The organism is Chloracidobacterium sp., assembly GCA_015075585.1.
GTDB lineage: Bacteria > Acidobacteriota > Blastocatellia > Pyrinomonadales > Pyrinomonadaceae > OLB17.
Genome location: JABTUB010000001.1, coordinates 1,506,201 through 1,563,871, shown reverse-complemented (window position 1 = coordinate 1,563,871; position 57,671 = coordinate 1,506,201). Strand labels below are relative to the sequence as shown.

57 protein-coding genes and 3 tRNA genes (2 of these 60 cut by a window edge) are annotated in these 57,671 nt (G+C 52.6%); 35 read left to right on the top strand and 25 right to left on the bottom strand.

Features of this window, described 5'->3' with window-relative positions; all coding sequences use genetic code 11:
- From hutU to HS105_07185, 7 genes are all read left to right on the top strand, one after another.
- On the top strand, nucleotides 1–392 hold the final stretch of the coding sequence (gene hutU / locus HS105_07215; GenBank protein MBE7516380.1) for a urocanate hydratase. 1,267 nt of this gene lie to the left of the window's left edge; the window shows 392 of its 1,659 coding nt (coding positions 1,268–1,659); its start codon lies beyond the left edge, outside the window; the stop codon is at nucleotides 390–392.
- 326 nt (nucleotides 393–718) lie between these two features.
- Nucleotides 719–1,099, top strand: coding sequence for a hypothetical protein (locus tag HS105_07210; GenBank protein MBE7516379.1), 381 nt, complete (start codon nucleotides 719–721; stop codon nucleotides 1,097–1,099).
- A 23-nt stretch (nucleotides 1,100–1,122) separates the two neighbouring features.
- Nucleotides 1,123–1,857 carry a hypothetical protein gene (locus HS105_07205; GenBank protein MBE7516378.1) on the top strand — a complete coding sequence of 245 codons (735 nt, stop codon included), beginning with the start codon at nucleotides 1,123–1,125 and terminating at the stop codon, nucleotides 1,855–1,857.
- 191 nt (nucleotides 1,858–2,048) lie between these two features.
- On the top strand, nucleotides 2,049–2,516 hold the full coding sequence (locus HS105_07200) for a virulence RhuM family protein (protein ID MBE7516377.1): 468 nt from the start codon (nucleotides 2,049–2,051) through the stop codon (nucleotides 2,514–2,516).
- A gap of 187 nt (nucleotides 2,517–2,703) precedes the next feature.
- Complete coding sequence (locus HS105_07195) at nucleotides 2,704–2,916, top strand: DUF2281 domain-containing protein (GenBank protein ID MBE7516376.1); 213 nt, start codon at nucleotides 2,704–2,706, stop codon at nucleotides 2,914–2,916.
- Nucleotides 2,891–3,298 carry a PIN domain-containing protein gene (locus tag HS105_07190; protein ID MBE7516375.1) on the top strand — a complete coding sequence of 136 codons (408 nt, stop codon included), beginning with the start codon at nucleotides 2,891–2,893 and terminating at the stop codon, nucleotides 3,296–3,298. The genes HS105_07195 and HS105_07190 overlap by 26 nt, the downstream gene beginning before the upstream one ends.
- A 222-nt stretch (nucleotides 3,299–3,520) precedes the next feature.
- On the top strand, nucleotides 3,521–3,709 hold the full coding sequence (locus tag HS105_07185) for a hypothetical protein (protein ID MBE7516374.1): 189 nt from the start codon (nucleotides 3,521–3,523) through the stop codon (nucleotides 3,707–3,709).
- Between the two features lie 97 nt (nucleotides 3,710–3,806).
- Here HS105_07185 and HS105_07180 read toward each other — a convergent pair whose 3' ends face one another.
- On the bottom strand, nucleotides 3,807–5,303 hold the full coding sequence (locus HS105_07180; protein ID MBE7516373.1) for a B12-binding domain-containing radical SAM protein: 1,497 nt from the start codon (nucleotides 5,301–5,303) through the stop codon (nucleotides 3,807–3,809).
- A 191-nt stretch (nucleotides 5,304–5,494) separates the two neighbouring features.
- Between HS105_07180 and HS105_07175 the strand changes: the two genes are divergently transcribed.
- The 10 genes from HS105_07175 (at nucleotide 5,495) to HS105_07130 (ending at nucleotide 14,213) form a co-directional block, all read left to right on the top strand.
- Nucleotides 5,495–6,448 carry a formimidoylglutamase gene (locus HS105_07175; GenBank protein ID MBE7516372.1) on the top strand — a complete coding sequence of 318 codons (954 nt, stop codon included), beginning with the start codon at nucleotides 5,495–5,497 and terminating at the stop codon, nucleotides 6,446–6,448.
- A gap of 107 nt (nucleotides 6,449–6,555) precedes the next feature.
- Nucleotides 6,556–6,630: transfer RNA gene (locus HS105_07170), tRNA-Val, on the top strand.
- Between the two features lie 260 nt (nucleotides 6,631–6,890).
- Nucleotides 6,891–8,846, top strand: coding sequence for a threonine--tRNA ligase (gene thrS / locus HS105_07165; protein ID MBE7516371.1), 1,956 nt, complete (start codon nucleotides 6,891–6,893; stop codon nucleotides 8,844–8,846).
- 27 nt (nucleotides 8,847–8,873) lie between these two features.
- Nucleotides 8,874–9,563: a translation initiation factor IF-3 gene (locus tag HS105_07160; protein ID MBE7516370.1), complete on the top strand. Its 690-nt coding sequence runs from the start codon at nucleotides 8,874–8,876 to the stop codon at nucleotides 9,561–9,563.
- A 46-nt stretch (nucleotides 9,564–9,609) separates the two neighbouring features.
- Complete coding sequence (gene rpmI, locus HS105_07155) at nucleotides 9,610–9,813, top strand: 50S ribosomal protein L35 (GenBank protein ID MBE7516369.1); 204 nt, start codon at nucleotides 9,610–9,612, stop codon at nucleotides 9,811–9,813.
- A gap of 87 nt (nucleotides 9,814–9,900) precedes the next feature.
- Nucleotides 9,901–10,278 (top strand): 50S ribosomal protein L20, encoded by a 378-nt coding sequence (gene rplT / locus HS105_07150; GenBank protein MBE7516368.1) that lies wholly within the window; start codon nucleotides 9,901–9,903, stop codon nucleotides 10,276–10,278.
- 78 nt (nucleotides 10,279–10,356) lie between these two features.
- Nucleotides 10,357–11,448 carry a phenylalanine--tRNA ligase subunit alpha gene (gene pheS, locus HS105_07145; GenBank protein MBE7516367.1) on the top strand — a complete coding sequence of 364 codons (1,092 nt, stop codon included), beginning with the start codon at nucleotides 10,357–10,359 and terminating at the stop codon, nucleotides 11,446–11,448.
- A 17-nt stretch (nucleotides 11,449–11,465) separates the two neighbouring features.
- A complete protein-coding gene (locus tag HS105_07140; protein ID MBE7516366.1) occupies nucleotides 11,466–13,520 on the top strand; it encodes a phenylalanine--tRNA ligase subunit beta in 2,055 nt (684 codons plus the stop codon).
- A 75-nt stretch (nucleotides 13,521–13,595) separates the two neighbouring features.
- A complete protein-coding gene (locus HS105_07135; GenBank protein ID MBE7516365.1) occupies nucleotides 13,596–13,883 on the top strand; it encodes a hypothetical protein in 288 nt (95 codons plus the stop codon).
- A 6-nt stretch (nucleotides 13,884–13,889) separates the two neighbouring features.
- Complete coding sequence (locus tag HS105_07130) at nucleotides 13,890–14,213, top strand: cell division protein ZapA (protein ID MBE7516364.1); 324 nt, start codon at nucleotides 13,890–13,892, stop codon at nucleotides 14,211–14,213.
- Between the two features lie 235 nt (nucleotides 14,214–14,448).
- Here HS105_07130 and HS105_07125 read toward each other — a convergent pair whose 3' ends face one another.
- On the bottom strand, nucleotides 14,449–15,252 hold the full coding sequence (locus HS105_07125; protein MBE7516363.1) for a hypothetical protein: 804 nt from the start codon (nucleotides 15,250–15,252) through the stop codon (nucleotides 14,449–14,451).
- 76 nt (nucleotides 15,253–15,328) lie between these two features.
- On the opposite strand from HS105_07125, the gene HS105_07120 reads away from it, so the two are divergent.
- Entirely contained in the window at nucleotides 15,329–16,285 is a 957-nt protein-coding gene (locus HS105_07120) for a hypothetical protein (protein ID MBE7516362.1), read from the top strand.
- Here HS105_07120 and HS105_07115 read toward each other — a convergent pair whose 3' ends face one another.
- Genes HS105_07115 through HS105_07105 form a run of 3 tightly spaced genes read right to left on the bottom strand, consistent with a single transcriptional unit; the run spans nucleotide 16,286 to nucleotide 18,526 of the window.
- Nucleotides 16,286–16,735 (bottom strand): zinc ribbon domain-containing protein, encoded by a 450-nt coding sequence (locus HS105_07115; protein MBE7516361.1) that lies wholly within the window; start codon nucleotides 16,733–16,735, stop codon nucleotides 16,286–16,288.
- A 4-nt stretch (nucleotides 16,736–16,739) separates the two neighbouring features.
- Nucleotides 16,740–17,708 carry a Gfo/Idh/MocA family oxidoreductase gene (locus tag HS105_07110; protein ID MBE7516360.1) on the bottom strand — a complete coding sequence of 323 codons (969 nt, stop codon included), beginning with the start codon at nucleotides 17,706–17,708 and terminating at the stop codon, nucleotides 16,740–16,742.
- Complete coding sequence (locus HS105_07105) at nucleotides 17,708–18,526, bottom strand: sugar phosphate isomerase/epimerase (protein ID MBE7516359.1); 819 nt, start codon at nucleotides 18,524–18,526, stop codon at nucleotides 17,708–17,710. Before HS105_07105 ends, HS105_07110 begins: the two co-directional genes overlap by 1 nt.
- A gap of 143 nt (nucleotides 18,527–18,669) precedes the next feature.
- Between HS105_07105 and HS105_07100 the strand changes: the two genes are divergently transcribed.
- Nucleotides 18,670–20,043 carry a transglycosylase SLT domain-containing protein gene (locus tag HS105_07100; protein MBE7516358.1) on the top strand — a complete coding sequence of 458 codons (1,374 nt, stop codon included), beginning with the start codon at nucleotides 18,670–18,672 and terminating at the stop codon, nucleotides 20,041–20,043.
- A 26-nt stretch (nucleotides 20,044–20,069) separates the two neighbouring features.
- Nucleotides 20,070–20,543 (top strand): hypothetical protein, encoded by a 474-nt coding sequence (locus tag HS105_07095; protein MBE7516357.1) that lies wholly within the window; start codon nucleotides 20,070–20,072, stop codon nucleotides 20,541–20,543.
- Nucleotides 20,544–20,549: 6 nt separating this feature from the next.
- Here the strand turns inward: HS105_07095 and HS105_07090 are convergent, their stop codons facing one another.
- Nucleotides 20,550–21,776: a threonine ammonia-lyase gene (locus HS105_07090; protein ID MBE7516356.1), complete on the bottom strand. Its 1,227-nt coding sequence runs from the start codon at nucleotides 21,774–21,776 to the stop codon at nucleotides 20,550–20,552.
- 82 nt (nucleotides 21,777–21,858) lie between these two features.
- Between HS105_07090 and HS105_07085 the strand changes: the two genes are divergently transcribed.
- From HS105_07085 to HS105_07050, 8 genes are all read left to right on the top strand, one after another.
- The gene (locus HS105_07085; protein MBE7516355.1) at nucleotides 21,859–22,866 is read left to right on the top strand and encodes an SPFH/Band 7/PHB domain protein; all 1,008 of its coding nucleotides are present in this window, start codon (nucleotides 21,859–21,861) and stop codon (nucleotides 22,864–22,866) included.
- A 7-nt stretch (nucleotides 22,867–22,873) separates the two neighbouring features.
- Nucleotides 22,874–23,464 (top strand): glutathione peroxidase, encoded by a 591-nt coding sequence (locus tag HS105_07080; GenBank protein ID MBE7516354.1) that lies wholly within the window; start codon nucleotides 22,874–22,876, stop codon nucleotides 23,462–23,464.
- An 80-nt stretch (nucleotides 23,465–23,544) separates the two neighbouring features.
- Entirely contained in the window at nucleotides 23,545–24,624 is a 1,080-nt protein-coding gene (mltG, locus tag HS105_07075; GenBank protein MBE7516353.1) for an endolytic transglycosylase MltG, read from the top strand.
- Nucleotides 24,621–25,496 carry an HAD family phosphatase gene (locus HS105_07070; protein MBE7516352.1) on the top strand — a complete coding sequence of 292 codons (876 nt, stop codon included), beginning with the start codon at nucleotides 24,621–24,623 and terminating at the stop codon, nucleotides 25,494–25,496. The genes mltG and HS105_07070 overlap by 4 nt, the downstream gene beginning before the upstream one ends.
- Entirely contained in the window at nucleotides 25,497–25,988 is a 492-nt protein-coding gene (locus HS105_07065; GenBank protein MBE7516351.1) for a peptidylprolyl isomerase, read from the top strand. It begins immediately after the preceding gene.
- Entirely contained in the window at nucleotides 25,985–26,434 is a 450-nt protein-coding gene (locus tag HS105_07060) for a D-tyrosyl-tRNA(Tyr) deacylase (protein ID MBE7516350.1), read from the top strand. Before HS105_07065 ends, HS105_07060 begins: the two co-directional genes overlap by 4 nt.
- Nucleotides 26,435–26,438: 4 nt before the next feature.
- Nucleotides 26,439–27,065, top strand: coding sequence for a peptidylprolyl isomerase (locus HS105_07055; protein MBE7516349.1), 627 nt, complete (start codon nucleotides 26,439–26,441; stop codon nucleotides 27,063–27,065).
- Between the two features lie 64 nt (nucleotides 27,066–27,129).
- Nucleotides 27,130–27,202 (top strand) — tRNA-Arg (locus HS105_07050).
- A gap of 53 nt (nucleotides 27,203–27,255) precedes the next feature.
- Here HS105_07050 and HS105_07045 read toward each other — a convergent pair.
- Nucleotides 27,256–29,829 carry a hypothetical protein gene (locus HS105_07045; protein MBE7516348.1) on the bottom strand — a complete coding sequence of 858 codons (2,574 nt, stop codon included), beginning with the start codon at nucleotides 29,827–29,829 and terminating at the stop codon, nucleotides 27,256–27,258.
- A 146-nt stretch (nucleotides 29,830–29,975) separates the two neighbouring features.
- A complete protein-coding gene (locus HS105_07040) occupies nucleotides 29,976–32,855 on the bottom strand; it encodes an aconitate hydratase (protein MBE7516347.1) in 2,880 nt (959 codons plus the stop codon).
- A 123-nt stretch (nucleotides 32,856–32,978) separates the two neighbouring features.
- On the opposite strand from HS105_07040, the gene HS105_07035 reads away from it, so the two are divergent.
- Together HS105_07035 and HS105_07030 are read left to right on the top strand one after the other, a co-directional pair.
- Nucleotides 32,979–33,053, top strand: a tRNA-Glu gene (locus tag HS105_07035).
- A gap of 49 nt (nucleotides 33,054–33,102) precedes the next feature.
- Nucleotides 33,103–33,417, top strand: a complete 315-nt coding sequence (locus HS105_07030) for a YbjQ family protein (protein MBE7516346.1) — start codon at nucleotides 33,103–33,105, stop codon at nucleotides 33,415–33,417.
- Here HS105_07030 and HS105_07025 read toward each other — a convergent pair.
- On the bottom strand, nucleotides 33,404–34,333 hold the full coding sequence (locus HS105_07025) for a hypothetical protein (GenBank protein ID MBE7516345.1): 930 nt from the start codon (nucleotides 34,331–34,333) through the stop codon (nucleotides 33,404–33,406). The two genes, HS105_07030 and HS105_07025, sit on opposite strands and share 14 nt — an antisense overlap.
- A gap of 98 nt (nucleotides 34,334–34,431) precedes the next feature.
- On the opposite strand from HS105_07025, the gene HS105_07020 reads away from it, so the two are divergent.
- Both HS105_07020 and HS105_07015 read left to right on the top strand, forming a co-directional pair.
- Nucleotides 34,432–34,908, top strand: coding sequence for a hypothetical protein (locus HS105_07020; GenBank protein ID MBE7516344.1), 477 nt, complete (start codon nucleotides 34,432–34,434; stop codon nucleotides 34,906–34,908).
- 151 nt (nucleotides 34,909–35,059) lie between these two features.
- Nucleotides 35,060–35,536, top strand: coding sequence for a hypothetical protein (locus tag HS105_07015; GenBank protein MBE7516343.1), 477 nt, complete (start codon nucleotides 35,060–35,062; stop codon nucleotides 35,534–35,536).
- Here HS105_07015 and ggt read toward each other — a convergent pair.
- Nucleotides 35,530–37,233 (bottom strand): gamma-glutamyltransferase, encoded by a 1,704-nt coding sequence (gene ggt / locus HS105_07010; protein MBE7516342.1) that lies wholly within the window; start codon nucleotides 37,231–37,233, stop codon nucleotides 35,530–35,532. The two genes, HS105_07015 and ggt, sit on opposite strands and share 7 nt — an antisense overlap.
- Before the next feature lie 183 nt (nucleotides 37,234–37,416).
- Between ggt and HS105_07005 the strand changes: the two genes are divergently transcribed.
- Both HS105_07005 and HS105_07000 read left to right on the top strand, forming a co-directional pair.
- Nucleotides 37,417–38,721, top strand: coding sequence for a divalent metal cation transporter (locus HS105_07005; protein MBE7516341.1), 1,305 nt, complete (start codon nucleotides 37,417–37,419; stop codon nucleotides 38,719–38,721).
- A gap of 6 nt (nucleotides 38,722–38,727) precedes the next feature.
- On the top strand, nucleotides 38,728–40,176 hold the full coding sequence (locus HS105_07000) for a mechanosensitive ion channel (protein ID MBE7516340.1): 1,449 nt from the start codon (nucleotides 38,728–38,730) through the stop codon (nucleotides 40,174–40,176).
- 60 nt (nucleotides 40,177–40,236) lie between these two features.
- Here the strand turns inward: HS105_07000 and HS105_06995 are convergent, their stop codons facing one another.
- The 4 genes from HS105_06995 to HS105_06980 form a co-directional block, all read right to left on the bottom strand.
- Nucleotides 40,237–40,539 (bottom strand): hypothetical protein, encoded by a 303-nt coding sequence (locus HS105_06995; GenBank protein MBE7516339.1) that lies wholly within the window; start codon nucleotides 40,537–40,539, stop codon nucleotides 40,237–40,239.
- 69 nt (nucleotides 40,540–40,608) lie between these two features.
- On the bottom strand, nucleotides 40,609–41,136 hold the full coding sequence (locus HS105_06990; GenBank protein ID MBE7516338.1) for a transcriptional repressor: 528 nt from the start codon (nucleotides 41,134–41,136) through the stop codon (nucleotides 40,609–40,611).
- 11 nt (nucleotides 41,137–41,147) lie between these two features.
- Entirely contained in the window at nucleotides 41,148–41,996 is an 849-nt protein-coding gene (locus HS105_06985) for a DUF2520 domain-containing protein (GenBank protein ID MBE7516337.1), read from the bottom strand.
- 91 nt (nucleotides 41,997–42,087) lie between these two features.
- On the bottom strand, nucleotides 42,088–45,531 hold the full coding sequence (locus HS105_06980; protein ID MBE7516336.1) for a hypothetical protein: 3,444 nt from the start codon (nucleotides 45,529–45,531) through the stop codon (nucleotides 42,088–42,090).
- Nucleotides 45,532–45,775: 244 nt separating this feature from the next.
- Here HS105_06980 and HS105_06975 point away from each other — a divergent pair, with 244 nt between their 5' ends.
- Entirely contained in the window at nucleotides 45,776–46,960 is a 1,185-nt protein-coding gene (locus tag HS105_06975) for a M48 family metalloprotease (GenBank protein MBE7516335.1), read from the top strand.
- Nucleotides 46,961–47,037: 77 nt separating this feature from the next.
- On the opposite strand, the gene bamD is transcribed toward HS105_06975, so the two are convergent.
- From bamD to def, 11 genes are all read right to left on the bottom strand, one after another.
- Entirely contained in the window at nucleotides 47,038–48,564 is a 1,527-nt protein-coding gene (bamD, locus tag HS105_06970; protein ID MBE7516334.1) for an outer membrane protein assembly factor BamD, read from the bottom strand.
- Between the two features lie 24 nt (nucleotides 48,565–48,588).
- The gene (locus tag HS105_06965; GenBank protein ID MBE7516333.1) at nucleotides 48,589–49,260 is read right to left on the bottom strand and encodes a ribulose-phosphate 3-epimerase; all 672 of its coding nucleotides are present in this window, start codon (nucleotides 49,258–49,260) and stop codon (nucleotides 48,589–48,591) included.
- Nucleotides 49,261–49,300: 40 nt separating this feature from the next.
- Nucleotides 49,301–49,945, bottom strand: coding sequence for a PASTA domain-containing protein (locus tag HS105_06960; GenBank protein MBE7516332.1), 645 nt, complete (start codon nucleotides 49,943–49,945; stop codon nucleotides 49,301–49,303).
- Between the two features lie 45 nt (nucleotides 49,946–49,990).
- The gene (gene rsmB / locus HS105_06955; GenBank protein ID MBE7516331.1) at nucleotides 49,991–51,295 is read right to left on the bottom strand and encodes a 16S rRNA (cytosine(967)-C(5))-methyltransferase RsmB; all 1,305 of its coding nucleotides are present in this window, start codon (nucleotides 51,293–51,295) and stop codon (nucleotides 49,991–49,993) included.
- A gap of 8 nt (nucleotides 51,296–51,303) precedes the next feature.
- Entirely contained in the window at nucleotides 51,304–52,074 is a 771-nt protein-coding gene (locus HS105_06950) for a hypothetical protein (GenBank protein ID MBE7516330.1), read from the bottom strand.
- A 7-nt stretch (nucleotides 52,075–52,081) separates the two neighbouring features.
- On the bottom strand, nucleotides 52,082–53,011 hold the full coding sequence (locus tag HS105_06945) for a methionyl-tRNA formyltransferase (GenBank protein ID MBE7516329.1): 930 nt from the start codon (nucleotides 53,009–53,011) through the stop codon (nucleotides 52,082–52,084).
- Nucleotides 53,008–54,612, bottom strand: a complete 1,605-nt coding sequence (locus HS105_06940) for an alkaline phosphatase (GenBank protein ID MBE7516328.1) — start codon at nucleotides 54,610–54,612, stop codon at nucleotides 53,008–53,010. Before HS105_06940 ends, HS105_06945 begins: the two co-directional genes overlap by 4 nt.
- Before the next feature lie 74 nt (nucleotides 54,613–54,686).
- On the bottom strand, nucleotides 54,687–55,586 hold the full coding sequence (locus HS105_06935) for a hypothetical protein (protein MBE7516327.1): 900 nt from the start codon (nucleotides 55,584–55,586) through the stop codon (nucleotides 54,687–54,689).
- Nucleotides 55,587–55,600: 14 nt separating this feature from the next.
- Complete coding sequence (pruA, locus tag HS105_06930) at nucleotides 55,601–57,169, bottom strand: L-glutamate gamma-semialdehyde dehydrogenase (GenBank protein ID MBE7516326.1); 1,569 nt, start codon at nucleotides 57,167–57,169, stop codon at nucleotides 55,601–55,603.
- Nucleotides 57,170–57,181: 12 nt separating this feature from the next.
- Complete coding sequence (locus tag HS105_06925; GenBank protein ID MBE7516325.1) at nucleotides 57,182–57,412, bottom strand: hypothetical protein; 231 nt, start codon at nucleotides 57,410–57,412, stop codon at nucleotides 57,182–57,184.
- On the bottom strand, nucleotides 57,403–57,671 hold the 3' portion of the coding sequence (gene def, locus HS105_06920; GenBank protein ID MBE7516324.1) for a peptide deformylase. Its footprint extends 256 nt past the window's final position; only the last 269 of its 525 coding nucleotides appear in the window; its start codon lies off the right edge, out of view; the stop codon is at nucleotides 57,403–57,405. Before def ends, HS105_06925 begins: the two co-directional genes overlap by 10 nt.

The following is a 57,671-nucleotide window of genomic DNA, read 5'->3' as shown; positions in this document are numbered from 1 at the left end:
AGATGGTCGCAAGCGGCGAGCTGAAAGCCCCGATCGTCATCGGCCGCGATCACCTCGACTGCGGCAGCGTCGCTTCGCCAAACCGTGAGACGGAATCAATGAAAGACGGCAGCGACGCCATCGCCGATTGGGTCTATCTCAACGCCATGATAAACGTCGCCGGCGGAGCAACATGGGTCTCGCTCCACCACGGCGGGGGCGTCGGCATCGGCTATTCCCTCCACGCCGGCCAGGTCATAGTCGCCGACGGAACCCCTGAAGCCGCCGCCCGCATCCAACGCGTCTTAACCACCGACCCCGGCATGGGCGTCATCCGCCACGCCGACGCCGGTTACGAAGAAGCGATCGAATTTGCAGAAAGGAACAGTGTGAAGATTCCAATGAGCAGGTGAGGCGTGACTATCGCAAATTGGTCTGCCGACGCTCGACAAAATATTGAAATGGCCGACTCCTTCACACGCTAAGGATGAGCAGAGAGGCAATATCGATTTCGTAAAGCGGCGTAGGAATCTTTTAAGTAAGTATGAAACAGACAACTGCATGTGAATCTATGACACTGAATGGCGTCATTCTCGACACCTACGAATATGACTGCTGTCTAAAAATGGAGCGACCTAAGATAAAAAGAAAACGATTAATCCGGGGAGCAACTCAAAATTTTCGCAGGTTTTGCGTCGAATGAAGAATGGAAATTAAAATGTACAAGAGGGAGAAATATATGAAATACTTTCTTGTCTTAATGATCTGCGTAGTATTCGTTGTTGGCTGTGCAGTCCAGACCGATCAACGAAGCGGTCAGCCTTATGTGTCATATATCACCGATCAAATCATAACCGACGATTCAAAAGTACTAGACGATGGCGCGGGGATAACCCTGAAATTGGAACCGGGCAAATACAAGCTTGAAATGACCGCAAACAACGATGGCGCTGATATCGAATGGGTCGGTGGTAGTTGTCCGAGAACACAACCGATGCGCGAAGCCACAATGACTTGTGAAATGCCGCGTCAAGGTCAGCTTGTTATTACTAATCCGACGGTATTCGGCTTGGGCAAACAGGTGAGTGTTACGGTTCGAGTGACAAAACTTGCCCGATAGATTGGCCTCGAAACTATGTAAATGTGGAAAAAGAGACTCTAAATCTTATTCTCGGCGGCGTTATTGCGTTGGCGGCTGCGATTGTCGGTGGTTTGATGGGTGAATTCAAAGCATGGACTGAGGCGAGACGGAATAGGAAACGCATACTTCGCTCCGCTCTTTTTCGACAACTTGAACTTTATGGTGAGGTAATCCGACTGAGTCCTGACGTTCACGCCGCTCTTTCTGATGCCTTCACGAAGATGTTTAAGGAAGTCGGTATTCCTGAGGAAAGTATAAATAATTTTCAAGTTTTACAGCCGCATCTTGGCTTCATGATGAAAACGATGTTAAGCCCGGATATTCAGGCCATCAGCACTCGTTACGAAGAAATTGTAGCGACCGTGGCTGAAGTTGATCCGTTGTTCGCCGAAAGAATTAGCCAAAGATTTGAGATCAGTCGAATGAACATGATTGATAGACTGATGACACCATCTCAGTTAGCTCCTATCGACGATTTAGGACCAATCTATGGGCTAGGGGCAGAGATGATGCGTTTTCATCACAAGGCGTTTGTGGATTCCGTTGAAAAGAGCATATTAGAAACCGCACAACTACTAGGAAGAAATCTTGTATCTAAAACTCAAGAACGAATTGATGCTAGACGCAAGGCATTTCTTGAGGCCGATTCTCGCGAAATGCGGAATACTATTGGTCCGTTTCTAATTTCATTTGTGAAAGAAAATGCAAAGTTTGTCAAATCAAAAAGAAATTCGTGAGTCCGAGGCAACTGAGTGCTGACCTGCTATCGCCGACTAAACGCAGAAAGCTGCCGATCGGATTACCGTGTCCTAACCACCGACCCGGCATGGGCGGCATTCACCAAATCGATGCGGATTATGAAGAAGTTATTGAATTTGCCGAGAAGAATAATGTTAAAATTCCGATAAACGAAGAAATATGCCCGAAAATGAATAGCAGTGAGCTAATAATATACCGATCTGACGACGGGCAAACTCGTATTGAAACCCGGCTCGAAGACGAGACCGTTTGGTTGACCATTGACCAGATGGTGGAGCTTTTCGACAAATCACGTTCGACCATAAACGAGCATATTCTCAATATTTACAACGAAGGCGAACTTGAGCGGCCGGCGTCGATGAGAAAAATCGGAATTTCCGATTTTTCTTCTGCATTGACCAAGCCGACTAATTTTAACAAACTCGATGTAATCATCTCGGTTGGTTATCGCGTTAAATCACAAAGAGGTACGCAATTTCGTATATGGGCGACGGAACGACTTAAGGAATACATTATAAAAGGCTATACGATCAACAGCGAGCAGTTGGAGAACCTCGGCGGCGGGAATTACTGGAAAGATATATTAAATTCGATTCGCGCGACCGTGGTATGGGAATCGAATAGGTGTTTTCGATGATCAAAGAAGTTCGAAGAACTCACAAAACGTGATCATTAAGATCAGGTATGGCAGTTGATCGTAGTGCCGTAGAAACGCACGGTTTAGCTCATCACGCCGAATGGCGATGAAATCTTTCGGCCTATAGGATCGGTCGAACCAATAGAACCCACGAAGACTGTGTTAAAATTCCAAACGAGGCGCAGAAATGACGATCGAACAAGCAATACTAAAGAGAATGAAGGCATTGCCGCATTATAAGCAGAAGGAATTATTGGATTTTGCAGAATTCCTTGCCAGAAAAACGGACGCTATTAATGAAGATCTGCTCATTGACGAACTATCTGACCTTGACGAGAACGAGTTGACGCATCTGGAGATGGAGTTTGACAACTATGAGCAAGCGTTCCCTCGACGATGATTATGCCGCCGATACTATGGCGGTCGTCTTGCATCTCGAAAACAGAAGGTCAAGCAAACGAGTAACCGAAATATTTGAAGCTGCGGGTCGCGGCGATTTAAATATTCATATTCCCTCAATAGTATTCGCTGAGATCCTATATCTTTCTGAGAAACGAAGGATCACCGCCAGTCTTTCGGATGTAGAAGATCACGTATCCACAAACTCAAATTTCCACGACGCTCCTCTTAGTATCGAGATCATACGACAGGCAGCTAAAATCACCGATATTCCTGAACTACATGATCGGTTGATCGCTTCCACGGCAAGCGTTTTGGGAATGAAACTCATCACCAACGATCCCAAAATACAGAACTCCAAATTTGTCGATACGATTTGGTGATATTTGGTACGAAGAGGACGTGGCGTTTGTCCGACGATCAATTGCACACTTGCCTCACCTTTCCGAACGAGAACATTCGGCGTCATCCGCCACGCCGACGCCGGTTACGAAGAAGCGATCGAATTTGCGAAGGAAAATGACGTTATCGTACCCATCATGGATGACGTAGTATAAAGGCCCTTTAATTGACGTACGCGAAGCCGCTTACGCAAAAAATATGTCATGAACGAAAACATTGTCGTCATTCTGCACGGGTTCTTTAAGCTCCCGAATTTGGATAAGATGAAGGTCGTCGAGGCGATCAACGAATATTTCGATTCAACGGAGCGCGAACCGATACGCGCCCGCTGGGACGAGGCTTTCGACGCTATCGATCGCGACGCTCACAATTGCGTCTGCTGCGAACAATGACCGATATCTACGACCGTGTGGGTACGATTGCTTGACGCCGTCCCGAACGAGCACACAGCCTTTCAATACTAACGATCTTGCGTTTCCCGCACCATCATCAGCTCAGGCCCGAGCCGCAGGCTCGCTCGGTGATCACTCGGAAATGATAGCCCATGGCTGCGAGTGTCAAACCGTGCTTGATCTCGCGGCGATGTGCGGTCAAGAGTTTGTAGCAATACTTCCAAAACATAAGACGTTCTCTGTCGCGTATGCCAAGCAGACTTACGATACGCCACAACGCCTTTAGATCAGAGCGGAGGTTCGAACGCCGCGGATCACGTCGTTCTTTTCCAAAATTCGAAAGGCACGCCAATGACCGTGCATAGTACTCTTTCGGGCTGTAAATATTTGATAGTACGGTCTTAAAGCCTTCCACAAGGCGCTCTCGCGGCATCTTTGGTTCAAAATTGATCGAGCAATCCGAATTGTTCCCTGAGTGGTAACCAACCAAACGTCCTTCCTTTTCAAGCCTTCGCCAAAGCTGCGTATCAGGCAGTGCGGACAATAAACCGACCATCGCCAGCGGGATGGCGCTGTTTCGAATAAAGTCGATCTGTCGCTCAAAAATATCGTCAGGATCATTATCAAAGCCGACGATAAACCCCGCCATTACCTCAAGTCCGTAGCTTTGGATCTTTTTGATCGAATCAATGAGGCTGCGTTTTGTGTTTTGTGTCTTCTGAGCTTCTTTCAGACCCGCCTCCACAGGCGTTTCGATGCCGACAAATACTCGGCTGAAACCGGCGGTGCGCATCTGATCGAGCAGGACTTCATCTTCGGCGAGATTCAGGCTCGCCTCGGTAAAGTAAGAGAAAGGATACTCGTTCTTTTCATTCCACTCGATCAACTCAGGCATCAAGAACCGAACGTTCTTTTTATTGCCGATGAAATTGTCGTCAACAATGAAGACAGGACCGCGCCAACCTGCCTCTTTCAGATGATCAAGCTCGTTCAGCATTTGCTTGGGCGATTTCGTGCGGGGTACCCGTCCGTATATCTCGATGATGTCGCAAAATTCACAGTTGAACGGACATCCGCGCGAATATTGGAGGTTCATCGAACTGTAATTCGACAATTCGATAAGGCTGTAGTCTGGCGGCGGAGTTTTGTCGAGAGCCGGCCTCGTTATTGCTTTGTAAACCTTTTGCGGAACTCCAAGCTCAAGATCGTGAAGGAACTCAGGAAAGGTCTCTTCAGCCTCGCCGACGAAGATATGATCCGCGTTCGGCAACTTCTCTGCGCTGGTCGAGACATATGGCCCTCCGACGACAGTTCGCTTTCCCATTGCCCGAGCTCTGTTGACGATCTCTTCGAGTGAATCTTTCTGCACGATCATCGCGCTTGAGAAAACCATATCGGCCCACTCGATGTCCGCGTCTTTCAGTTCCGTAATGTTCAGATCGACAAGCCGCTTTTCGAAATTACTCGGCAGCATAGACGAAATGGTCATTAGGCCCAGCGGCGGAAATGCGGAACCTTTCCCCTCGAATGCGAGGGCATGCCGGAAACTCCAATATGTATCAGGGAACTTCGGATAGGCGAATAGAACTTTCATACATTGACAATACCTTTGATCAAACGCCGTATCAATAGGAATTCAAAGATGTTACAAAAGTAGTACAATTGGCGGAAGAGCGAAGATTCACACCCGGACGCGGCGCGCCGAACATAGCGACACCAGTCAATTTCGTTTTCGGTGCCGCAGTAACAGGTTCAGCGTAAACTTCGGTGTTACAATGGAGTGAAATGAGCATACAATTTGACCTTACGGTTCGACCGGACGCAGCCCTATTTTACAATCGAAACGATCTGAACGATCCGCGGCTGGGAAACGTAGTTTCACACGACCTCGAAGGCTATGCACGTGCGGACGTCGTGATACTCGGTTGTCCGCAGGATGAGGGAGTGCGGCGCAACAACGGCCGTATCGGTGCGGCCGAAGGGCCGAGGGCGATACGGGAACAATTCTACCGCCTTACGACCTTTAATCTGAAGAAGAACATTTTTGACCTCGGCGACGTCAAGATCGCGCCAACTCTCGAAGAAACCCACGATACGATGACCTCGGTCGTGAAGCAGTTGCTGGGGGACGGAAAGCGCGTCATCACTCTCGGCGGGGGCAACGATATTTCGTATGCCGACGGGCGTGCAATGTATGAAGTTTACGGAACGGAGGGCTGGATCGGCGTCAATATCGACGCGCATCTTGATGTGAGTGTTGCCGACCAAAGGAACAGCGGCACTCCGTATCGCCAACTTCTTGACGAGGGGTTGCTTAAACCGACCTATTTTTATGAGGTCGGTTACCAGACGCATCAAAATTCGCCGATATACTACGAACATCTCCGAAATTTGGGTGTACACCGTATAAGCCTTGAAATGGTGCGTTCACGAGCCGAAGCCGATCTTGAATTGATGGAGCAGATCCGCCAGAAATTCATCGGCCACAGTTCGTCGCTAAGCACGTTCTTCGGGTTTGATGTCGATGCCGTACGATCAAGCGACGCACCGGGCGTTTCGGCACCATCACCGTTGGGCCTGCGGGCGGGCGAGTTCATCCAGCTTGTGAAATACGCCGCTTCGCTTGCAAATACGCGGATGATCGAATTCTCAGAGGTCAATCCGAAGTATGATATCGACAACCGTACGGCCAAACTCGTTGCGATCGCTATGCATCGCTTCTGCACGGGCGTATCGTAACGAATTGCGTCCACAAACGGCCTCCTTTTTGCAGATCCGCTAACTTGACACATTTTTGGTGTTTTGGCATTCTTTAAGTTCGCTTTTGCCGCGGCAAAACGAGGTATAGGCACTTAGCTCAGTGGTAGAGCACTACCTTGACACGGTAGGGGTCAGCAGTTCAACTCTGCTAGTGCCTACCATTTAACAACTTTCGATAAGATGCTTTCGAAGAACTTTGCTGTTTTTACAACTACTACGACCCGCTTCTAATGGCGGGATGACCGCAGTTTCAACGGAACTGCAAAGCAAAGTCGCTCTTATCGGATCTGATCTTGACGAGTAGTAGGTAATTGTTGATTGTTCCTTGTCGATCCTTGATCGGCAGATAAAAGCGGCTACAAAGCCGGCAAAGCATCTGCACAGCCGATCTTCAGCAAAGCAATGTGCAATTAACAATGTTATGAGTGAAGTAAATATTAAATTTGGCGATATGCAGCGGGCGATACCTGCGCCTGCGACGGTACTTGATGTGATCAAGGCGTTCGATCGCGACGTTCTTAAGAAGTCTCTTGCCGCGAAGCTGAACGGCGAAGAGGTCGATCTGAATCGTGAAATTCCGTCCGGCGATGAGCTGATCTCGGTAGAACCGATCACTGCGGACTCGGCGGAAGGCCTCGAGATCATTCGACATTCGACCGCGCACCTTCTCGCCGCAGCGCTTCTCGAACTGTTCCCCGGAACCAAGCTCGGCGTCGGCCCTGCGCTAATGGAAGACCCGCGTTACGGGTTTTTCTACGACGTGATCGCGCCGCGAAGTTTGACGGAAAGCGACCTTCCCGTGATCGAGAAAAAAATGCGCGAGATGGCAAAGCGTGATCTCAAATATCGCCGCGACGTCATCAGCAAGCAGGAAATACTCAGTATTTTTGAAGATCGTGCTGAACCGCTCAAATGTGAGCTTATCGACGAAAAGGTGGATGATACCGCGAGCGTTTACTACATCGACGGCTCGCCGTTCATAGATTTCTGCCTCGGCCCGCACGTTCAGCACACGGGCAAGCTCAAGGCGTTCAAGCTCTTAGCACTTTCGGGCGCGTATTGGAAGGGTGACGCAGAGCGTGAACAAATGCAGCGCATCTACGGCATCGCTTTTGCGACGCATGCCGAACTCGATGCTTGGCTTAAGCAGCGTGAAGAGGCCGAGAAGCGCGACCACCGCAAACTCGGACGCGAACTCGATCTGTTCTCGATCGATGATGACTACGGTCAGGGCCTTATTCTTTGGCATCCGAAGGGCGGCGTGATCCGCAACGAGATGGAAAGGCTCCTTCGCGAGGAGCTTGAACAGCGCGGTTACAGCTTTGTTTTTACGCCCCACATAGCAAAACGAGATCTTTGGGTTCGCAGCGGACATGAAGGTAATTACGCCGACTCGATGTACGCCCCGACGAGTATTGAGGACGAAGAATACCGCCTCAAGCCGATGAACTGCCCGTTCCATATCGGTATTTATCGGTCGCGGCCGCGTTCGTATCGCGACCTGCCGCAGCGTTACTCGGAAATGGGTACGGTGTATCGGGCTGAGCTCTCGGGAACGCTCCACGGACTAATGCGCGTTCGCGGATTTACGGTCGATGACGCACACCTTTTTGTACGTCCTGATCAAGTTCAGGCAGAAGTTTCCGACTGCCTTGATTTTGCGATCAAGGTGTTGGAGATCTACGGCTTTGAAAAGGTAAAATTCGAGCTTTCGGTACGCGGTTCCGCTGATAATAAGGGTTTTCTCGGCTCTGACGAGGACTGGAATGCCGCGGAAGAGCAACTTGCTCAGGCATTGAAGGAGCGGGGCATATCCTACGAGCGTATCGAAGGTGAGGCGGCTTTTTACGGGCCGAAGGTCGACATAAAGGTTGAGGACGCCATCGGCAGGATATGGCAGCTCGGCACCGTTCAGCTTGACTTCAATCTGCCGGAACGGTTCGACCTCGAATACACCGGCGAAGACAACCTTAAGCATCGGCCGATAATGATCCATCGGGCATTGTTCGGGTCGATCGAACGTTTCTTCGGTGTGCTTATCGAACATTTTGAGGGGGCATTCCCGCTATGGCTTGCTCCGGTACAGGTCGCCGTTCTGCCTATTACCGACCGCATAAACGATTATGCGAATTCTGTAGCCGACACGCTTCGTGCGGCGGGCTTCAGGGTCGAGGCGAATACGCGTTCGGACAAGATCGGTGCTAAGATACGCGACGCCCAACTCCAGAAGATCCCGTATATGCTCGTATTGGGTGATAAGGAACTCGAGGCCGGCAATATCGCCGTCAGGCATCGAAAGGAGGGCGACATCGGCGTGATGTCGCTGATCGAATTCAAGGAACGCATCGAGGCCGAACGCTCGGCCCGCACTTCCTAGAAAGGGTACGTTACAAAGGAGGCTTTTATCGCAAGAAGATTTGGTGGAAGGAACTTTAGGCCGCGGCAACGCGAGCCGCTTCATCGTACGAATGAGCGCATTCGCGTTCCGTCCGTACGGGTGGTTCTTGAGGACGGCGGCACGCTTGGCATAATGGACACGCGTGACGCGATCCGTGAAGCGAGAGATCGCGGGCTTGACCTTGTTGAGATCGCTCCAAATGGCCAGCCGCCCGTTTGCAAGATCATTGATTACGGGAAGTTTCTTTACGAACAGAAGAAGCGGGCCCATGAGGCGAAAAAGAATCGTGTTACCGTCCAAGTAAAGCAGATCAAATTCAGGCCCGGCACTGACGATCACGATTACAACTATCGAATGGAACGTGCCCGCGAATGGCTGCTCAACGGCGACAAGGTAAGGGCTGCCATCGCGTTCAGGGGGCGTGAAATGTCGCACAGAGAACTCGGTGCAAAGATCCTTGCCCGCCTTACAGAGGAACTCGGCGAAATGGCAGACGTCGAAGTGGCGCCAAAGATGGAAGGCTATCAGATGTTTACGATACTGGCTCCTAAGAAGGGAGTAAAGGCCGCCGAAAGATCGGCTCAGCCAAAGGCCGTCAAGGCGGAAAGCACTGAGCGATCCGAGCCTGCAAAGCGTACCCAAGGGCCCGGAAAGGCCAAAACCGTCGTTCGTGACGATGATGACGAGATCTTTTGATAACAATTTTTGCGGCAGGTTCAGTTCCTGACCGCACGGAGGTAAGATGCCAAAACTTAAAACACATAAAGGAGCCGCAAAGCGCTTTCGCTCGACGGCAACGGGTAAATTCAAACGCGGCCACAGCCACGCACGCCATATCCTGACCAAGAAGACCGCAAAACGTAAGCGGAATCTCGATATCGACGTTCTGGTATCGGAAGGTGATCAAAAGCGTGTGGAGAAGATGCTGCCGTACGGCCGCGACTAGTTGAATTTGGCCCGGACAAGATCACACCATGCCCGCATCGCGGGCGCTGTACTGTGATTGTCCGGTTAGTATCGGAGGAGTAAAGCAATGCCTAGAGCAAAACGTGGGAATAAGCGCGTCGAAAAGCGCAAAAAGATATTGGCCTTAGCTAAAGGCTACCGGGGTACAAAGTCGAAGCTTTATCGTTCGGCAAAGGAATCTGTCGAGCGTGCACTTAATTTCGCATATACCGGCAGAAAGCTTAAAAAAAGGGACTTTCGCAAGCTGTGGATCGTACGCATCAATGCGGCGTGCAGGCTGAACGACATCAAGTATTCGCAGTTCATTCATGGACTTAACCTCGCCGGCATCGAGCTGGATCGCAAGGTCCTTGCCGATATGGCGGTCAAGCAGCCCGAAGCCTTTGCCGCGATCGCGTCTCAAGCGAAAGAAGCCGTGAACAACAACACGCGGGCGGCAGCTTAGTGCCGTTTTTTGCCGAGATCGCTGTTATTTTGCCTGAAGATAAAAGGGCTGGGGTAACTGAGGTCTCATTAGACGATCATGTCGGACGAAACTCGGCAAATTGACGATATACGCGAAGCGTTCGGGCGTGAGTTCGAACGCTTTGCTCATCTGGAACTTAACGGCCTCGATCTCCCGGCGGCCGAAGGCTGCCTCTCCGCGCTTAACGAGCTCAAGATCAAACACTCGGGCAAGAAGTCGCCGATCGCAGGTGCGATGAAGCTCATCGGAAAAGTTGCGCCGGAAGATCGTGCGCAATTCGGCTCGTACGTCCAACAGGCAGAAGCATTCATAACCGAAAGCCTTTTGGAAGCTGAGTCGCGCATCACGAAATATATTCTTGATCTAAAACTCGAAAGGGACAGTGTCGATGTAACCATCCCGGGCCGCCGCATCGTCGCCGGACGCCACCACCCGATAACGATCTTGCGTCAACGCATCGAAGACATATTCGTTTCGATGGGATATACGATCGAGGACGACCGTGAGATCGAAACCGATCATTACAATTTCGATGCGCTGAATATCCCGCAGGGCCATCCGGCTCGCGAGTCGCAGGACACTTTTTATACAACAGAAGGCTTCGCTTTGCGTTCACAGACATCAACCGTCCAGATTCGCGCGATGGAGCGTCGCGGTGTGCCCATTCGGATACTTGCGCCGGGAAAGGTCTTTCGCCGGGATACGCCGGATATGACCCACACCCCGATGTTTCATCAGCTTGAAGGACTTTGTGTCGAAAAGGGCATTACGATGGCCCATCTGAAAGGAACGGTTACCGAGTGGCTGAAACGGCTTTTCGGCGCCGGTACCATCACGCGATTCCGGCCGTCATACTTCCCTTTCACTGAGCCGTCGGCAGAGTTCGATTTTTCGTGTTTCAAGTGTCAGGGCACGGGTAATGTCGACGGAGACCGCTGCCGTCCCTGCAAAGGCAGCGGCTGGATAGAACTCGGCGGATGCGGAATGGTGCACCCGAATGTGCTTCGTGCGTGCGGCGTCGATCCCGAAGAATATACGGGCTTTGCTTTCGGATTCGGTCTCGAACGAATGACGGCTATGCTTTACAACATCGACGACATTCGCCATTTGTTTGAGAATGATATGCGGTTTCTGGAACAGTTCCGCTAACCTTTTCGGATCATCTGATGAATATTAGTTACAACTGGCTTCGGGACCTCATCGACCTCGACATGACAGCCGAAGAAACGGCGGCTGAGCTGACCCGCATCGGCAATGCCGTTGATGCGATCCATACTGCCGGCGAAGATCATGTATTCGACATCGACCTAACCTCAAATCGGCCTGACTGCCTTTCACATCGTGGCATTGCCCGCGAGCTTTCGGCCTCAACGGGCAGATCAATAAAAGGACCGGTCCGCGCCGAACGAAACGATGTCCCGATGCCTTCAATATTGGCTCACGACATTGTCAATATCGAAGCACCCGATCTTTGCAACAGATTTACCGCCCGCATTATCCGCGGCGTCAAGGTCGGGCCGTCGCCCGAATGGCTTGTAAAACGCCTCGAAGCGGTCGGCGAACGTTCGATCAATAATATCGCCGACATTACTAACTATGTAATGCTCGAACTCGGCCAACCGATGCATGCATTTGATCTTGACAGACTCGTTGAGAAAAGGATCATCGTCCGACGTGCACGCCTCGGTGAAACGATCGTTACCCTCGACGATGTCGAGCGTCAGCTGGACGAAACCTCACTTGTTATTTGCGACGCGGAAAAACCCGTTGCTATCGGCGGCATCATGGGCGGCCTCGATTCGAGCATTACTGAAAACACCGTCGATGTATTGATCGAGGTCGCATATTTTAACCGCTCAAACATCCGTTCAACCTCGAGGCGCCTTCATCTCTCGACCGAGGCCAGCTATCGCTTTGAACGCGGTGTCGATATCAATGCATTAAAAGAAGCCTCGGACCGAGCATTGCAGTTGATCGAAGAACTTGCGGGCGGAACGGCTGGCGAGTTTATTGACGCGTACCCCGTAACGCATCGGGAAACTGTCATTGCGTCTTCAGATATCTCCGCTGCCGTTGAGCGTTTGTCGGGCATCACTATTGCTGAAGATCAGTGTACTGACATATTGAGTGCGCTCAAGATCGAGGCTAATGAGACTGCTTCGGAATTCACTGTGCCTTCCTGGCGGCACGATCTCGCGATCGAGGCCGATCTTGTCGAGGAAATAGTACGCTTTTTCGGCTATGAGCACATAAGCGACGAGATACCGCCCGCTTACTCTGCCGGAGAATACCTTCCACACGAAACACGACTCCGGCATCTTCGGCAAAACTTGACCGATTCCGGTTTTTCCGAAGCGATGTCCTACAGTTTCGTTGATGCGGCGAACGACGATCTTTATGAACCCGCAGGACAAGATCTGCGAAATTATGTAACGCTGCGCGATGCCATAATCGATGGCTCGACACGGATGCGGCCGACGATAGTTCCCGGACTTCTTAATGCGATAAGGCATAACCTGAATTTCCAACGCCGCGACCTGAGGTTCTTCGAGATCGGCAAGGTCTTTTCGGTTGGCGAAGATCCTTCAGCCCTTCCTCAGGAGGACCGTGTCTTAACCATCGCAATGACCGGCGTTTTGCCGGCGACCGGAAAACAGCACGCTAAACAAGAAACTGACCTCTATGACGTAAAGGGTGTCGTAGAGAACGTACTCGAAACTCTTGGGCATCTCGATCCGGAGTTTCGCCTGTCGGATGCTCGCCACTTGACCGCCGGCCAAAGGAGCAATATCTACTGCAAAGGCCGTTATATTGGTTCTTTGGGCCGCATCAATTCCGACATCATGGCGGCGTATAAGTTCAAGAAGCCTGTTTTTGTAGCAGAGTTATTGCTCGATCACATACTTGATCTACCCGAGGAACCTGTCATCTATTCGCCCCTGCCGAGATTCCCCGCCGTCTCGCGCGATGTGAGCATTACGGTGCTACGTGCTGTTACGCTTGCTGAGATACTTCGTGCCGCAAACGACTCGCCGACCGACATACTTGAGGACGTCCGCTTCATAGATGTGTACGAGTCCGACGATGTTCGCACCATCACGATAAGGGTTACCTATCGCGCGAACGAGCGTACATTGACGGAAGATGAGGTTGAGACGGTTCATAAAGGCATAGTCGATAAACTCAAGAATTCATTTGGCTTACAAAAAGGCGAGAGCTAGCTTCAGATTTTACTTGAAGTTTTTCGTTATCTGGCACATAATCTTTTCCACAGCTTTATTTTGGTATCAGAAGCAATGGAAATGAACAGGCTCGCCGGAATGGAAAAATTCTCGCATCTGGAAGATAAGATCTACCTTACTATCCAGTTCGTCCAAAGACTTCGTCAGGAGCGTGACGAATTCGCGAATCAGCTTGATGCCCTACGGCAAGAGAACGCATCGCTCGCTGCGACATCGGGCGAGCTGCGCGCGACGGTCGAACGCTTGAAACGCGAGCATGATGCGATCCAATTGCAAGTAGAGGATATTTTGGAAACGATCTCGGTTCTCGATCCGTCCGCGACCGGACAGCCGATGGTGTGAGGTCTTATGTCTGAAAAAGCACTTCGCGTTGAGATTTACAATCAGGTTTACAGCATCCGCTCCGATGGTGATGACGGTTATATTCAGGAACTTGCAAAATACGTTGATACCAAGATGCGTGAGATATCGTCGGGCACCCAAACCGTCGATTCGCTAAAGGTCGCGATACTGGCGGCCCTCCATATCGCGGACGAATATCATCGCATCTATGACGAGCGGCAGAAGATCGATGACGACCTCGGTGTTCGAAGCGGGAGATGCGCAGAAATGCTCGACAGCCTTTTGAAACATCGCGAAATGCCGGCCCACGAAATATTGACGGAACAATAACTGCCGCCGGTGTGTTACAATGCTGATTGGCGAATGAGTTTTACGGCGATGTCCGTCACCGGGCGAACACATAATTGAGCCAACATATGAATTACGGGAGGTGAACGCCGGTGCGAGTGCCTGTTCCTACGCGGAACGCGGCGGCGAGCAGCGGCTCTGATGCTCGAACAGAGCAGAACACCACCCACCTGTAGCTAACAGGTTCAATTCATACGTCCGAACGCCATTGCGGTGCTCATTCGCCGACCTTCCCTTCTTCGATCCCTGCTTCAAGCTCCTTAACGATCTCACCTGCAAGTTTTGCATTCTCAAGAGCGATTGGAAGTTCAGTTGCACGGACGCTCAGCTTTTTCAGGGCCAATTCAAAATCGGCGATACTCGTGCCGCGAACGGATGCTGCCTCGATCATTTCTAAACGTCCCTCGGCTTCCGAGCGCATTGCACGGGCCTCGTCATTTATCGACCGTATCTTAACAATATCTTTTTCAATTTCCTCTGCGAGTGATATGCCGCTCGATGCCTTCAGGCGCTTGACGTTGCTGAGCCTTCGCCGCATATCCGCCAATTCCCTTTGCGAAGAACGGACGAGGTCCGAAGCGGTCAGCCTTGAGGCCAATGTCTCTCTGTATGCATCAGCAAGCAGCACGTCACTCTTTTCGATCTCTTTCAGCGAACGCCACTCCCTTGAGCGTATCCGCGAACGAAACCACTCAATATCGCTTGCTCGGATACCCTTGGCGGCAAGACGTTGACGCACCGAATCGTAAAGTTCCTTTCGACGATAAAGAAGATATCCGCCGGTTCCGAGTCCTGCGAGAAAGGATAGGATCGTAGCTATCAAGCCGAAGAACAATATTACTGCTGCCGTCGGCGGCGTTGCGGCCGCGACTAGAAACGCCGCCAACGTCAACCCTGCGGGAATGGCGGCAAACACTACAGGTGCGGTCAAAGCACCGGCGAGTTGGCGACGGCCTTTGCGAACAGCATTTCTCAGGTCCGTGTCGCGGTCTATTATCTCCAATGATCTGTCTTCGGCCATCGTCAGAAAGAAAAGGCTTATGTAATCCCAGAAAGTATATTATGATTCAAATGCAGGGTTTGTATATCGCACAATTATGATTAGTTCGCTTTTCAGGCCGTTTTTGGTTCTTTTGGTCGCCGCCACGTTCGGTGCCGCGTTGGCAGCGGCCCAAGGGCCTTCGCCGACGCCAACCCAACAGGTCCGAACCGTTTCTATTCCGATATCGATATTTCTTAAAAAGGAACTCAAACAAGGACAGCCCGAAGAATTCATTCAAGCAGACCGGCTGGTCGTGAAAGAAGACAAACAGGAACAGCAGATCCTTTCGATACGTGCGGTTTCGGATACGCCGCTCTCATTGGCGATCATTATCCAGGACGACCTGACAGACAACATTAACCTGCAGCTCCGCGATATTGCCGAATTTATTCGCCGTCTGCCGAAAGGGAGCCGCGTAATGGTCGGCTATGCTCGCGGCGGGACGCTGATTACGCGTCAAAAATTCACGGATGATCTCGAAAAGGCGGCTGCCTCGGTTCGGATCGTTTCCGGCGTATCGTCCGGCGGATCCGGGCCATATTCCGCCCTTAACAGCGCTCTAAAACGCTTTGAGGCCCTGCCCTACGGAAGGCGCGCCGTCCTTTTGATCTCGGACGGTGTCGATCTCTCTCAAGGCCCGTCGCCCGGCTCGATGGTGCAAACGATCGACCTCGAACGTGCGATAGACCGTGCAAATAAATACGGCGTCGCGGTTTACACCTTCTATTCACCTTCCGCCCTCGGCGGCGGGCCGTTGGCTCTGGTGACGAACGGCGGACAAGGTGCGTTGCTCCGGCTTGCAGGTGACACGGGCGGGCGGGCATTCTTTCAAGGGACAGGTGCTCCGGTAAGCTTTTTGCCGTTCTTCAAAGAGTTGAATGTGCTGCTTGGCAGGCAGTTCCTTCTCACATATCTTTCGACACATCCAAAGAAGGGTTATCACACAGTGGAGGTTACGAGCACGAATCCTGAGGTCAAGATCGAACATCCCAAGGGCTATTACTACCGCTGATCAACCTGTGCGTCCCCCGCATGCCGGACATACCCGCACATCTTCTTTGAACAGCAGCCCTATCCAACACAATGGCAGAAATACGAAAGCGAGTATCGCAAAAGTAACCCATCCGGCAGTTGATATCTTTCTTTGCAGGATCGGCAGAAAAGGCGACATACAGCGTGGGCATCGATAATCATAAGTCATCGTTCCCGGTGAATTGTGCTGCAAATACTCAGTGCCCGGTATTGTTCCGCCCCGAAAGTCAGGTGTTGTCGAGCTGCCGCTCTTGACGGTAAATTCATCGGTTTTCCATGAATAGGGACGCGGAGGCTGCTCTTCGAACTGCGGCCTTAGATGCGGAACGTGTGCCGGCTTTGGAGCGTAGTTGAACTTCGTGCCGCAGAACCGGCAGAAGTTCGCTCCGGGTGTGTTCCCGTTACCGCAATTCAGACACTTTACAAGCATATTGTTAGAAGCGTATCCGCTCGCCGCTGCGTATCGCAGCATATACCGATTCGACCAGTTCGACACTGCGCAAACCATCTAACGAAGTAACCGGCGGCGGCGCTCCGTCAATTATCGAATCGACGAATGCCCTATCTTCCTGAACGTAACCCCAACGCTCCTCCTTCTCGATCATATGAAAGCTGCGGGTCTCAAAATTCGCGTCCGTCCCGCGCGAATCCATCAGCCGCTCCATTTCCTCGGTAACGATGGTGCGGTGATGGCAGAAGGTCTCAATGCGCTCGAAGGGGAAATACCAGCTCGCGTCCGATGACGAAGCGAATGTGCAATGAAAGCCGTTCTTGAACTTAAAAATGATCGAGAACTCATCAAGCTCGGGATACTCGTGCTGTGAACCGTATGCGGTCAGCTCGGCGACCTCGCCGAACTGAAAGCGGATCATATCGAAAAGGTGTATCGTTGTCTCGTACAGAAAGCCGCCCGTAACATTTGTATCGCCCGTCCAAACCGGCATTTTCAGTTCGCCTCGGTTCATCTTTATATGAGCCGAGTGGGCTGCGTCATCTGCAAGCAGGGTCTTCAATGTCTGATAAACCGGCGCAAAACGGCGATTGTGTCCGACCTGAAAGACCTTTGAATGTGCCCCGGCCGCAGATTCGAGCCGCGCTGCATCCTCAATTCCGATCGAGAACGGCTTCTCACAAAAAATATGCTTGTCCGCCGCGATCGCATCAAGTGCGATCTCAGTATGCGTTTTGTTCGGCGTGCAGATGAGCAGTGCGTCGCAATGCTCAAGCAATTCCGCCCGAGATGAACAAACCCTTCCGCCGATCGTGCGTGCCGTTGCATTAGCGCGCTCGGGCACGATGTCGTATAGAGCCGCGATCTCGACGCGCTCATCCTTCGAATGGATGCGGCCATGCACGTTGCCGATATAACCCGTACCGATAATGCCGATGCGTAATTTACTCATTACCAAGTTCCGCCTGCCGCGTATTTTCCGAGGCCGAATGCCCTTTCCGCGGAATCCTTTGCCCGCTTTGACACCTCATACGGATCATCGTCCCAATACTCCGGTCGAAAGATCTCGATACTTGCGGGGCCGTCGTAGCCGATCCCGTCAAGATGCTCCCTGATCTTCGACAAAGGAAGAATACCCAGACCCGGATAGAGCCGTTTAGAATCGTTCAGCTGGCCCTTGGGAAGGTCTTCCGCATCGTTAATGTGCAGGATGAACAGCTTCTTGGCGTCAAGCGCGTCAATCGCCTCGAATGAAGAGTCTCCGGCATAGAAATGAAATGTATCCATAACATTACCGACGCTGTCACGCCCGACAAGCGAAACGATGCGGCTGCTAAGATCGAGGGTTTGTACCGAATTATTTGCCTCGCCGAGGAATTCAAAACCGATCTTAACGCCATACGACTCAGCAATATCCGCAAGTTCGTTAAGAACCCGCACTGATTCGCTAATGGTCTCATCTTCGGCCTTCGGCCCCTGTCGTAAAGCACCGGGGACCGCAAGAACGTATGGGCAGCCGATCGCCGCTGCGATCTCAGATAATTTTGCACATTCTTCCTTGATCGCGGCTTGATCCGCCTCAGAACGCCAAGTTATGTGTTCGAGCGTGTTAATTGACAGAACGCTAACGCCGGTTTCAGCAAGCAGATCCTTCAGGTCTTCCACATTGTGCGACTCAAGGTAGGTATAAAGCTTATTCGAGCGAAGCTCAACAAGCTCAAAACCCGCAGCCGCAGCCGCTCGAATATCGGTTTCGAGGTCCGCTGTCATTGTTGTTGCGCCATTTATCGAGAGTTTCATAGGTCTGCCGAACGGTAAGTTTAGCATGTACGGCCGAACTATTCATAAATGGCGGCAACGTAAACGCGTTGTCCCATACTCTAAACTTCAGGTAAGCTGTTCTCAGTGCTGCTATGACAAGAATTTCATTGCTGATTTTTATTACGATCATCACATTCTCCGGCCTGTTGTTTGCTCAAGCATCGGATGCCTCGCTAAAAGCGGTGATCGAGAAAGATCGATCAAGCCGTACCGCGGACGGTAGGCTCATGACGCTTTCTGCCGCAGAGCATCTAGCCCGCGGCACTGTGTATTTTGATAATCGTTCTTTTCCTGCTGCCCGCGAACACTTTCAGAAGATCGTAGATAATTATCGGAATGATCCTGCGATAAGTTCTGCACTGTTCATGATCGGCCGCTCATTTTATTGGGAACGCAATTACAAGAGCTGCATTCCGATCTTAAGCCGTGTAGCTAATGAATTTCCCGGAACAAAGGACGGCCGCGAGGGTTTGTATTTTCAAGCAAGCTGCAATGTCAGGCTCGGTAAAAATGCGGAGGCGGCACCTTTGTTCGAACGATATGTGACGATGTATCCGACCGGTGAGCGTATCGACGGAGCATATCTGAATGCGATCGACACATTGCGCGAAAGCGGACGGTACGACACTGCTAACGAGTGGGTCGAGCGCACACGCACAAAGTTCAAGGGACAACCTACGGAAACTAATGCGTTGCACGCCCGGCTTCGGATGCAAATATACCGTTCAATGTGGGCCGACGCCGTTGCCACCGCCGCTCTGATGGAAGGACAGGCAAAGTTCCCCGGATCGATCACTACTCTCGATGAAGTGCGTTATCTGAGGGCCTTGGCCCTTGAAAAGCAGGGTTTGAAAGCGGACGCCATATCGATATACGCCGCGCTTGCAGACAAGCAGGCATCGTATTTCGGGTATCTTGCGGGCGATCGAATTTCCAAAGACCGCTCCCGAATAAAGCCGACGGCGCGGGTTCGTGCTTCTGACTATCCGGTGATGTTCCGTGAGGAAGTTCTGCAATACGCGAGGAAAAAGAAACTCGACCCGCGGTTTCTTCTTGCCGTTATGAAGCAGGAGAGTACCTTTCGCCCCGGTGTTAAGTCGCCCTCGGCCGCCCGCGGGCTGCTGCAGCTGGTCATGGACACAGCCTTAAAGTACAGCAAAAAAGCTGGTTACGGCACAATACAGCCCGACGATCTTTACGATCCGCGCATCAATATTGCGATCGGAGCTGAATACATCGCAGACCTTAAGGCGGAGTTCGGCGGAATGTACGAGGCGATAGCGGCAAGCTATAACGGCGGCGAGGACAATGCAGCTCGGTGGCTCGCACGTTCACGGCCAAAGGATCCGGCGATCTTTACATCCGAGGTCGGATTTCCCGAAACCAAGAACTATGTACAGCGAGTTATGACGAATTATTTCAATTATCAGCGTCTATATGATGAAAATCTATCGGCGAAGCGATAATTTGAGCCGACAAGGAGGGACTTTCGATGGCAGGCCAAGATACTGTAAGAGCAATATCGATCAATGATGCACAAAGTTTTGCCGAGGATCCTTTGTATCGGATCATCGGTATCTTTGAAGATCCCGATGCAGGGTTGAATGTCGCGGCCGAATTACAGGCGAATGATTTTGACGCCGAAGATATAAGCCTGTTTTGCGGCATCCCGGGCGAATACGCTTACGATTTCACGGGCGAAGGCCATGGACCGATAGCGAAGTTCTTGCGTCTGTTCCGCAAAATGACCTTTGACCGTGTGATCATGGAGCGTTATCAAAGGGCGCTGCACGAGGGCCATTGCATACTGATGGTTCGTATCCATCACGACCCGAGAAAGCACGAAGCCGGCGCGATAATGAACAAGCACGGTGCCACGCAGGTTGACTATTTCGGCCTCGCGATCACTGAGAACGTGCAGGATAGAACGCCGGAAAAAAGCTACGATCCGGATGCGAGCTTTTAGAGCAGTTCATTCGGCCCAAGCATCTTTCCTGTGCCGTTCGACATGATATCCGCATTCTTCGAGATGCCGCTGCACTTCCAGTGTATGTTCTTCATCGCGGACCTCGAGGATCACTTCAATGCCGACGCGCCCGAGCGGTGCCAGCCAGATCGCCCTCTGGTGGAAGACCTCGATCACGTTGGCTCCGGTCTCGGCAACGTGATTGAGCATTTCAGCGAGCGTTCCTGGCCGATCAAGCACCAATAGCTTGAAGATCACATATCTGCCCTGTCGCACCAGAACCTGCTCAATGATACGAGCAAGGAGATTTCCGTCAATATTGCCGCCGCAGAGCACGGCGCAAACCGCATCGTCCTTCGATATGTTGACCTTACCCGCCAAAACCGCCGCCAGGCCCGCGGCTCCGGCACCTTCGACGACCAAGTGGTCGTTCTGCACACAATGAAAAACTCCAAGGGCGATCTCTTCTTCGGTAACTTCTACGACGTCATCAACGAGCTTGCTGATGATCGGTAGGGTCAATTCGCCCGGACGTTTAACCGCGATACCATCCGCGATCGTCGGCGAATATCCCACCTCGACGGGCTTTCCCGCCGCTAACGATGGCTTGACGGGAGCAACGTTCGCAGCCTGAACGCCGATCATCCGAACATTCGGACGCAATGCCTTGGCAGCGGTCGCGATGCCCGAAATGATCCCGCCGCCGCCGATCGGCACTACTATCACATCGACATCCGGCAGATCCTGCACGATCTCGATACCGATAGTACCTTGCCCCGCAATAACGTCCCAGTCGTCAAATGCGTGAACGTATGTGTAGCCGTGCTCGGCCTGCAGCTCACGCGAGTATGCGACCGCCTCATCAAAAGTGCTGCCTTTGAGTATCACCGATGCCCCAAAGCCGCGTGTCGCGACGACCTTTGTAAGCGGGGCGAACTCGGGCAAGACAATGGTCGATGCAATGCCGTTCAACGTGGCTGCGAGAGCCACGCCTTGAGCATGATTGCCCGCAGATGCAGCGATAACGCCGCGTTTGCGCTCGTCGCCGGTAAGTCTTGATATCTTGTTGAACGCTCCGCGAACCTTGAACGAACCGCTTCGTTGAAGGCATTCCGCCTTCAGATAGACCTTGCCGAACCGCTCGGACAGTTTTCTGTCCTGCAGCATCGGTGTAGCGGTTGCGATTCCGTTCAGCGTTTCACGAGCCTGCTTTATCGATTCGATTCCTATCATTGTAATTGATGCGAATTATAGCAAATATGCGGAAAATGAGGTATATTGAAGTCAAATAAGTTCGGGAGACAGTATGGCAGATATCTTCGGCGTCGGTGTTACTTTGTTCATCTTCTTGGGCATCGCCCTTTTGGTCGTAGCATGGAAGACGATAAAGATCGTTCCGCAGTCCAGCGTTCTTTTGATCGAACGCCTTGGTAAATTCCATCGCGTCGCCGCAAGCGGACTCAACATTATTGTGCCCTTTTTTGAAGCTCCGCGTGCCGTCTATTGGACGAATGTGCGGCCGGGCACGACATTTATCGACCTGCGTGAGCAATTCATCGACCTGCCGCCGCAAAGCGTAATCACGCGCGATAACGTTATGGTCAATGTGGACAGCGTTGTTTATTGGCAGGTAACGGATCCGATCAAAGGCACGTACGAGGTCAACGACCTTGTAGGCTCGATCGTCCAGCTCACATTCACGGGTATGCGCAGCGTGATCGGCAAGCTCGATCTTGATCACACCCTTTCGTCACGCGATCAGATAAATAATGAACTGAGGATGATCCTCGACGAAGCGACGGACAAATGGGGCGTCAAAGTAACCCGTGTCGATATCAAGAACATCACGCCGCCGGAGGATGTCCGCATCACAATGGAAAAACAAATGACTGCCGAGCGAAACCGCCGCGCTCTCGTCCTGCAGGCCGAGGGTGATAAGCAGGCTGCCATCGCCAGAGCTGAAGGTGAGAAGCAGGCCGCCGTCACACGTGCTGAGGGAGAAAAACAATCGGCGATCCTCAGTGCTGAAGGTGCGGCACAAGCACGTTTGACATCGGCATCGGCAGAAGCGGCGGCTATCCAGCAGATAGCCGGATCTATCGGCGATCGCGGCCAGACCGCACAATATCTGATCACAATGCGGTATGTCGATTCGCTCCGTGATATGGCTCGCACGCAAAATTCCAAAGTCATATTCATGCCGACGGAAACCAGCGGAGTCCTTTCAAGCGTCGGAGCTTTCAAAGAGATCTTTTCTGAGACCGGCGAGCGTACGGACGATCGACCGTCGTCACCGCGCAATCCGCGTGAACTTGGTAAATAACGGCGTTATGAAAAGATCTGTTATTGTTTTGGCCTTGGCTGCGGCCGTGATACTTGTTGGCGTGTTCGCAGCTTCGATTATTAAGAATGATGTTGCTGCTGCGGGCGGATCCGTTCTCGATTTTTCTATGCGGGACATCGACGGAAAAACGGTAAAGATGGATCGTTACAAGGGGAATGTACTGCTCATTGTAAACGTTGCAAGCAAATGCGGTTACACGCCGCAATACGAGGCTCTCCAGTCGATCTTCAAGAAGTATGAGGGGCAGGGATTCTATGTCCTAGGATTCCCCGCAAATAATTTCGGCGGACAGGAACCGGGCAGCAACGCTGAGATCAAGGAATTCTGCGAATCAAAGTACATGGTCACCTTCCCGATGTTCGCCAAAATATCGGTTAAGGGCGACGATATCGATCCATTCTATAAATTTCTTACAAGTGCCGAGACAAACCCAAAATTTGCCGGTGATATAACTTGGAACTTCAATAAATTCCTTGTCGATCGTGAAGGCCGCGTTGTCGCACGTTTTGATTCAAAGGACAAACCGGACGGCGATGCAGTCGTCACCGCAATAGAAAAATATCTCAAAGAGAAATAGCTACACGCCGGTAACGCGCTATTCTATAATGATAACGATTGGGGCGATCGCTCTTTGGTCGCCCTTTTAAGTTTTGTCGGATGAAGAAGATCCTGCTAATCGTCTTTGCTCTCATGGCCTTGCTTGTTGCGTCGGCCGGCGCGGCCGCATACTGGGTCGCCTCGTCTGTTAACATGCAGACCGAACACTCGCACGCGGCTGAATACATAAAGATCGACAAGGGCTCAACCCCTCGGCAGATCATTAACCAACTTTCCGCTGCGGGGATCATTGCCGATCCGACCGCCGCTTCGATCTATTTGCGATTCGCAGGCGACAGCAGCAAACTGCAAGCCGGTGAATTTCAATTCCCGTCACCCATCTCCGCCGCGCAGGTGTTCAAATTACTAGAAAAAGGTCAGGAGCAGACAATAAAACTAACGATCCCCGAAGGCTTTACGCGGTTTGACATCGCAAAGCGTATGCTCGAAAAGTTGCCGCACGATAATTCGTTGAACGAATCAGCTCTCATTGACCTGATGAACGACACGAGCATGATCAAGGATATCGCTCCGACCGCGAGCAACCTAGAAGGCTATTTGTATCCGACAACGTACAACGTGCCCCGCGATGCAAAGCCTCAGGAAGTGGTAAAAATGATGGTCGAGCAATTTCGCAAGTTTTGGAAGCCCGAATGGGCGGCCCGTGCAGCTTCAATGAACCGCACGCCGCATCAGATCGTTACCATTGCTTCGCTCATTGAGACCGAAACCGGCGTAGAAAGCGAACGTCCGATCGTCGCCGGCGTTATAAACAACCGACTCGTCCGTAATATCCCGCTCGGAATTGATCAGACCAATGTCTATATCGCAAAAATGCTCGGGCGGTGGGATGGAGTAATAAACAAAAGCGATCTCGAGGTCGATTCTCCGTATAATACGCGTATCAAGGTCGGGCTGCCGCCGGGCCCGATATCGTCCGTAACCGAAAGCTCTATCAAAGCCGCCTTGAACCCTGATGTGAATAACTACTTGTTCTACGTTAGGAATGTTGACCTAAACGACGGCAGTCATTGGTTTTACAGCTCAGCCGCGGACTTTGAAAAAGGTAAGGTAAAGTATCAACTGTGGCTGGAGCGGCAACGAAAGGAGATGCGCGCCAACCAGGCCAACACTCAATGATCAAATTGCTCGCTCTCGACCTCGACGGTACTACATTGAATTCGGCGGGCGTCGTATCCGACCGTAATAAACAAGCTATCAAAGCGGCAGAGCGCGAGGGCATCCTCGTAACGATAGCAACAGGCCGAAGGTTCCGTGACGCACGCCCGGTCGGTATCGAGCTTGAACTTAATGCCCCGCTGGTAACGCATAACGGCGCTCTGCTTAAATATGCACAGACAGGCGAGATCGTTGCCGGCAGCCTTCTTACTCACGAAACGGCGCTTGAGGTCGTGGAGAAAGGGAAATTCTACGGAGGAGATGCGCTTGTGAGCGTTGATCCGAATGGAGCCGGCACCTTACTCTACGATCGCGTTTCACGAGATAACACACCGTTAAAAGAATACCTGCGGTGGGCAGAGGGCTTCCATGGCGCTGAGATCGGCCGCGAAGGTGTCGTTCATGTAGGTCTGCTCGAAGATGCATTGGCAGAGCATGATGTTATCCACATTTCATTCTCCGGAACCTGCTCCAACATGGAGCAGCTTAGGCACCTGCTCGGTCGCGAACTCGGTGCATCCGTCACGCTGCTTGCGACGATCTATCCGCGCTTGAACTTTACCTTACTCGATATTTTGCCCGAGGCTGCGTCAAAGGGGCACGGCGTTGCAGAGTTGGCAAAGCGGGTCGGCATCAGCGCCGACGAGGTGATGTGTATCGGCGACAACTACAATGATATTGAAATGCTTGAATTCGCGGGCATCGGCGTCGTGATGGGAAACGCGGCGAGCGATTTGCTCCGTCGCCCGGAATTTTATACAACATTAAGTAATGATGATAACGGCGTGGCGTCTGCGATCAACCGTTTCATCTTTAACAAGGAGATGTCATAAGTGGCTAATAGAATTGCAGTTATAGAAACTAACAAAGGCACGATCAAGTTCGAATTGCTTGAGGACGATGCACCGAAAACGACGGAGAATTTTCGCCTGCTCGCCGGAAAGAACTATTACGACGGCGTTATTTTTCACCGCGTCATACCGAACTTTATGATCCAGGGCGGCGATCCGCTCGGCATGGGTTACGGAGGCGAATCTGCATGGGGCGGCAAGTTCGACGATGAGATCGATAGAGCATCCGACCTTTATCAAGGCCCATACTCTAAAGGAACCGTTGCAATGGCCAATGCAGGCCCTCACACGAACGGTTCACAGTTCTTCATAATGCATGTCGATTATCCGTTGCCGCCAAGCTATTCAAAATTCGGCAGGGTTACCGAAGGGCAGGATGTCGTGAACACGATCGCGGGCGTTGACCGCGACCCTAACGATAAGCCTCTGGAGCCGGTCGTGATGGAACGCGTGTACATCGTCGAGCCCGAGTGAGAGCAGTGGTCCAGCGCGTCTCGCGTGCAAAGGTCATGGTCGATGGCGAGATCGTCGGCAAGATCGACAAAGGCCTGCTCGTCCTGCTTGGCGTTGCTCAGACAGATACATCTGCCGATGCCGACTATTTGGCGGATAAGATAGTCAACCTTCGGATCTTTGACGACTCGAACGGAAAGATGGAACTTTCACTCCTTGACACGAAAAACTCGATGCTTGTGGTCTCGCAGTTCACGTTGTACGGGGATACACGCCGCGGCCGGCGTCCTTCGTACATAAGGGCTGCCGGGCCGGAACGAGCTAACGAACTCTACGAATATTTCACCGATCGGGCTCGTACCTATTGTCCATCGGTTCAAACCGGACGCTTTCAAGCAATGATGGATGTCGAACTCGTCAACGACGGCCCTGTTACCATATTGCTGGACAGCGAGAGGTCTATCTGATCTTATGAGAAAGCTCCTGTTAATATTTTTACTGGCCCTTGCGGCAGTATCGTTCGGATGCAATTCCGGCAGCGGAAAAAGTTCAACATCAGCGGGATCGCCTGCCATCAAGAAGGATGTGCAACCCGTTGGCGACCCGGAGATCGCGGTCATCGAAATGGAGCAGCCGGTTTACGGCACCATCAAGATCGAACTTTATTCGAATATTGCGCCGAAAATGGTTGCCCGTTTCAAGGAACTCGCAAAAGAGGGCGTTTATGACGGCGTAACCTGGCACCGCGTCAATCAATCCGTGATCCAATCGGGCGATCCGCTTTCAAAGGACAACGATCCGTCGAACGACGGTACGGGTAAGTCGAACAAGCCTAATGTCGAGGCCGAATTCAGTGATATTCCCTATGACACCGGCATTGTCGGTGCCGCACGCGGAAGCGATAACAACTCGGCAAATTCGCAGTTCTTTATAACTCTGAAGCGCGAGCCGGGATTTGACCAGCGTTACACGATCTTCGGCAAGGTCATTGACGGAATGAACAACGTGCGTACGATCGCGGGCGTCCAACCCAAAGAAGGCGAACGGCCCGTCGAACCCATTCGCATAAGGTCGATCAGGATCGAACCGCGAAATTAGAAGCATTGACCTATTTGACCGTCAATTTCGCGTAGTTTAGAGTAGTTTTGTATTCGTTTTCTACGCTCGCGTAGCTCAGTGGATAGAGCGCTTCCCTCCGGAGGAAGAAGTCGCAGGTTCGACTCCTGCCGCGAGTATTCCAGTTTGCAGGATAGGCTGTTTCTTCAGACAGCCTATTTTTGCACCTTCATCAGCGGACCTTCAGCATCGGGTCGCCAAGTACGACCCACGAATACCGTACATCGGTGCCGTACTGGACAGCGTTCTTTGCGTCACGCACAAGGTCGCCGAACCGCGATATCTGGCCTAAGCCTATCTGCTGGTAGAATCGCAAGCCCATTTCACGCTGCTTGTCCGGCGTTGTCTTTCCGGTCGATGCCCAAGCCATCGGCCCGCCGCCGCTATTCGGACCGCCCGCACTACCGTGTTTCACAAGTTTTTCGGATAATGAATCATAGTACGGACTCATAAAATAACCGTTAAGGCATGTCAGCATAACGAATAACGACTGTTGCGCGCCGTTATTCACCTGCGGTTCCGGACGGTTCGGATCCATATTATAGACCCCGAAGAAAGCAAGGTTGTACCATGCCCCGCTTGTCCCGTGGCCGGAATAATTGACGACATAGTGTCCTTGGTTGATCTCATTAATGACGGTCGTGCTCGAATTCGGGGCAAGGCGGTCCACCCATGACGCGGGCATGCTTTGCGGTAATTGATTCCGAAGTTCCTGGCTCATGTAATGGAAGTCATAGCCATTCGGCTCATCATAAACAAAAAGTGCTCCCCGGCCGATGTCCTGCATCGCCGGCGTTTCGAACGCGATCGTTTTGTTCAATAGAAACGTTACGATCGCGCCCGTCTTTGCGGGGATCCTGCCGATGGCCATCTCGGCGAGGCCGTCACCGTCAAAATCAACAAGGGCATCGTCGCTTCCCGTTTCCATATAGGTTGTATCAACCATTCTGGACGGCACAAGATTCTGATAGCCGTAGCCCTCATAATTTCGCGAATCAAAGCTTGCGTCTCCAAGCAAAAGGACATATTGCGGTGCGGTCGCCCAGTGATCTTTGGCATAACTCAGAAAATCTTTGATGGACTTTGAACTCAGGATACCGTAGTTGAATTCATCATAAACATCGGCTACGTCCACGACCTTTACGGTAAAGCCTTGTCCGCGCCGATAATTCGCCCAACTTTCAGCCTCGGCCATAAAGTCCGAGTACGCGATGATAACGAGGTCGGCTGCATTCGAGTTCGACGTCAGCGACGACGCGTAATTTGGGGTTACCGATTGTGGAGTAAGTATTCCGGGTTCCGATACCGCATAGTACACGCGGCCGCGATAAGGCGGCAGTTGGACATCAAAGGTTTGTCCGTTCTGGACGATATTCAAATTCGTTACTTCACTAGTCTCAGCAACGCTTGTAACATCAAAAAGGCGAATATTCGGCGACGTGAAACCGGTAAGGACAGCTCGCCGATTGCCGAGCGTGTAGAACGAGAGCACATTCTGGTCGGCTGCTTGCTTACGCGCATATCCGATCCTAACAGTGTCAAAAAAGGTAAAATCGCTTGCTCCTGCGGTTGCCTTGACATTCAGGACATTCGCCCCCTCGCTCATCCAATCTGTTGGGATATTATAACTGCTGCTAAATGCGGATTGTCCGAAACCCTGAGCCGTACCGACCGAATGTCCGTTGAGCGTGATCTGTACTCCGTGCGGCACTTGTGTGTATCCCATGAATGAGATGTCGAACGTGCTAATCGGCGATGTAAGATCGATGCCGGTAATGTTCAAATTGATATTCACGCCTGCGGAACTGAAAATATCGCCCCAATAATTCTCGGCGTCGCCGTTCAGGATATCGTAAATATAGTTTTTGCGTGATCTAAAAACGAACTCCTGCTGATAATTCTGCTGAATTACCGGCGCGGCCGTAGGCCGAGCGATGCGTGTTGGCATTCGCTTGCCGTTCACGGCCCCGACACTCAAAAAATACATTGAGATATCGCTCTCCACCGTATCGATCGCTCTGCCGAAAAACTCGATATACTGGCCGGAAGGCGCAACATAGATCGCCTGTTCAACACCGCGAAGATATAATTGCCATTTTGCCGGATCAGTTTCAACATCAAAGCCCGCCGCCGCGAGCGAGGCCGCGGACACTCTGTAAAGTCCGTCTTTCTTGACACCGATCTTCACGCCCGCTTGCGACGCAAGCAGACGCTGCACACGCGGGTTCTGCGTCCGATCGGTCGTTGATGATAAGTCGCGCAATTCTTGGGGCAGAACAAGCTGTGAAGAGGTCAAACGTCCATTCGCATCCGATCTGGGCGTCATATCGATACCTAACGAACTGACAGAACCGGCAAGATCAGCTACATACGCGGCGTTTGTCCTGGCTCCCTCAGAAAAATTACCGTCGCGGGTCAAAGCGCGCACTTCGTATGAGTCGCCAAGTACACCCTCCGGATCGAAAAAGCCGCGAGCAGCCTTTGAGTTGACGATCGGCTCATGGGTCAAGAGCTTTGCTGCACCGGCACGGATCCTATAAACTTCGTAGCCGATATAGGAGCCGATGCCGTCCGTTTCCCATCCGATCCACGCTCCGCTATCGCTCACAAATGCTTGAACGACGATCGGCGACCGCTCCCGGAGAACGGGCGAGATAGTTTTTGTACGAGATCTATTCTGCTGTGCAAATGAAGCGGGTACGAAAAGAAAGGCCAATATGACAAGGCCCGCGATGAACGTTTTCATATCATCCTCCCGGTATAATGAACGCGCGCAGCATCCGCAATGGAAGCTATAAGAAATTTACATTGTTTGGCAAAAAAAGCCAAGAAATATCTTTCCGGCGACGGACCGATCAGTGGGAGTTACTTAACCTACGCCCTGTACGATACTTATTCTGAACCACTGACCAACTGTTTAAGAACGAATGGCAGTATGCCGCCGGCCTTGTAATAATCGATCTCGATCGGCGTATCGATACGCAGCCTTAGCGGCACCTCTTGAGTTGACCCGTCGCTTCTTCGGATCGTAAGCAACAGATCTTGCCGGGGCCTGATAGTATCGCCGGAAATGCCGGTAATATCGTACGTTTCCGTACCGTCAAGGCCGATCGACTCTGCAGAAGTACCGTCCTTGAATTGAAGCGGCAGAACGCCCATTCCGACCAAGTTCGAACGGTGGATACGCTCAAAACTCTCTGCAATGACCGCCTTCACGCCCATCAAAGCCGTTCCCTTCGCTGCCCAATCGCGCGAACTTCCCGTGCCGTACTCCTTGCCCGCGAAGATCACCAGCGGCGTCGCTTCTTGCTTATAGAGCATAGCGGCGTCGTAGATCGACATTTCGGCACTGTCAGGCTGATGTTTTGTAAAGCCGCCCTCGACCGGTGAGACCATCCTATTCTTGATCCGAACGTTGGCAAACGTACCGCGAAGCATCACCCGATCATTACCGCGGCGAGAACCGTATGAGTTGAAGTCCTTCGGCTCGACGCCGAGGCTCTGAAGATATTTACCGGCGGGCGAATCGGACTTGATAGCACCTGCAGGTGAGATATGATCCGTCGTCACCGAGTCGCCAAAGACCGCTAACGCCCTGGCCTCCTTGATGTCGGCGATGGCTTCTGCCCCTTTGCCAAAGTTCTCGAAATACGGAGGCTCCTGAATATACGTTGAATCGGCATCCCAATGGTAAGTCTCGCCGGTAGAAGAAGTTATCTCATTCCAAAGCGGATTCTTATCCGCGAATGCGGAATACATCTTACGATATTTTTCCGCATCATACGCCACTGAAAGAATGTTCTTCACTTCGTCGAGCGACGGCCAGATATCCTTCAGATATACGTCGTTTCCGTCGCTTCCCTTGCCGAGAGGCTCGTTGTAGAGGTCGGTCCGGATCGTTCCTGCAAGCGCAAAAGCAACGACAAGTGGCGGCGACATCAAAAAATTAGCCTTGATGTTCTGATGCACGCGCGCCTCGAAGTTTCTGTTTCCCGAAAGCACCGATGCGGCAATGACGTCGTTAGCGACCACTTCTTCCTCGATCGCAGGATCGAGCGGGCCCGAATTGCCGATGCAGGTAGTGCATCCGTAGCCGACGAGTTCAAAGCCAAGCGTGTCCAAATACTTCTGCAGTCCGGTCTTCTCCAAATATTCTGTTACGACACGCGAACCCGGAGCAAGCGAGGTCTTTACATAGGGCGGCACTTTCAAGCCTTTCTCAACCGCATTCTTCGCCAAAAGTCCGGCTGCAAGCATAACTGCGGGATTCGAAGTGTTGGTGCATGACGTGATCGCCGCTATCAGCACATCGCCATGGCCGACCGTCATACCCGGGCCTGCTGTTTCGATCTCAGTATGATCGACACAGTTCGGCGTCGGCCGGTTGTTCATCATTTCAAATTCCGTAAGCGTGCTTGTATTCTTTGTTGAAACGCCGTTGCTAACCGGCGTTGGAGCTGTCCGCGAGCTTTGCTCACCGCCGCCCTCGATACACCCCAGAGATCCGGGGCGATCCTTCAAGGCGAACCGGTCGCCAAGATGATCCTCATCTTTACCAAAGCCGCCGTCAGTGATCGGCTTTGCGAAAAGCTCCTCGAATTTTGCCTCAAGGTTGGGCAGTTCGATCCGGTCTTGCGGCCGCCGAGGGCCGGCCACAGCCGGTACGATAGTGCTGAGGTCAAGTTCAACGACGGAGGAGTAATCAACTTCACCGCTCTTTGGCAGCCCGAACATTTCCTGTGCCTCGTAATACCGGCGAATCGTCTCGATGTGTTCGTCGCTGCGGCCGGTATTAGCAAAATAATCGAGCGTTTTGCCGTCAACGCCGAAGAATCCCATTGTGGCCCCGTACTCCGGCGACATATTCGCGATGGTGGCGCGGTCGGTCGCATTCAGAGCCGCAGCGCCTTCGCCGAAAAACTCGACGAATTTACCGACGACATTGGCCTTCCGCAGCATTTCAGTAATACGAAGAACGAGGTCCGTGGCAGTTGCGGCCTGTGGCAATTCGCCCGTAAGGTGCACGCCTACGACGTCCGGCGTCAGGAAATACACCGGCTGGCCGAGCATTCCGGCTTCGGCTTCGATGCCGCCGACGCCCCACCCAACAATGCCGAGCCCGTTGATCATTGTTGTGTGCGAATCGGTCCCGACAAGGCTGTCGGGAAAGTAAACGCCGTCACGCTCGAACACGCCCTTTGCAAGGTATTCGAGATTAACCTGATGGACGATACCAATTCCCGGCGGTATAACGCTAAAGCCATTGAAAGCCTGCATACCCCATTTAAGGAAACGATACCGTTGCTCATTCCGTTTGAACTCGATCTCCATATTTCGCTCGAAGGCGGCATTATTTCCTGCGTAATCGACCTGAACGCTGTGGTCGATCACGAGGTCAACAGGCACGAGCGGCTCGATGACACCTACATCTTTACCGAGGCGGGCCACAGCGGTCCGCATCGCAGCGAGATCCACAAGGAGCGGAACGCCGGTAAAATCCTGCAATATGACGCGGGCGACGACAAACGGTATCTCTTCGGTGCGATCGCCGTTCGCCTGCCATGCAGCAAGTGCCCGTATATTTGCTTCACTGACCCTTTGCCCTTCGTCGAAGTTCCTCAGAACACTCTCAAGAACGATCCTGACAGAGATCGGAAGGCGTGATATCTTGCCAAGGCCGGCGGCCTCAAGCGCAGGCAGCGAATAATACGAACCTTCCGAACCGTCACCCGTTGTGAAGCTCCGTCTGGAATCAAAGATCGAATGTTTCATAGCAAAATTTAACGAACTCCTAAGAGCTATTATAAGTCGGCGAGCGTTCAATTCCCAAAATGCCCCATTGCGTACTGCTTTGACAGCCGTATTGATCGAATTTATACTCTTGTTTCGATATGCGGCGCCTTCGTCTATCGGTTAGGACGCAAGATTCTCAATCTTGAAAGACGGGTTCAATTCCCGTAGGCGCTGCCACTTCCCTCTCTAGGACGCAAAGGCCGTCCAATGCCTTTGACCCACAGCAATGATAGTTACGACCGGATTCGAAATAGAAGGGCGACAGATCGCTGAATATCAGGGAGTTGTTCGCGGGATAGTAGTACGCGCGACCGGCATCGGCCGCGGCATAATAGGCGGCCTTAAGTCGTTAGCGGGCGGCAATATCGAGGAATGGGCTCATGTCTGCGAGCACGCCCGAATGGAGGCATTCAATCGAATGGTTGCTCACGCTCATGAAATAGGTGCCGATGCAGTGATCGGTATGCGCTACGACGCCACCGAGTTTTCGCAGGCTGCGACGGAAGTACTTGCGTACGGCACGGCGGTCAAACTTCGCTGAGCGAACGGCCTTTTCTATGTGATGCCAGTATCTCGAAAACAGATGCGGGCCGCCGGCACTCCTTTGTGAATTCGAATATTCCTGCGGAACGCCTCACTTTGCCGTCTGAAGATCTAAGAGTTACATCGTTGACCGTTCTGATCGAGAATGGCCGGGAATCGATAACAGTGCGCGGCTCCAGCCTGAGTATCATTCCTTCGCTCTCATACTCGATAAACGCGGGATAGCGCAATCCGTACATACTAAGTCTTTTTCTGCACCGAACGCTTTTCAGAATGTGTTCCACGGCCGTTTCGTCGGCAACGCACAGTGCAAATGCCGTGTCCGGCATCGAATCGATAACTGCGGTTCTGTCAACAAAATGCACACAACCGGTAAACCTGGGCGGTTCGGACGCATGTTTCAGCGAAAAGGAATGCCAGCCCGTGCCGCGAAATTGAAAGACCTTTTCACGCCCCCTCGCCCTACGCACTATTTTCCCCGTAACATCGGCTCTCGGTGTCGCGACGTTAAGAGCACCGATGCCGTCGATCACATCGCTTTCAACTGCGAGCCACTCAAAGTGTGCCGTGATGTCGCCAAGCGCGGTCGAAAGGTCAAGCTCGACCAGATATCCGCCGCCATACTCGACATCATCCGAGTTAAAACGGCTCCGGCCAAAAACGCAACCGCGCTCGCTAACCTCGACTGCAGTTCCCGCCAATTCGCAATACGAACGAGCGCGCGCATGGCCTTTGACGGAATATACGAGTTCGACAACAGGTGATAAGGCTTTGTCGCCGAGCGGATCGATGAAACTGATGCAGAGTGCCTCACTGCCGTCATCCGAAACAGCATTGAACGTCCAGATCCGAGCGGAATACCACTCAGGCACCTGTATGCGTTGGGCCGCCGCTATGTTCGAAATGAAATGCACTTCCCTGACCGCTCCGTATCGGTTGTAGCTGCTTCGTCCAGTAGAATCGCAAAATCAATAGCGTGAAGCAACTGTAACAGTGTTAGAATCGACGACTGATGGGAGCAGTGATCGAGCATTTCGACAAAGCGTTTCGCAGCATTGATCAACGTTCGCGCTCGTTGATAGAAGCCGTGCCTTTTGAGATGTTATTCCGACGCCCCGCAAATGATAGGCGTCTTTACGCGACATCTTCAGTCGGCGAATGTGTTCTCCGCTCAGCCGCCATGGTCGAAATGACCTTCGGCGGCATCACGACAAGGCTTTGGGATGATCCCTTTGAGTGGACCCTTCCCGAAAAACTTTCGACCAAGGATGCGATAAATGAGTACCTCGACGAAACCGAAGCAACACGCCGGAAAGGATTCGGCTACTTTATGGCCGACGACGACCTCCTGCGAGCGATACCCTCACCGGTCGCGCTTCGCTCAGTTCTTGAGATATTCCTTGACACGCTTGCACGGTCCGAACACTATCAGGGCAAGGCGACGGCGATATTTGAGATATTGACCGGACGGTCATTGGGCAGACGATAGCTGTGGTGTTTCGCCGTGTGAACTTTTTCTGATATGTTTCGTTCTATCCTATTGACCGACCGTTTTGATCCGGAGTGATTTTATTGTGCACTGTCCAAGCTGCGGCCAACATCAGCTATCGAATGAAGTGAGGTTTTGCTCACGCTGCGGAATGCCGCTTACCGTTGTCTCGGAGCTGATCCGCAACGGCGGACGGCTGCCTCAGCCTACCGAAACGGCTCAGACAGCCGGCAAAAGGCCTTTCTTTTCAAAGCGGAACGGCTTGGTGTTCGGCGGATTTTGGTTCATCTTTTTTACACTTTTTATGACCTCATGCCTTGGGATACTCGGAGCACCGGAGGAATTGATAGGCTTGATAGCGGTCATTGGCGTTTTCGGGACAATGCTGATAATGCTCGCATCGATCTTTCTCCTGCCGACCTCGAAACGAGTGATGCCGAACACGGGTGAATCTGCCATGCCTGAGGCCGGAGATGTTGCGGCGGCGCTTCCGCCGGCACACTCAATACCTGTGGATCTTTATGGTGCGCCGAAAACCGGTAATTGGCGGGATGATGATCTTCGTGATCCGGGCAGCGTTACCGAAGCAACGACCAGGGCGTTACACATCGAGGACGGCCCTCAATAGCCCAACGCACAGCCGTCACCCCGCGAATCGACCGCACCCAGACGAACACCCTTATCGTCTATCATTATTGCAGTTCCCGACGCGACATAGCCCGGCCCGGTGAGTTTGTGGCCGAACGCCGAAAGCACCTTTTGCGTATCGGTTGATATCTCCGGTTCGAACAAAAGATCGTCCGGCATCCACTGATGATGGATACGCGGTGCATCGATCGCGGCCTGAATATCGAGGCCGTGATCGATAACATTCACAACCGTCTGCAGAACAGCTGAGATGATGCGCGGGCCGCCGCGTGCACCGAGAGCGAACCAGACCGAGCCGTCCTTCTTCAGAACGATCGTCGGTGTCATTGACGAAAGAGGCCTCTTTCTACCTTCCACTTTGTTGCGTTCGCCTTGGATAAGCCCGAACATATTCGCCTTTCCGGGTTGCGCGGCAAAATCATCCATCTCATCATTCATCAGGATGCCGGTTCCCTTGATCGTTACACGGGAGCCGTAAAGATCGTTGATGGTGTAGGTATTGGTAACGACAGATCCGTCCTTATCGATTACGGTAAAGTGTGTAGTGTCGTTCGATTCATGCCCCGCAACGCGGCCTGCTCCTATCTTGCGGCTGTCCGAAGCACGAAGAGGGTCGATATCCTCGCCTCGGCTAACCGCGTACTTCTTGTCGGTCAAGCCTGCCGTCGGGACATCCGAAAAGTCGGGGTCACCCATATATTCCGCTCGATCGGCAAATGCCCGGCGTTCGACTTCCGCGATCAGGTGATACTTAGCCGCGGAATTATAACCGAGGGGCTTGAGATCGAATTTTTCAAGCATATTCAGCGTTTCAAGCAGCACAATGCCGCCCGAACTCGGCGGCGGCATCGATATGATGTCATATCCGCGATATGTACCTTTGAGCGGTTCGCGCTCTTTGGCGGTGTAATTCTTGAGGTCTTCCAGTGTTATCAACCCGCCGTTCGCCTTCATGTCGGCGGCGATCGCCCTTGCGGTCTCGCCGGTATAGAACTCACGGGCACCGAACTGCCCGATCCGCGCCAGCGTAAGAGCGAGTTCGGGCTGCCGCAAAACATCGCCTTCTTTGAAGTACTCGCCGTCGCGCAGGAAGATGCGGCGGCTTTCCGGATATTTCGCAAGCGTGTCCTTGTATGAGATGAAGAGCCGAGCAAGCCTGTCGCTTAAAACAAATCCGTCGCGGGCAAGCTTGCGTGCCGGCTCGACAAGCTCCTGCCAAGACACGCGGCCCGATCCGTATTTGCGAAAGGCAAGTTCAAAACCCGCAAGAGTTCCCGGCACACCTGATGCACGATATCCTACCGTCGATCCGCCCTCGCCGATTATCAAGTTGCCGTTGCCATCGATGAAAAGATCGCGGGTCGCCGCGGCGGGTGCCATTTCACGGTAGTCGATCGCGTGGGTTGCCCCTTTGGCATCGCGAATAAGCATGAAACCGCCGCCGCCGATGTTGCCGGCCTCGGGATATACCACGGCAAGAGCGATGCCGACCGCGATCGCCGCATCAACAGCGTTCCCGCCCTTTTTCAGAATATCCACACCGATCGCCGATGCGAGTTCATGCTGCGATGTGACGATCGCATGCTGGCCGCGAACGGGTGCGGGCGATGCCGCACGTACGCCAACCGCAATAGTCAGTATTGCAATGCCGGTGAGTGCTCTTATCTTCATTTGCATACGCGTATAGTAGCAAAAGCTGCGACATGCCGAAACTGCCGGCCTCAATGGTTGATCACATCGGCACGTCAGAAGATCTGAAGCACCGGCCGGTCGCAGTTGGCTTAGCAAAAGAAAACGCGATATATTCAGAAAGCACGCATTCTGGCGCAGCACCAATGACTGACGACGGTAGTAGAAAATATGAACGTGGCACGCTTTTTTCCGAAAAAGTTCGCGCAAAGTCTGCGCCGTGGCACGTCGCGCATCCGTCGCTCCCTTCAAGAGTATAGGCTTTACTCATATCTTGCCGTTCTGGGCCCCGGCCTCATCGCCGCCGCGGCCGGTGATGAGGTAAGCGGCATTGCGACCTATTCGTCCGCCGGTGCCGATTACGGTTATACGCTTCTGTGGACATTCGTCCCGATGACGATCTTCTTCATCGTTGCACAGGAAATGTGCGTCCGAATGGGTGTCGTGACCGGGCAAGGCCTTGCAGATCTGATCCGCGAACAATTCGGCGTCAGATGGACGGCTCTGGTGATGCTTGCATTGTTGTTCGCCAATTTCGGCATAATAATCGCCGAATTTATCGGTATAGCACAAGCCTCGATGATCTTCGGGATCCCGAGCTACCTGACCGTTCCGCTGACAGCGATAGGAATTTGGTGGCTGGTTGTTCGCGGAACCCCAAAACGTGTAGAGAAGGTCTTTCTCTTGATGTCTCTCGTATTTTTAGCGTATGTGATCGCCGCATTCGCTGCCAAGCCCGATTGGGGCACGATAGGGCAAGAGATGCTTCGGCCGACCTTTCACCTTGATTCAGGTTACCTGTTCACTGTCATGGCACTGATCGGAACGACCATTACGCCCTTTATGCAGATCTATGTCCAAAGCGGCGTTGTCGAGAAAGGCCTCGATAAAGAAGACCTCGGCCTGGCAAGGGCCGATGCTATCGTCGGAGTCATTTTCGCGAATCTGATCGCGGCGTTCATCCTGATCTCGACCGCCGCGACGCTTCATAGCCGCGGAGTTCATATCGAAACGGCGGCAGATGCGGCACAGGCTCTCGTTCCCGTGGTCGGACAGTTTGCCGAATATCTATTCGGCGTCGGGCTTTTTGGTGCAGCGATGCTTGCAATGGGCGTGCTTCCGCTTGCTACGGCGTACAGCCTCAGCGAAGCCCTGGGATTTGAGAAGGGTATCTCACGATCATTTCGGGAGGCTCCGATCTTTCTCGGCATTTTTACGGCACTGATAATCCTCGGAGCCGTTGTCGCTCTCATTCCGAACGTGCCGCAGTTCAAACTTCTGCTTTGGACGCAATGCATAAACGGCCTTCTCCTGCCTGTTTTGCTTATTGCGATCGTACTTCTCGCAAACAGGAGCGACCTTATGGGTGAATACCGCAACCGCTTTATTCACAACGTCTTCGCCTTTGGAACGACAAGTGTCGTCTCGATATTGTCGCTGTTGTTGATTGGCAAGACACTTGCTGATATGTTTTAGCCACGGATGGCGTTCACCCTGATCTACAAAAAAGCTATTTCGACGGGTACTGTAATTGCATTCGCCGGTTCATTGCTCATTCTGGGAGCAATATTTCATACGGCGCTGCGCGAGATCTTCACTGCGACGATGTCCGCCGGCGTTTTTGAAACGGTGGTCAAGGTCGCGAGGATCATCCTATCGATGGTGATCGTCATCGCGATCGTAAGATTCCTTGCATTTCTCCTTCAGCAAGCAGCCGCCAAGCGTTCCGCAGGCGCTGAGGCAACGTCGCTGCTGAAGACCGTTCTCTCGATAATCGTTTACATAATCGCGTTCTTTGTGATCTTTCAGACGCAATACCCTGATGTATCGCTTGCGCCCCTCTTTACAGGTTCGACGATACTCGGTATAGTCGTCGGCCTTGCTCTGCAGGATACGCTCGGGAATTTGTTCGCGGGCATTGCGATGCAGGCGGACCAGCCATTTCAGCTCGGCGATATGCTTACCATTCCTAATCGCGGTTCGGGCGTCGTTGAGAGCATTTCATGGCGCGGCGTAAAATTGCGCACCCTTCAAAATAAACTATATGTGATCAGCAACTCCGTTCTTGGAAAAGAAAGTTTCGAGGTAGCACCCAGGAATAATTTGAACGCCCGCGTAATAACGTTCACTGCTCCTTACGGCGTTTCGCCGGCAAAAGTAACGCAGGTCGTTCGTGATGCCATTCGCGGTGCCGAAAATGTCTCGCCCGCAAAGCCGCCTGTGATCCGCATTCAAGACCTTGCCGACAGCTGGATAGTATGGGAGGTTAAGGTTTGGCTCGAAGACTATATTCGTTTCAGTGACACTGACGCGTTGATCCGTGAAAGGGTACTTTATGCGTTCCAGCGTGAAGGCATCGACTTTCCTTTCCCAACGCGCATCATCTATAACCAAGCCAATGCCGTTGAAGAAACTCCGGAAAAAGCCGCAGATGCGGCAAGTGATCGCCTTCGACGCATCCCGATCTTTGGCCCGCTCTCCGAAAGTGAGATCGACCGGCTTGCTGCTGCTTCAAAGAATCATATCTACGCGCGCGGCGAGGTCATCGTCCGCTCAGGCACCGAAGGAAACTCTATGTTCGTGATCAGCCGCGGCCGCATCGCCGTTCAGGTGGTTGATAACGGTAAAAGAAAGACGGTAAACGAACTTATTGAGAATGACTTCTTTGGTGAAATGAGTCTTCTTACCGGCCAGCCCCGGACCGCTGATATTGTTGCGTTAGCCGAAACTGAGGTGATCCAGATACGGCGTTCGGCCCTGAAACCCATTCTCGAGCAGAATCCTCTTCTCGTTCAATCTATCACCGATATCATCGCCGAACGAAAAGAGATGCTTCAAGAAATGGCATCAGGATCGGATCCCGATCCGGTCGAGTCCAAGAAAGGGATGCTTCGGTCTATCAGGAAACTTTTCGGATTGCGCTCGGCATAAGAAAGGCCGGATCGAACACGACCCGGCCGAACATCTTTTCCCGTCGTCAAGCTGATATTATCATTCAGGCGTTTCCTGATCATCCTGTCCGTCGGTCGATGCTTCAGTAGCATTATCCTGCTTCGAGGCTTCCGGTTGTTTGAACGCTTCCTTGATGTCCTGACCCAGTTTACGGCCCAACTCGGCAAGAGTATCGCCAACCTTGTCCATTGCCTCTTTTGGCGACGCCATAAAATAATCAACGGTCTCGCTGAGAGTTACGGCCTCCATTTTCAGCAGCTGAGAATACTTCTCACCCAACGGCAATGCCTCAAAATCAGCTTTGATATCTTTTGTTGCGGATCTCGTCTCCTCGTTGCTCATCACATCTCCTCCGTCCTCTCCGGTACCAAACATCGAATACGCCCGGCGGGAGCAGAAAGTTCCCGCCACTTAATGGCCGATCGATGACCGAACTTTCACACGCGGCTGAGCTCCGGGCGGGGTAACGGTCGCTTTCACCTCGGCTTTGCGGCAATCCCCGCAAATTCCCCACAGACGTAAACTGTGATGTGTCGGCCTAAAGCCATGGGCCTCCGCTACCTGATCCTGAAGATCCTCGATCTCAGGCGAGACAAATTCAACGACCGTTCCGCATTCGGTGCAGATCAAGTGGTCGTGATGTGCATGATTGAAGTGATGTTCGTAATATGTGCGGTTATCACCAAAATGAACTTCCCTCGCAAGGCCCGCCTCGGTAAGGAGTTTCAACGTTCTGTAAACGGTCGTGTGGCCTATCGAGGCATCTTCCTTCTGAACCAGCCAATGCAAAGCATCTATTGTCAGATGCTCCTCTGTCTTAAGGAATATCTCCATTATCAGCTCACGCTGACTCGTGCGGCGAAGTCCCAGCGAACGAATGTACTCTCGAAAAATACTCCGCTCCTGCTCAAATCGATCTTTTGACTTCCGTGCCGCCATGTACCGTTATATTACAATCCACTTGACCTTTTTGCCATTTCGATTAGGTCGAGCATTCCGCGCCCTCGCTCTTTTGCGAGGCCTCCGCGGGCGGCAAGCTCCAATGAAAGGGCCGCGAGACCAAGGAACACCGCGAACTCATTTCGCGACAGATCGCACTCCAAATGATCGATCTCACGCCTCAAAATGCTGATGTCACCGCGCGCGAACGGCCCGGTCAATGCATTTACTGTACCTTTCTCCCAAATATTGCGGATCGTCCTCTCGACCAGAGGACGCAGTATCAACATCGGATCATCAACACCCGCCTTCCCCATCATCGAAAATGACAATTCCAGCAACGCCGTCAGATGCCCCGATGCTGCGACCGCCGCAGCATGATAGATCGTCTTTGCCTCGGTCTTGATAGTGAACGAATAGCCGCCGAGCGCTTCGATCAAGGCATCTGCTGTACTCACCGCCCTTTCGTCGCCCTCAACACAGAAAGCCGCGTTGCGGAATACTGTTGGTTCGGTCTGAGCAGTTACCGAGATCAATGGGTGCATCGAGCCGGTATTGCAGCCGACTGCGGCAAGAGCATCCAATACCTCCGACGATAGCGCACCGGAACAATGCAAAGCGATAGTTCCCGGCGTAACGCATGACGCAAGCATTCGTGCGACAGACTCAATAGCGTCGTCAGAAACCGTGATCAGAATGACGTCGGACCCGATAGAGGTCAAGCTTTCCGGTGTCTCCACGCGGTTTTGCGGGTCGGCACGCCGGCCGATCAGATGTTCGAGCTCGAATTGAGTCGAGGCTATCGCTCCGGCAAGAGCAAGCCCAACGCGGCCCGGCCCAACTATCGTTACGCTTGGCATTCCGCTTTGACTATAACGCAGTCAAAGCATAACTGAAAGACATGCGTCAGACGACAAGCCCGTACGGCGAATATGTTTATGTAAAGTTTCTTTAGGAAAAGTCCTTATCGGCCGACAATTCAGCGGCGTCTGCCGCCATCGCCTGTGCCTTCGCCTCTTCAATGGCCCGAAACGCAAAGTGAAGCGCATTAATGTCCTCCTCTGCGAAGGTACCGAATCGCTGTGCATTCTTGAGAGTTGAGATGACCTTTGAGGCTCCCTTTGTGATCGCCGGCTCTGATGATCCTTCAAGAGCATCTATCAACAGCACCGAATTTTCCGTCAATTTGGACCTGAATGTCGAAACACCTTGGTTCACCGCTTCCCACAACTGTTCGGGCCAATGTTCGGCTGTCGAAAGATCGAAAAGTGCGAAACCGCACCCACAAAGCGTATATGACTCTGCGGCTTTCTTCGAATCCAGAGCGCAATTGAGTCTTTTGGCCTTTGCAGCGAATGCACGGATAGAGCTGCGCTGTGCAGGTTCAAAACCGTCCAATCCGGAGATCGCTTCGAACTCACGCCAAATGCCCGTTCCGAAGATCTCGTCGAACTTCTCCTTATACGCGCGGTCTCTGACAACACGGTCGTGCTGCTCCGCATAAACCGCAGCGTATTGCTTCCGAAAATTATCTATGTCCAATCGCAGTTTCGCCGCGGTAACGGATGAGTTTGGCTCGAGCGACGTCAACACGGCCGCATGAAGCTGCGAATGAAGCGCGTCCACTCTTCTGTCGCCTGTAAACTCGGCCAAAGACAGGTATCGGAGCGCTTCTTCACGAAGTCCGGCGCTCGCAACAAAGTCGGTCAGCATCTTCAGATTGGCTGTATTTGATTCGAACTCAACGTCTGAATCAGAAAACGTGTCTGCTACTGTTTCGAGGCAGGCCTCGATCGTCGATGAACCGGACACAACCGATCTAACGGCGTCTGCCGCCCGTATGAACGGTCTGAACGCCGGCCCCGAAAGCCGCCAAATACGCGATGTGATCTGCTCATCGCTAAGCTCATCAAAGCGTGATGCCGTCGCGGTCGAGTCCCATTCGGAAAGCCAATCGGAGAGCCCGGACAATATCTCCTCTCTTAATGCCGGATCATCAAGCGTGCCTGTAAATTTGCGCCCGCAAAGGTTGCCTGCCCACCAGACAAGGCGTGCCGGGCTGTATGCCAACGCCTTCGGGGCGGCAATGCCGCTTATGTCTTCCCAAATGATCTGCAGATCGAGCGATCGTTTATTTATACGGTCGCCGCTTCGGGTAATGAATTCGATCGTACCGGCGGAGACCAAGGCCGCGAGCAGCAGATATACGGATTCTTGACCAAGCCCCATGGGAGTTCGGCTCAGATCGGCAAAGATCGGGCCGAGGGGCCTGACACTTCCGTCGGATGAAACGCTTTCGACAATGGCGGCAGCAAATGTGTTTTTTTGAAGTGCCTCAGCCGAAGCCGGCTTTAGCCGATCACCGTCCGGTTCGACGATACCGAGGGCCGAGCCGAACGAGCGTGCCAACGCTTGAGTTTCCGCAAGATCGGGATTTGAACCTCCATAGAGTCCGCTGACCAGAGACGAAACCTCGTTCATCCCCAATGGCTGCGGGAAATATGGATGGACCGGATAGCGTCCTTCGAACAGCGATTCAAGCATTAACGCCATTACTTGAGCGAGGGTTGCCGCGTTTCGGGCCTCATCCGTGAAGTTGTATTCGAGGCCGTCAATTTCGAGAGTCGCTTCGTTCAGGAATGCCTTCTGAAATATCTTTTCTGCGGCAAGAGCATGTGCTTGGATCGCAGATGAAAGATGCTGAGAGAACTCGGTACGGACATTCTGGTCCTTCTGAAGTACGACCAGCCGCTTCAGCGATTCCATAGCTTCGGCGTCAATATCCGCCGGCAGCCACCGTATCGCACCATTCTCGCCAAAAACTGCTCCGGACCCCTGCTTTCCGATATCGATCGCGACGATCCAGTCTGCCACGGTATCAGTGGTTTCCGGTATCGCAGAGTTCCAATACACGACGCCTTTTCGATGGCTACCGCGCCAAAGGATACTCGTCTCAGAACGCTCGGTTCCGTCATGCCCCTCAAAGGAACAGTCCGAAAAGCGTTCGCACATTGCCTGCCGAAGAATCTCGAGGACATCGTCGTACGAAATGCTTTCCGACGCAGCGGCAAGGGCACTTCTAAGGTCGTCCTTGCCCTTTAACTTAAATGAGAATTTCCGGCTTCCGGTACTGTCGGTCGATTCATCGATCATTCCGGGATCGACACTGCGAAATTCCGTAAGAAGCCTCTCAACTTCAGCCACGGCGGCGTCCGGGCCGCTATCATCAAGGATGAGCATCGACGCGGCTATCTCCGAGGCCGTCGCCGCGCCTTCGTTCAGTGACAGCAGGAACAGACCTTTTAGTACAAGCTTGGCCTGCAGCCGTTTCATTACCGCTGTTTTTGCGATAACGCCGGCATTGATCCGATCAAAGGATGCAAAAACATCCTTTAGGTCATCGACTTCCCGCAGATTTGTCTCAACGCTGTCAAAGACCTCATCAGGAGCGATCAGCGAGTTCGCGGGCCTGCCCAAGATCCTTGATCCTGCCTCTGATGCAAAGCCCAGCAGTGCGAATTCTCTGAGATATAACCGTACGAACGGTGCGATCTCCATGATCACCGGATGCAGAGGATAGAGTGCGGTAAACCGCTGCTCGCTCCAGCGAAATCCGGGGATCGCCGCACGGTATTGTCCGTAAATATCATGGAGGATCCCGCGCATTCGCGGGTCTTTCGGAAAAATATGTGTGTCAACTATCCGATAAAGATGTTCCTGATCGAGGTAATCGATCGAGAACGCGGAGGACACGCCTATATTGGCCCCATCCGCTCCCGAAATATCATCGTCAAGGGCCACGCCCACGAAACTGCCGGTATTCTTGGCAACCTCGGCTATTTCAGCAAGGATCGCACCGTCGTCCCGTGTAACACGAGAGGCTCGCTCAAAAGCCGTGTCGATCAGGATCACAACACGGCCTTCGGTATGCGATCGCCTGATCGCAGCAAGAAGTTCACCGACCGTGCCGCTGAGCTGCGTAGCCGGAATGTTCAAGAACGTTGCGATCGCGGCCTTTAACTCGTCAAGCAGCGTCTCGCATGTCCCGCGGCGGACGAAAAGGACCGGGAAACTCTTTCGCTGAAGCCGCTGCAAAGCTCCTTCAACAAGCCTGTCCTGCACCCGCGGCCGCATATCGGCGTTCGCTAAGAGCCAGCCGAATGTCCCTAAAAAATGACTCTTCCCGACGCCGCGAAAGCCCGCCAATGCATTGGCAGAACCGGACGCGTCAGTAAGCCCGCAGACGCGTGATATCCACTTCGCCATCAACTCCGCGGTGGCGTCCGTAAAATGATATGATGCGATCGTATTTATCGGATCGAGGCTGAAGTCCGAAACTGTGCCGTGTTTGCGTACATCGACGACATCTTTGACCTTTTGTTCTATACGATTCATGCCGGACACTCGGTGGTGTGGAGATGTGAGGGGCGCACTGCAACGCAGACAACGCCGTGATTATTTTAACAAGTTTTATCCTAAATGAGAATAGATTTTTCCGGGTGTTGAAAAAGTCTGTATTCCACGAATATTCCGCTTCTTCCGCAACCAGAACGCAACCGGCTGCATCAAACCAATGTTGCTTTATTGGTCATTGGAAAATACACTTTTTCTAACGCGTATTTATTTTCGGAGGCATTTGATGTTAAGGAATTACACTCGAAAGATCACCGCTGTCGCTCCGCTAGCTTTGGCGCTGCTTTGTTTTCAGGCCGCACCGCTCCGCTCCGTTGCAGCGCAGGACACACCCGGCAAGCAGCCGCAAACATCAGAGACGGATCCCAAAGAGAAGAAAAAGAGCAAAAAAGAGGCCAACGATAAAACCGCCGCTACCGCGAATACTTCGCGAGCGCTGTCTGTTAAAGACGATCCCTCTATGATCGGAAAACGCAACATCAACAGCGGAAGTGACAAATTCTTCGGTTGGCTTGGCGGTTCAAAAGATAAAGAAATGGCGATCGGCCGACAACTTGCCCTTCAGGTCGAACAGCAGGCCAAGATACTTGATGATCCGGTGATCACCGAATACGTCAACCGCATCGGACAGAACATCGTCCTCCATTCCGACGCGAAAGTACCATTCACTATTAAGGTGATCGACAGCGATGAGGTGAACGCATTTGCGCTGCCCGGCGGCTTTTTCTTCGTAAATAAGGGGCTGATACTCGCTGCTGACAACGAAGCGGAACTGGCCGGTGTGATGGCCCATGAAATAGCGCACGTATGCGCGCGCCATGCAATGGAAAATCAGGGTAAAGGCACTCTCATTAATTACGCAGCGATCGCCGGAATAATCTTCGGCGGACCTATCACCAGCGGCATTCTTCAGAACGGCGGCGGTTTCCTTGCAGGCCTCGCATCACTCAAATTCTCGCGTGGAGCCGAGGAAGAAGCCGATAATCTCGGAGCTCAATACCTTTACGCTTCCGGCTACGACCCAACAGCAATGTCGATGATGTTCGAAAAACTGGCATCACAGAACAAGAAAAAGCCGGGTTCTATCCAAAAGATGTTCTCGACGCATCCGCCGTCACTTGAACGCCGCGATGACAGCATAAGGATCGTTGCGCGCTTTCCGGAACGCGACGAATACGTGATCACAACATCCGAGTTTCAGCGTGTAAAAGCCCATCTTTTGCGGCTAACGAATGCCAAAGCCGGCGTAAGCGTCGATTTCGATGATGTCGATGACAGTAAACCAACACTTAAGAAGCGTATGCCTGATGCCGATACGAGCGACGACGTCCGCCCCGGAACGAGTTCATCCGACGAACCGCCGAAACTCAAGAAAAGGAGTGAACCGACCACACCTCCGCCGGGACAATAGACCGTCGCCTTCCAAAGGAAAAATAGGCTGTTCTCGTTGAAGAACAGCCTATTTGATTACATTCTATCAAAACAACCTCAGTCGTTTTTGAGCGGAACACCTTGCGGGCCGACAGGCACATTCTGTTTCGGCTGCGAGGCAGTTGGCCTTGCAATAACCGTCGTCAGTGCCTGCGGGATCTGATTGGCTTGGATGTCGCCTTGATTATCAATTATCTGATCGATCATCTCGAAGGTTCCCTTTTCAAAATCCCTGGTCATCAGAACGCCGTCCTTATCAATGGTGAGCGGATAGATCCCGAATAACTGATTCTTGAAATTCTGAAAGAACGAGGCATCTTCAGGAGGCATCACGTTCTCGCGCTCAGGATTGGCCGGCGGCACCGTTGCGCCCATGATCTCGAGCTGTTCCTTTGCCTTGCCGACATAATCGCTGTTCGGATAGTCGCTGACGATGCGCTGATAATAGCGAACAGCTTGGTCCGTCTCTTCTTCGATCTGATATGTAACTGCCGTTTTGAAGAGCACCTCATCCATGAACTTGAAGTTCGGATACTTATCGAGGATCTCGCGAAACCGCGACTGTGCTCCCTTCAGCCCGCCCTTCTTTTGATCGACGGCAAGCGTGTAATAATAGTTCGCAATAAGCAGGTTGTGCAGGCCTAAATTGTCCTGCACCTCATCGAGCCGCTTTTCAGCGTCAGCCTTGAGGATCGAGTTCGGATACTGCTGAAGCAAAGCCTTCAGACGGGCTTCCGCACGCTTTGCGTGGGTCGCATCACGGTCAGGCAAGCCGATCTGCCGCATTTCGGCCTCTGCAATCTTCAAGACAACGCGATCGGCAAGCGGATGTGTCGGAAAGAAGGTGAGCCAATCCTGATATGACGCGATCGCTTGAATTAGATTGCTTGTCGAACCCTCCAAAAAGAATGAATCCGCAATGGCCAGCTTTGACATCGGCAGATACGCCGAATCGGGATAGGTCGTAATGATCGTCTGAAACAGCAAGCGGCCGACGTCATAATTCTTCTTACGGACCTCGCGTGTTGCTGTGATGAACAATTCTTTGTCTCGTCCGGGTGAAACGGTTCCGATCAGTTCGTCATACTCATCGTTTCCGCCCTTGCCGAATATGCCCAGAAATTTCTTTTTCTTCTTCTTTTCACGCGGCTTTCCCACTCCGTTATCAACGGTTGCGCGCGCCGAGGCCGTCTCCATTTGGAACTTGTCCACACGAGCCTGGAGTTCTGCAACCGCTTCTTCTAGCGAATCAATATCGGTCCGATCGTATTTATCGCCGCGGTCAACTCGGCCGTAAACCTTCGAAACGTCGCCCTGCAGCCGCGAAGCGTCCTTGTCCAGACTCTCTGCGCGTGCTATGGGCGAGTCCGGCGATTTATCGTCTTTGGTACCGGAAGCCTTATTTTCGGCCTTTAACGCCGATACGGAGCTTTCGAGCGAGCGTCGAATGCCCGACAACTTATCGGACATTACCGTAAGCCGCTGCAAAGCCGTTCCGTCGCCCTTTTGCGCGAACGCAACGCCGGCCGCGAGAAAACAAACGGCCAGAATAACAATAGATCCCCTAAAGAATGATCTGTGCATAAATTTCATGTATGAGCCGAGCCGTCAGACCCAGCGAGTACCCTTATCAATTAACCCCTTCACCGCCGCAGCACGATCCTTCTGACCGAAAACAGCTGAACCCGCAACGATAATTTCAGCACCGCTCAGAACAACCTCTCGAATATTCGCTTCATCAATGCCGCCGTCGATCTCGATCCTGACTCCGAGTCCGCGTTCATCGATCATTTGCCGCAGCCGCCGTAGCTTATCTAAGACCGGGCCGATGAACCGCTGGCCTCCGAAACCCGGATTTACCGACATCAGCAGGACAAAATCCGCATAGCATAAGACTTCGTCCAGCGCGCTTAGCGGGGTCGCCGGATTGATAGCAACGCCTGCCTTTGCACCCGCTTCGCGAATGGATGTAAGCGTGCGTTGAAGGTGGGGATCGGCCTCGACATGGACCGAGACCATATCAGCGCCGGCGGCGGCGAACTCTGCCGCGTATCTGCCGGGCTCAACGATCATAAGATGCGTATCGATGCGCGAGGCTGTGATCGCACGCAGGGAGCGGACCACAGGAAGCCCGATCGTGATATTGGGCACGAACCGTCCATCCATTACATCCACATGAAGCAGCGATACACCTGCTGCCTCAACTGAGACGATCTCCTCGCCGAGACGCGAGAAATCTGCGGACAACAACGAAGGCGCCAGTTCGAAACCGGCGGATATTTTCTCGACATTTGTTGCAGTTCCCACAGTTTTCGTTGCTTTAGCGGTGCGGCCTCGACTGGCTTTTCGGCTTCTCGTCAGAAGGTTTCGCCGCCGGCGGTTTTACCGGCGGTTGTGTTTCCTTTTTTGATTTATCAGCAGGCTCATGTGCAGCCTTATTGCTGTTCGAAGCATCCGCGGAGGAATTGCTGCTCGATTTGGTGTCCGTATCGGACGGAGCGGCATTCACATCGCGTGTCGTATCCGCCTTTTTCCGGTTCGTGTTGGTGTTCGTCTTCGGTTTCTTCGGCTTATCGGTGATCATCTCCTCGATCTTTTCCGTGTCGTCTTCGCTGCCTTTTATTACCGTAGGTGCGGTCTCGCCGCTCGCAGGCGGCCGGCTTGTTACAACCAGGATCATCTGCCCTGTTTTGACGGTTTCGCCGGGTTTCGGGAGCTGTTCAATGATAGTATTCGGAGGGTCATTCGTTACACGATCGGCCCGTTTTTTGATCTTGAGGCCGAGTGAAGCGAGTTCGTTCTCACTCTCACCAAACGACTTTCCGGTGATCTCAGGCACCTTGATCTCACTTCCCTGAAGCGAGAAATACATTACGCTCATCATCCCAGCAAGGAAGACGGCAAGCAGAACACCTACAGCTACCAGCCTACCCAATGCAGCAGTGCCTTTCTTAAAAAAACTCATATTTCAGCTGCCAAACGGCCGAACGGAGATTTTACCTTTTTTTTCCTAACTAAACACCTGCTCCGCAATGATTTTTGACCTCTGAAAGCCGGCAATGAAGAAACCGTCCATATCGTCCCGATCGGGCCTGGTGCGATAGAAGCCATCATCACAGCGGAATCTTGCGTCGATGTCGAGCGTGACCGCCTGCATTTCACGCGAGTTTGAAAGAAACTCAGCGGCAACACCTTCATTCTCTTCAGGTTCGATCGAGCACGTCGAATAGATCAAAAGGCCATTCTCCTTCACCAACTGAGACGAGTTTTGCAGTATCCTGAGTTGCCTTAATGAATGGCGCACGATCTCATCGGTCGTAATACGGTAGCGGAGTTCCGGATTGTGCCGTATCGTTCCCGTTCCCGTACACGGAGCATCTACAAGCACTACATCAAAAGACGCGGCCGCGAACGGCAGAGGCCGTTCAGCATCGTATCGTACGATGTCGATATTGCGGCATCGCTGGCTTACAGCAGCGTTTTTCAGCAGTTCAGTACGCCGTTGCGATCGATCGCCGGCAACGATCGCATGACGCGGAAAACGTATCGCTATCGCCGTGCATTTACTTCCGGGCGAAGCACAAACATCCAAGAAACGGCCGCCGTCCCGAAGTGATATCGCGTTTGCTACCAATTGAGAGCCGGCATCCTGAAAATATATCTTACCTTCGTCCGCCAGACGGTTGAGAAGGGCGTCATAACGTACCGCGATCGCCGCACCTTGAACGCCTTCAACCCGCTGATACTTTTCGATCAGCTGCCGATCTGCTGCAACGGCGCGATTTGCGGCCCGGAAGGTAAGATGCGGTTTTTCGTTGTTCGCCCGTGCAATGGCCGCGGCCGTCTCGCGGCCGAAATTCGCCGTCCAACGCTCGATCAGCTCACGAGGGTGTGATGTTTCCAAGACGATACGATCTATCGCGTCATCAGGCTGCGGTGAAGTTCGTTCTCGCTCATAGCGGCGGAGTATCGCGTTAACCAGGCCGGCAGCGGAAGATCTTTTCAACTGTCTTATAAGCTTCACGCTCTCGTTGACCGCAGAATGTGCGGGGATACGGTCAAGGTGTCTAAGTTGATAGAGCCCGAGCCGAAGGACGATCCGCACTTCCATGTCGAGCCGTTTGCCTGCAACCAGCTTATCGATGATGCGGTCAAGTTCTAGCTGCCGCCGCAGCGTTCCCAGAACAATCTCATGGCAAAGTCCGCGATCCCTCTCGGAAAGTTTCGGTTCGATCTCCGCCAGAGATCCTGATGAAAGAGCCCCTTTTGTCTCGACGGCAAAAAGTACCTTGAATGCGGCCAGTCGCGCGTCCAATTGCCGTGTCAAGGATCGCACCTCTCAGGATGCCGTTGCGAATGATCGATGCCTGTGCCTCTTCGCAGGTCATGATCGACAGTTACCCGCTCATCGAAGACGAAACACTCGCCCACCCACGACGACTCTTCGGGCGGTACGGTCTCAAGGTATTTGAGGATGCCGCCTTCAAGCTGATAAACCTCTTCAAAACCAAGCTGACGCATATATGGTGCGAACTTTTCACAGCGGATGCCGCCTGTACAGAACATTGCTATCCGTTTGTGCTTTTCCGGATCGAGATTCTCCGCGACATACGCGGGCAGATCGCTGAACTTGGCCGTATGCGGGTTGACCGCATTTCGAAAGGTGCCGCTCTTATATTCGTAGTCGTTGCGTGTATCGAGTACCAACGTCTCTTGATCGTTTATCAGGCGGTCCCACTCAGAAGGCGTAACATGCGTTCCTTTGCCGAGATCCAGATCGACATCCTGCTTTAGGGTAACGATCTCCGGCTTTATCTTGACATCGATCTTCCGGAGCGGCCGCTGAGCATAGAACGATACCTTGGGCTTGATATCCGATCGCAGAACGGCCTCGGCACGCGGAATAAAAACATCGATCTCAGCTCGAGTGCCGCACAAACTCGCGTTAAAGCCTTCATCCGCAAGAATGATCGTGCCGCGAACGCCTGTATCCGCCATAGATCGGCGCAATTCTTCTTTGATCGCCGCGAGGTCTCCGACCTCCTCCATTCGCTTAAATTCGTAGAAATTTATGATCGCAATATTTTCCGACATCAAAAGATCAGCCGCCGAAGCGCATGCCTCGCTCTATAAGGTGTCCGTTGATGAATTCGCGCACACCGCCCCGTTTTCTTCCTTCCATCTGAAGCTCTAAAACCCTGATCGCGGTATTTCCGCCGCACTTCACGATCAGATCTTCGCCGTCCGCGGCCAAGATCGTTCCCGGTGAAGCCTCGTTTCCTACATCGCAGATCTCCGACCTAAAAAGCTTTACGCGACGGCCGTTGAGCATCGAGAACGATCCCGGGAACGGTTGAAAACCGCGAATGCGGTCAAAAATCGCCTTTGCAGAAAAATTCCAATCGATCTGCCCGTCCGACTTTTTCATTATCGGAGCAATCGTTGCCTTTGCATTATCCTGCGGCGTCGGCTTAAGAATATCAAGCCGGTTAAGTGTGTCTAAAAGCAGTTGACTGCCTGTCATTGCGAGCCGATCCATCAATTCGATCGCATTTTCCTCCGGTCCGATGTCTGTTTCCCGCTGCATCAGAATATCGCCGGTATCAAGGCCGGTATCCATACGCATTGTAGTAACGCCTGTAACACGATCTCCGTTCACGATCGCCCAATTTACCGGCGCGGCACCCCGATACTTCGGCAGCAGCGAAAAATGTACGTTTATTGCACCTTTCGCGAACGCAGTTAGATATTCGATCGGCAAGATCCTGCCGTAAGCTACGACAACTGCAACATCCGCGTCAACTGAACGGAAACGCTCGGTCTCAGCTTCCGCGCGGAGTTTTTCGGGTTGGTGTATCGCAAGGCCGTGCTCAACTGCGTACACTTTCACCGCAGAAGGCGTTAAACGGCCGCCTCTTCCGGCCGGCCTGTCCGGTTGCGTGTAAACCGCGCAAATATCATGTCCGCTCGCCAGCAACGCCTCCAAAGAAGTTACTGCCGCCGGCGGCGTACCCATAAAAACGATCTTCATCTGTTCCCCAACCGCAACGCGTCGGCCATCACGTAAAAGATCCAATTTTGCTCCATCGAGCCGCGGAACAAATAAGCGTTAGGCCCGACCGCAAAGACAGCAACGTCCTCACCGCCGTGGGTCTCGCCGCTGAGCGGGATCATTGCTTCCTGAAGGTAATCCTTGTCAGTAGTATCGACGTTGGTCAGATCGCGTCTGCCGTTCTTCAACGGTTCGAATGACTTCGCTTCACCGCAGCATTTCTTCGGGCCTTCGGGCTGGGTGTCGGACGCACCTTGGTAACCCTTTCCGTTGGCATAGCTGAGCGTTGTGTACGGAAGGCCTAGTTTGTCCTTTTTATAACTCGGCCGCAGCGAGCCATCGGGCCCAACTTCACGAACAAGGCCAAGAATGTCATTGCCGCGTGCCGGATAGCCTTGGATCACCATAGTATGGCTATGATCTGCGGTTACGACGATCAGGGTCTCATTAAGGTTTACCTTTTGAGAAACCGTACGAACTGCGTCTGAAAGCGCGACAGTTTCGGAAAGGGCACGATACGCGTTGCCGTCATGGTGACCGTGATCGATCCGGCCGCCTTCGACCATCAAGAAATACCCTTTTTTATTGTAAGAGAGTATATCAACTGCTTTTGCTGCCATCTCTGCCAGCGACGGCTCCCCGGCACGATCTTCCTTCCTCTCAGACTCATACTGCATATAGCCGGGTTCAAAAAGTCCGAGCAAATGCTTTGTCTTTGCGGTGTCTATCGCATCAAAGCCTTTCTTGTCCCAGACGTATGCCGAATCGCGATATTTCTTTTGCCACTCGGCCGCGAGATCGCGTCCGTCGAGCCGTTCGCCGCGCTTTTCGGGGTATTCCGGGTCTGCCTGATCCTGCCGCAGGAACTTCGACCTGCCGCCGCCAAGCACAACGTCGATGCCGTCACCATACTTGAAAGCCAACAGCTGCGCGGCGATATCAGGAAATCCCGCTTCGTAAGCCGCCTTGCTGCGCTTTTTGATATCAGCATCGGACTCCCAGTTACGATCGGCCGTGTGTGCGTAGCATGCTCCGGGCGTTGCGTGTGTAACGCGTGCTGTCGATACGATGCCGGTTGACATTCCGTTCTCTTCAGCCATTTCAAGGAGTGTCTTTGTTTCGTGGCCCGCCACCGACGAATAGTCGCCGCGAACGACGCGCTGATCGACCGACAGAATGCCTTCGTCGGTCTTAACGCCGGTGATGATCGCACTCATGGTAGGCGCCGAATCCGAGGTCTGCTGGTTAGTATTGTATGTCTTTGAGAGAGCCGAATAGGGAAAGTTCTCAAAGCTAAGCCTGTTCTCTTCGCCGCTTTCGCCGCGGCGTTGTCCTTCAAAGATACGAGCGGCCGTCAGTGTAGAAATGCCCATACCGTCACCGACAAAAAGAATGACGTTCTTTGCCCGTTTCTTATTCGGTTTTTCGGCCTTTGCACGCTCGATCGCCGCAAGGCCGTCCGCACGCCATGTATCAACACTTTCCGGCCGCTTTACGGGATATGGTTCCCGTACGGTTTGGCCGAATGTTGGAACCAACATTGCGCACAAAAGGGTAAGTGCAACCGTCTTTGATCTCATCGTTCTACTCACAAAAAATCTTAGGTTCTCCGAGGAGAACCTAGTAAGCGAACCGGTTTTGAAAAGGCGATCCGTCAATAACCGCAGTGGTAATTCGAATTCTCATAGGCCCGCGTCCATTTGCCGTTCGCCTTTTTGTACGCGGTAAAACCCGAGCCTTCGAATGCTTCGACATAAGTAAAAATCTCACCGATCCCGTCGCCGTCGTAATCAAAGCTGTCCAAGAAGAGTTCTTGATAAACACCTTCGTCGATCGCCTTAATATCTCCGCTCATCGTACCCGCCTGATCTATTGTGCGAAAGTCTGAGAATGAGAGCACATACTTACCTTTCGTGTTCTTTTCCGCAATGAAAAAAAGTAAACCCCGCGTCAATTTGTCGATCTCGGTCCAGTAAGTGCCGACAAATTCTGCGTTGCCGTTCTTATCGATGTCGATGCCGGTAAGATTCAGATATTTCAGCACTTTTGGCGACAATTTATGTCTTGCGTACTCACTTCTGACCAAAGCCTCGACCTCGGCCTTTTCGGCATTCGTCGGTTTGCGCCGGAAGAACGCCTTGTTAGTGATCGGCGCGTTTGTCGCGAGTCCCATCACAAGTCCTTTTAGCGGCGACCTGGTGCTCTGGGTTGTAACGGTTGCCATGTTCTTGGTACATTCAGCATTCGCATCCGAACTCTTCACACGCACAGTTCCCGAGTCCACTCCGCCGAAGATCAGCCGATAGACGGTTCCGGGCTTGTAATAGGTCTTGTTGAACGCGGCAATAATATCTGCCGCATCGCTGCCGTTGACCGGCGGCTCAAGCTTGCCCTTGTTTATGTATGCGATCGGCTCGGTCGTTCGGCCGTCGTTCAGGACCGCGAAAACGATAGGCTTCGGAGCTTTCGGCGGCGCCTTTGGTGCCGTTTTTTGGGCCGCGACGGAAAGCGTCAATATCGCGGTGACGATAGAACCCAACAATATTTTCTTCATAACAATGACCTGCCTTAAATTTTCTGACTTACCGATTTACCCTGCATGAATTGGAGCAGGTATTCGCGGCCGCCGGCCTTAGAATCGGTACCGCTCATATTAAAACCGCCGAAAGGATGAACACCCACCAGCGCGCCCGTGCATTTACGGTTAAGATACAGATTGCCGACGTGGAAATCGCGGCGGGCCTGTTCGAGCCGCTCCTGCGACGCCGAATAAACCGATCCGGTCAGGCCGAATTCCGTACCGTTCGCGATCTCCAGAGCATGATCGTAGTCGCGAGCCTTCACGACAGCGAGAACGGGAGCAAACACCTCTTCCTGCTCGATCGTCGCGCCGGCATTCACGCCGTCAATAACGGTCGGATTGACGAAAAAGCCCTTTGAATCGTCGCCGGTACCGCCGGCTACCACAGTTCCGCCTTCGGCAACAGCCTTTTCAATGTAACCGAGCGTCTTATCAAATGAACGTTTGTTGATAACGGCGGCGACATTTGTTTCCGGCGAACCCGGATCGCCGATGATCAGTTTGTTCGTCCTCTCGATCACCTTTTCGAGCAGTTCGTCATGCACCTTCTCATCAACGATAAGACGTGAACACGCCGAGCACTTTTGCCCCTGGAAGCCGAATGCCGCTGCAACCACGCCGTCAGCCGCCGAATCAAGGTCAGCATCATCAGCTACAACGATAGCGTCCTTGCCGCCCATTTCGGCAACAACACGCTTGATCCAGATCTGGCCGGGCCGTGTCTTGGCGGCTTCTTCGTTTATATGCAAACCGACACCTTTCGATCCGGTGAATGAGATGAACCGTGTTCTCGGATCCGTGACCATTGCTTCGCCGGTTGCCGCACTGCCGCTGATAAAATTAACAACGCCTGCCGGACATCCTGCTTCTTCGAGGATCTCCATAAATTTAGCGGCAATGGTCGGTGAATCAGAAGAAGGCTTAAGAACGGTTGTGTTTCCCGTTACGACCGCTGCCATTGTCATACCGCACATTATCGCAAGTGGAAAATTCCACGGCGGAATTATCGCTCCGACGCCAAGGGGAACGTACGTAAAACGATTATCCTCACCTGAATATGGCGTTACGGGCTGATCAGATGCCCAACGGAGCATTTCACGGCCGTAAAATTCACAGAAATCGATGGCTTCGGCGGTATCGCCATCGGCCTCAGCCCAGGTTTTTGCGACCTCAAAGACCATCCAAGCTGATAATTCGTGTTTTCGTTGCCGCATAAGGTCCGCAACTCGGAACAGCAATGCTGCGCGTTCTGCCGGCGACGTTCTGCTCCAAGACTTGAACGCTTCCGTAGCTGCGTCAATGGCTTTTCCGACCAATGAAACATCGGTATCTCCCTCAGGAAAGATCCCGACGACCCTCGAATGATCCGCAGGGTCAACACTTCTGAACTGACTTTCCAGCGTGATCTTTTCACCGCCGATAATGATCGGATACTCACGGCCAAGATCGCCCCGAACCTTTTCCAATGCCGTCTCGAAAGCCGCCTTATTCGCCTCATTCTTAAAATCCGTGAACGGCTCATTGCGAAAGTCATCTGTCTGTCTTTGTGTATTCATCTGAAAATATCCTCACTGCCGCATTCCGCGGCGCATTTCGCGACGCTCCCATTCGTCGAGCATCTCCGGCACAACAGGCTCGCCCGCCGCTTGCCAACCGATAACAAATCTCAACGATTGTGTGTCGCGTGCATTTTTAACATACGCGAGCAAAAGAACCCAGCCTTGTTCAAGGTAGAGATTCAATTCGCGTATCGAAGCGGCCTCGGCGGCCAGCTTTGTATCCTCGATCTTTATTGCCATTCGCCGGTTTCCTGAAGTTTCTTGATTCTACGCTTTGCGAGTTGGCGTTTCAAGGGAGACATTCGATCAAGGAAAACAATGCCGTCGCAATGATCGGTCTCGTGCAAAATGCACCGTGCCGCAAGTCCCCGCATATCAGCCTCGAACTCCTCGCCGTTGATATCGAGCGCCCTTACGATGACACGCATCTCCCGCTGCACGAGCTGATACAGCCCCGGAAATGATAAACATCCCTCATCGCCGATCTGTTCGCCCTCCT

Coding starts and splice junctions, on each gene's coding strand:
- HS105_07110 (MBE7516360.1), bottom strand. CDS start 17,708: ATGAGTAAATTACGCATCGGCATTATCGGTACGGGTTATATCGGCAAC.
- bamD (MBE7516334.1), bottom strand. CDS start 48,564: ATGCACAGATCATTCTTTAGGGGATCTATTGTTATTCTGGCCGTTTGT.
- HS105_06925 (MBE7516325.1), bottom strand. CDS start 57,412: ATGGCAATAAAGATCGAGGATACAAAGCTGGCCGCCGAGGCCGCTTCG.
- HS105_06950 (MBE7516330.1), bottom strand. CDS start 52,074: ATGTCGGAAAATATTGCGATCATAAATTTCTACGAATTTAAGCGAATG.
- HS105_06985 (MBE7516337.1), bottom strand. CDS start 41,996: ATGCCAAGCGTAACGATAGTTGGGCCGGGCCGCGTTGGGCTTGCTCTT.
- HS105_07120 (MBE7516362.1), top strand. CDS start 15,329: ATGATTAGTTCGCTTTTCAGGCCGTTTTTGGTTCTTTTGGTCGCCGCC.
- HS105_07015 (MBE7516343.1), top strand. CDS start 35,060: ATGCCGCTTACCGTTGTCTCGGAGCTGATCCGCAACGGCGGACGGCTG.
- HS105_06975 (MBE7516335.1), top strand. CDS start 45,776: ATGTTAAGGAATTACACTCGAAAGATCACCGCTGTCGCTCCGCTAGCT.
- rplT (MBE7516368.1), top strand. CDS start 9,901: ATGCCTAGAGCAAAACGTGGGAATAAGCGCGTCGAAAAGCGCAAAAAG.
- HS105_07090 (MBE7516356.1), bottom strand. CDS start 21,776: ATGATAGGAATCGAATCGATAAAGCAGGCTCGTGAAACGCTGAACGGA.
- HS105_07185 (MBE7516374.1), top strand. CDS start 3,521: ATGAACGAAAACATTGTCGTCATTCTGCACGGGTTCTTTAAGCTCCCG.
- HS105_06995 (MBE7516339.1), bottom strand. CDS start 40,539: ATGAGCAACGAGGAGACGAGATCCGCAACAAAAGATATCAAAGCTGAT.
- HS105_07130 (MBE7516364.1), top strand. CDS start 13,890: ATGTCTGAAAAAGCACTTCGCGTTGAGATTTACAATCAGGTTTACAGC.
- HS105_07200 (MBE7516377.1), top strand. CDS start 2,049: ATGAATAGCAGTGAGCTAATAATATACCGATCTGACGACGGGCAAACT.
- HS105_06960 (MBE7516332.1), bottom strand. CDS start 49,945: ATGAGTTTTTTTAAGAAAGGCACTGCTGCATTGGGTAGGCTGGTAGCT.
- HS105_07000 (MBE7516340.1), top strand. CDS start 38,728: ATGGCGTTCACCCTGATCTACAAAAAAGCTATTTCGACGGGTACTGTA.
- HS105_07105 (MBE7516359.1), bottom strand. CDS start 18,526: ATGACAGCGGACCTCGAAACCGATATTCGAGCGGCTGCGGCTGCGGGT.
- HS105_07135 (MBE7516365.1), top strand. CDS start 13,596: ATGGAAATGAACAGGCTCGCCGGAATGGAAAAATTCTCGCATCTGGAA.
- HS105_07195 (MBE7516376.1), top strand. CDS start 2,704: ATGACGATCGAACAAGCAATACTAAAGAGAATGAAGGCATTGCCGCAT.
- HS105_07020 (MBE7516344.1), top strand. CDS start 34,432: ATGGGAGCAGTGATCGAGCATTTCGACAAAGCGTTTCGCAGCATTGAT.
- mltG (MBE7516353.1), top strand. CDS start 23,545: ATGAAGAAGATCCTGCTAATCGTCTTTGCTCTCATGGCCTTGCTTGTT.
- HS105_07115 (MBE7516361.1), bottom strand. CDS start 16,735: ATGCTTGTAAAGTGTCTGAATTGCGGTAACGGGAACACACCCGGAGCG.
- pruA (MBE7516326.1), bottom strand. CDS start 57,169: ATGAATACACAAAGACAGACAGATGACTTTCGCAATGAGCCGTTCACG.
- HS105_06945 (MBE7516329.1), bottom strand. CDS start 53,011: ATGAAGATCGTTTTTATGGGTACGCCGCCGGCGGCAGTAACTTCTTTG.
- HS105_07140 (MBE7516366.1), top strand. CDS start 11,466: ATGAATATTAGTTACAACTGGCTTCGGGACCTCATCGACCTCGACATG.
- HS105_07005 (MBE7516341.1), top strand. CDS start 37,417: ATGAACGTGGCACGCTTTTTTCCGAAAAAGTTCGCGCAAAGTCTGCGC.
- HS105_07190 (MBE7516375.1), top strand. CDS start 2,891: ATGAGCAAGCGTTCCCTCGACGATGATTATGCCGCCGATACTATGGCG.
- HS105_07080 (MBE7516354.1), top strand. CDS start 22,874: ATGAAAAGATCTGTTATTGTTTTGGCCTTGGCTGCGGCCGTGATACTT.
- HS105_07095 (MBE7516357.1), top strand. CDS start 20,070: ATGGCAGGCCAAGATACTGTAAGAGCAATATCGATCAATGATGCACAA.
- HS105_07125 (MBE7516363.1), bottom strand. CDS start 15,252: ATGGCCGAAGACAGATCATTGGAGATAATAGACCGCGACACGGACCTG.
- HS105_07180 (MBE7516373.1), bottom strand. CDS start 5,303: ATGAAAGTTCTATTCGCCTATCCGAAGTTCCCTGATACATATTGGAGT.
- HS105_07175 (MBE7516372.1), top strand. CDS start 5,495: ATGAGCATACAATTTGACCTTACGGTTCGACCGGACGCAGCCCTATTT.
- ggt (MBE7516342.1), bottom strand. CDS start 37,233: ATGCAAATGAAGATAAGAGCACTCACCGGCATTGCAATACTGACTATT.
- HS105_07045 (MBE7516348.1), bottom strand. CDS start 29,829: ATGAAAACGTTCATCGCGGGCCTTGTCATATTGGCCTTTCTTTTCGTA.
- HS105_07040 (MBE7516347.1), bottom strand. CDS start 32,855: ATGAAACATTCGATCTTTGATTCCAGACGGAGCTTCACAACGGGTGAC.
- HS105_07055 (MBE7516349.1), top strand. CDS start 26,439: ATGAGAAAGCTCCTGTTAATATTTTTACTGGCCCTTGCGGCAGTATCG.
- HS105_06935 (MBE7516327.1), bottom strand. CDS start 55,586: ATGAAGAAAATATTGTTGGGTTCTATCGTCACCGCGATATTGACGCTT.
- HS105_06980 (MBE7516336.1), bottom strand. CDS start 45,531: ATGAATCGTATAGAACAAAAGGTCAAAGATGTCGTCGATGTACGCAAA.
- HS105_06990 (MBE7516338.1), bottom strand. CDS start 41,136: ATGGCGGCACGGAAGTCAAAAGATCGATTTGAGCAGGAGCGGAGTATT.
- HS105_07070 (MBE7516352.1), top strand. CDS start 24,621: ATGATCAAATTGCTCGCTCTCGACCTCGACGGTACTACATTGAATTCG.
- HS105_07210 (MBE7516379.1), top strand. CDS start 719: ATGAAATACTTTCTTGTCTTAATGATCTGCGTAGTATTCGTTGTTGGC.
- HS105_06940 (MBE7516328.1), bottom strand. CDS start 54,612: ATGAGATCAAAGACGGTTGCACTTACCCTTTTGTGCGCAATGTTGGTT.
- thrS (MBE7516371.1), top strand. CDS start 6,891: ATGAGTGAAGTAAATATTAAATTTGGCGATATGCAGCGGGCGATACCT.
- HS105_07030 (MBE7516346.1), top strand. CDS start 33,103: ATGATAGTTACGACCGGATTCGAAATAGAAGGGCGACAGATCGCTGAA.
- rpmI (MBE7516369.1), top strand. CDS start 9,610: ATGCCAAAACTTAAAACACATAAAGGAGCCGCAAAGCGCTTTCGCTCG.
- HS105_07100 (MBE7516358.1), top strand. CDS start 18,670: ATGACAAGAATTTCATTGCTGATTTTTATTACGATCATCACATTCTCC.
- pheS (MBE7516367.1), top strand. CDS start 10,357: ATGTCGGACGAAACTCGGCAAATTGACGATATACGCGAAGCGTTCGGG.